The sequence below is a fragment of the Leisingera sp. S232 genome (assembly GCF_049800895.1).
GTDB lineage: Bacteria > Pseudomonadota > Alphaproteobacteria > Rhodobacterales > Rhodobacteraceae > Leisingera.
In genome coordinates this window covers 1-56,999 of the sequence record NZ_JBNAFX010000032.1, presented here as the reverse complement: position 1 = coordinate 56,999, position 56,999 = coordinate 1, and the positions used below count along the sequence as shown (strand labels likewise).

General features: G+C 56.3%; 46 protein-coding genes and 8 pseudogenes. 17 read left to right on the top strand and 37 right to left on the bottom strand.

Annotation, left to right across the window (positions count from 1 at the left end; genetic code table 11):
• Nucleotides 1-130 precede the first annotated feature (130 nt).
• Nucleotides 131-406 (top strand): annotated as a pseudogene (locus ACP151_RS16920) (integrase core domain-containing protein); the annotation flags it as partial.
• A gap of 253 nt (nucleotides 407-659) precedes the next feature.
• Here ACP151_RS16920 and ACP151_RS16915 read toward each other — a convergent pair.
• The 5 genes from ACP151_RS16915 to ACP151_RS16895 are packed head-to-tail and all read right to left on the bottom strand — an operon-like array spanning nucleotide 660 to nucleotide 6,181.
• Nucleotides 660-2,306: an amidohydrolase gene (locus ACP151_RS16915; RefSeq protein ID WP_424980069.1), complete on the bottom strand. Its 1,647-nt coding sequence runs from the start codon at nucleotides 2,304-2,306 to the stop codon at nucleotides 660-662.
• 58 nt (nucleotides 2,307-2,364) lie between these two features.
• A complete protein-coding gene (locus ACP151_RS16910) occupies nucleotides 2,365-3,390 on the bottom strand; it encodes an extracellular solute-binding protein (RefSeq protein ID WP_424980068.1) in 1,026 nt (341 codons plus the stop codon).
• A gap of 18 nt (nucleotides 3,391-3,408) precedes the next feature.
• Nucleotides 3,409-4,218: an ABC transporter permease gene (locus ACP151_RS16905; protein WP_424980067.1), complete on the bottom strand. Its 810-nt coding sequence runs from the start codon at nucleotides 4,216-4,218 to the stop codon at nucleotides 3,409-3,411.
• A complete protein-coding gene (locus ACP151_RS16900; protein ID WP_424980066.1) occupies nucleotides 4,211-5,107 on the bottom strand; it encodes an ABC transporter permease in 897 nt (298 codons plus the stop codon). The genes ACP151_RS16905 and ACP151_RS16900 overlap by 8 nt, the downstream gene beginning before the upstream one ends.
• A gap of 3 nt (nucleotides 5,108-5,110) precedes the next feature.
• Nucleotides 5,111-6,181 (bottom strand): ABC transporter ATP-binding protein, encoded by a 1,071-nt coding sequence (locus ACP151_RS16895; RefSeq protein ID WP_424980065.1) that lies wholly within the window; start codon nucleotides 6,179-6,181, stop codon nucleotides 5,111-5,113.
• 163 nt (nucleotides 6,182-6,344) lie between these two features.
• Between ACP151_RS16895 and ACP151_RS16890 the strand changes: the two genes are divergently transcribed.
• Nucleotides 6,345-6,998, top strand: a complete 654-nt coding sequence (locus tag ACP151_RS16890) for a TetR/AcrR family transcriptional regulator (RefSeq protein ID WP_424980070.1) — start codon at nucleotides 6,345-6,347, stop codon at nucleotides 6,996-6,998.
• 350 nt (nucleotides 6,999-7,348) lie between these two features.
• Here the strand turns inward: ACP151_RS16890 and ACP151_RS16885 are convergent, their stop codons facing one another.
• Nucleotides 7,349-8,293, bottom strand: a complete 945-nt coding sequence (locus ACP151_RS16885) for a LysR family transcriptional regulator (RefSeq protein WP_424980064.1) — start codon at nucleotides 8,291-8,293, stop codon at nucleotides 7,349-7,351.
• Nucleotides 8,294-8,419: 126 nt separating this feature from the next.
• Between ACP151_RS16885 and ACP151_RS16880 the strand changes: the two genes are divergently transcribed.
• The 4 genes from ACP151_RS16880 to ACP151_RS16865 all read left to right on the top strand — a co-directional run bounded on the left by ACP151_RS16880 (nucleotide 8,420) and on the right by ACP151_RS16865 (nucleotide 12,722).
• Entirely contained in the window at nucleotides 8,420-9,652 is a 1,233-nt protein-coding gene (locus tag ACP151_RS16880) for a TRAP transporter substrate-binding protein (RefSeq protein WP_424980063.1), read from the top strand.
• On the top strand, nucleotides 9,637-10,608 hold the full coding sequence (locus ACP151_RS16875) for an alpha/beta fold hydrolase (protein ID WP_424980062.1): 972 nt from the start codon (nucleotides 9,637-9,639) through the stop codon (nucleotides 10,606-10,608). The genes ACP151_RS16880 and ACP151_RS16875 overlap by 16 nt, the downstream gene beginning before the upstream one ends.
• A gap of 65 nt (nucleotides 10,609-10,673) precedes the next feature.
• Complete coding sequence (locus tag ACP151_RS16870; RefSeq protein ID WP_424980061.1) at nucleotides 10,674-11,408, top strand: UPF0280 family protein; 735 nt, start codon at nucleotides 10,674-10,676, stop codon at nucleotides 11,406-11,408.
• Nucleotides 11,409-12,722 carry a methanogenesis marker 16 metalloprotein gene (locus ACP151_RS16865; RefSeq protein ID WP_424980060.1) on the top strand — a complete coding sequence of 438 codons (1,314 nt, stop codon included), beginning with the start codon at nucleotides 11,409-11,411 and terminating at the stop codon, nucleotides 12,720-12,722.
• Nucleotides 12,723-12,960: 238 nt separating this feature from the next.
• Here ACP151_RS16865 and ACP151_RS16860 read toward each other — a convergent pair whose 3' ends face one another.
• The gene (locus ACP151_RS16860; RefSeq protein ID WP_424980059.1) at nucleotides 12,961-13,854 is read right to left on the bottom strand and encodes a haloalkane dehalogenase; all 894 of its coding nucleotides are present in this window, start codon (nucleotides 13,852-13,854) and stop codon (nucleotides 12,961-12,963) included.
• Nucleotides 13,855-13,934: 80 nt separating this feature from the next.
• Nucleotides 13,935-14,900, bottom strand: coding sequence for a haloalkane dehalogenase (locus tag ACP151_RS16855; protein WP_424980058.1), 966 nt, complete (start codon nucleotides 14,898-14,900; stop codon nucleotides 13,935-13,937).
• 96 nt (nucleotides 14,901-14,996) lie between these two features.
• Between ACP151_RS16855 and ACP151_RS16850 the strand changes: the two genes are divergently transcribed.
• The gene (locus ACP151_RS16850; RefSeq protein ID WP_424980057.1) at nucleotides 14,997-15,512 is read left to right on the top strand and encodes a MarR family winged helix-turn-helix transcriptional regulator; all 516 of its coding nucleotides are present in this window, start codon (nucleotides 14,997-14,999) and stop codon (nucleotides 15,510-15,512) included.
• Nucleotides 15,513-15,555: 43 nt separating this feature from the next.
• Here the strand turns inward: ACP151_RS16850 and ACP151_RS16845 are convergent, their stop codons facing one another.
• The 6 genes from ACP151_RS16845 to ACP151_RS16820 form a co-directional block, all read right to left on the bottom strand.
• Complete coding sequence (locus ACP151_RS16845) at nucleotides 15,556-16,569, bottom strand: YeiH family protein (RefSeq protein WP_424980056.1); 1,014 nt, start codon at nucleotides 16,567-16,569, stop codon at nucleotides 15,556-15,558.
• On the bottom strand, nucleotides 16,566-16,814 hold the full coding sequence (locus ACP151_RS16840) for an aldehyde dehydrogenase family protein (RefSeq protein ID WP_424980055.1): 249 nt from the start codon (nucleotides 16,812-16,814) through the stop codon (nucleotides 16,566-16,568). Before ACP151_RS16840 ends, ACP151_RS16845 begins: the two co-directional genes overlap by 4 nt.
• A 49-nt stretch (nucleotides 16,815-16,863) precedes the next feature.
• A complete protein-coding gene (locus ACP151_RS16835) occupies nucleotides 16,864-18,225 on the bottom strand; it encodes a TRAP transporter large permease (protein WP_424980054.1) in 1,362 nt (453 codons plus the stop codon).
• 1 nt (nucleotide 18,226) lies between these two features.
• Entirely contained in the window at nucleotides 18,227-18,823 is a 597-nt protein-coding gene (locus ACP151_RS16830) for a TRAP transporter small permease subunit (protein ID WP_424980053.1), read from the bottom strand.
• Nucleotides 18,824-18,910: 87 nt separating this feature from the next.
• The gene (locus tag ACP151_RS16825; RefSeq protein WP_424980052.1) at nucleotides 18,911-20,002 is read right to left on the bottom strand and encodes a TRAP transporter substrate-binding protein; all 1,092 of its coding nucleotides are present in this window, start codon (nucleotides 20,000-20,002) and stop codon (nucleotides 18,911-18,913) included.
• Between the two features lie 62 nt (nucleotides 20,003-20,064).
• Nucleotides 20,065-21,228 carry an iron-containing alcohol dehydrogenase gene (locus ACP151_RS16820; RefSeq protein WP_424980051.1) on the bottom strand — a complete coding sequence of 388 codons (1,164 nt, stop codon included), beginning with the start codon at nucleotides 21,226-21,228 and terminating at the stop codon, nucleotides 20,065-20,067.
• A gap of 196 nt (nucleotides 21,229-21,424) precedes the next feature.
• On the opposite strand from ACP151_RS16820, the gene ACP151_RS16815 reads away from it, so the two are divergent.
• Complete coding sequence (locus ACP151_RS16815) at nucleotides 21,425-22,249, top strand: IclR family transcriptional regulator (protein WP_424980050.1); 825 nt, start codon at nucleotides 21,425-21,427, stop codon at nucleotides 22,247-22,249.
• A 214-nt stretch (nucleotides 22,250-22,463) separates the two neighbouring features.
• Here ACP151_RS16815 and ACP151_RS16810 read toward each other — a convergent pair whose 3' ends face one another.
• The 8 genes from ACP151_RS16810 to ACP151_RS16775 all read right to left on the bottom strand — a co-directional run bounded on the left by ACP151_RS16810 (nucleotide 22,464) and on the right by ACP151_RS16775 (nucleotide 32,955).
• Entirely contained in the window at nucleotides 22,464-24,287 is a 1,824-nt protein-coding gene (locus tag ACP151_RS16810; protein ID WP_424980049.1) for an ABC transporter ATP-binding protein, read from the bottom strand.
• 163 nt (nucleotides 24,288-24,450) lie between these two features.
• Nucleotides 24,451-25,113 carry an O-methyltransferase gene (locus ACP151_RS16805; RefSeq protein WP_424980048.1) on the bottom strand — a complete coding sequence of 221 codons (663 nt, stop codon included), beginning with the start codon at nucleotides 25,111-25,113 and terminating at the stop codon, nucleotides 24,451-24,453.
• Nucleotides 25,114-25,200: 87 nt separating this feature from the next.
• Nucleotides 25,201-26,259: a siderophore-interacting protein gene (locus ACP151_RS16800; protein ID WP_424980047.1), complete on the bottom strand. Its 1,059-nt coding sequence runs from the start codon at nucleotides 26,257-26,259 to the stop codon at nucleotides 25,201-25,203.
• A gap of 121 nt (nucleotides 26,260-26,380) precedes the next feature.
• A complete protein-coding gene (locus tag ACP151_RS16795) occupies nucleotides 26,381-27,133 on the bottom strand; it encodes a heme ABC transporter ATP-binding protein (protein ID WP_424980046.1) in 753 nt (250 codons plus the stop codon).
• Nucleotides 27,134-27,139: 6 nt separating this feature from the next.
• Nucleotides 27,140-28,195, bottom strand: a complete 1,056-nt coding sequence (locus ACP151_RS16790; RefSeq protein WP_424980045.1) for a FecCD family ABC transporter permease — start codon at nucleotides 28,193-28,195, stop codon at nucleotides 27,140-27,142.
• The gene (locus ACP151_RS16785; RefSeq protein ID WP_424980044.1) at nucleotides 28,195-29,097 is read right to left on the bottom strand and encodes an ABC transporter substrate-binding protein; all 903 of its coding nucleotides are present in this window, start codon (nucleotides 29,095-29,097) and stop codon (nucleotides 28,195-28,197) included. Before ACP151_RS16785 ends, ACP151_RS16790 begins: the two co-directional genes overlap by 1 nt.
• A gap of 75 nt (nucleotides 29,098-29,172) precedes the next feature.
• Nucleotides 29,173-31,215: a TonB-dependent receptor domain-containing protein gene (locus tag ACP151_RS16780; RefSeq protein WP_424980043.1), complete on the bottom strand. Its 2,043-nt coding sequence runs from the start codon at nucleotides 31,213-31,215 to the stop codon at nucleotides 29,173-29,175.
• Between the two features lie 852 nt (nucleotides 31,216-32,067).
• Complete coding sequence (locus tag ACP151_RS16775; protein WP_424980042.1) at nucleotides 32,068-32,955, bottom strand: LysR family transcriptional regulator; 888 nt, start codon at nucleotides 32,953-32,955, stop codon at nucleotides 32,068-32,070.
• A 112-nt stretch (nucleotides 32,956-33,067) separates the two neighbouring features.
• Here ACP151_RS16775 and glyA point away from each other — a divergent pair, with 112 nt between their 5' ends.
• The gene (gene glyA, locus ACP151_RS16770) at nucleotides 33,068-34,333 is read left to right on the top strand and encodes a serine hydroxymethyltransferase (RefSeq protein ID WP_424980041.1); all 1,266 of its coding nucleotides are present in this window, start codon (nucleotides 33,068-33,070) and stop codon (nucleotides 34,331-34,333) included.
• A gap of 450 nt (nucleotides 34,334-34,783) precedes the next feature.
• On the opposite strand, the gene ACP151_RS16765 is transcribed toward glyA, so the two are convergent.
• Complete coding sequence (locus tag ACP151_RS16765; RefSeq protein WP_424980040.1) at nucleotides 34,784-35,755, bottom strand: GlxA family transcriptional regulator; 972 nt, start codon at nucleotides 35,753-35,755, stop codon at nucleotides 34,784-34,786.
• Between the two features lie 350 nt (nucleotides 35,756-36,105).
• On the opposite strand from ACP151_RS16765, the pseudogene ACP151_RS16760 reads away from it, so the two are divergent.
• Nucleotides 36,106-36,431 (top strand): annotated as a pseudogene (locus tag ACP151_RS16760) (transposase); the annotation flags it as partial.
• A gap of 210 nt (nucleotides 36,432-36,641) precedes the next feature.
• On the opposite strand, the pseudogene ACP151_RS16755 reads toward ACP151_RS16760, so the two are convergent.
• Nucleotides 36,642-36,902: pseudogene (locus tag ACP151_RS16755) on the bottom strand (integrase core domain-containing protein); the annotation flags it as partial.
• Nucleotides 36,903-37,039: 137 nt separating this feature from the next.
• Between ACP151_RS16755 and ACP151_RS16750 the strand changes: the two are divergent.
• The 6 genes and pseudogenes from ACP151_RS16750 to ACP151_RS16725 all read left to right on the top strand — a co-directional run.
• Nucleotides 37,040-38,169: pseudogene (locus tag ACP151_RS16750) on the top strand (IS110 family transposase); the annotation flags it as partial.
• An 80-nt stretch (nucleotides 38,170-38,249) separates the two neighbouring features.
• The gene (tnpA, locus tag ACP151_RS16745; protein ID WP_424980039.1) at nucleotides 38,250-38,660 is read left to right on the top strand and encodes an IS66-like element accessory protein TnpA; all 411 of its coding nucleotides are present in this window, start codon (nucleotides 38,250-38,252) and stop codon (nucleotides 38,658-38,660) included.
• Nucleotides 38,654-38,881: pseudogene (gene tnpB / locus ACP151_RS16740) on the top strand (IS66 family insertion sequence element accessory protein TnpB); the annotation flags it as partial. The gene tnpA and the pseudogene tnpB (ACP151_RS16740), both read left to right, overlap by 7 nt.
• 34 nt (nucleotides 38,882-38,915) lie before the next feature.
• Nucleotides 38,916-39,074, top strand: coding sequence for an IS66 family insertion sequence element accessory protein TnpB (gene tnpB / locus ACP151_RS16735; RefSeq protein WP_424980038.1), 159 nt, complete (start codon nucleotides 38,916-38,918; stop codon nucleotides 39,072-39,074).
• Nucleotides 39,075-39,128: 54 nt separating this feature from the next.
• Nucleotides 39,129-40,782, top strand: a pseudogene (tnpC, locus tag ACP151_RS16730) (IS66 family transposase).
• Between the two features lie 24 nt (nucleotides 40,783-40,806).
• Nucleotides 40,807-40,961, top strand: a pseudogene (locus tag ACP151_RS16725) (IS110 family transposase); the annotation flags it as partial.
• A gap of 236 nt (nucleotides 40,962-41,197) precedes the next feature.
• Here the strand turns inward: ACP151_RS16725 and ACP151_RS16720 are convergent.
• The 13 genes and pseudogenes from ACP151_RS16720 to ACP151_RS16660 all read right to left on the bottom strand — a co-directional run.
• Nucleotides 41,198-42,005 (bottom strand): annotated as a pseudogene (locus tag ACP151_RS16720) (IS3 family transposase); the annotation flags it as partial.
• Between the two features lie 95 nt (nucleotides 42,006-42,100).
• Nucleotides 42,101-44,113, bottom strand: coding sequence for a vWA domain-containing protein (locus tag ACP151_RS16715; RefSeq protein ID WP_424980037.1), 2,013 nt, complete (start codon nucleotides 44,111-44,113; stop codon nucleotides 42,101-42,103).
• A gap of 28 nt (nucleotides 44,114-44,141) precedes the next feature.
• On the bottom strand, nucleotides 44,142-45,905 hold the full coding sequence (locus tag ACP151_RS16710) for a serine/threonine-protein kinase (protein WP_424980036.1): 1,764 nt from the start codon (nucleotides 45,903-45,905) through the stop codon (nucleotides 44,142-44,144).
• A complete protein-coding gene (locus tag ACP151_RS16705; RefSeq protein WP_424980035.1) occupies nucleotides 45,865-47,439 on the bottom strand; it encodes a formylglycine-generating enzyme family protein in 1,575 nt (524 codons plus the stop codon). Before ACP151_RS16705 ends, ACP151_RS16710 begins: the two co-directional genes overlap by 41 nt.
• Nucleotides 47,440-47,518: 79 nt before the next feature.
• A complete protein-coding gene (locus tag ACP151_RS16700; RefSeq protein WP_424980034.1) occupies nucleotides 47,519-48,706 on the bottom strand; it encodes an FtsX-like permease family protein in 1,188 nt (395 codons plus the stop codon).
• Complete coding sequence (locus ACP151_RS16695) at nucleotides 48,703-49,434, bottom strand: ATP-binding cassette domain-containing protein (protein WP_424980033.1); 732 nt, start codon at nucleotides 49,432-49,434, stop codon at nucleotides 48,703-48,705. The genes ACP151_RS16700 and ACP151_RS16695 overlap by 4 nt, the downstream gene beginning before the upstream one ends.
• Before the next feature lie 23 nt (nucleotides 49,435-49,457).
• On the bottom strand, nucleotides 49,458-50,684 hold the full coding sequence (locus tag ACP151_RS16690; protein WP_424980032.1) for a trypsin-like peptidase domain-containing protein: 1,227 nt from the start codon (nucleotides 50,682-50,684) through the stop codon (nucleotides 49,458-49,460).
• A 29-nt stretch (nucleotides 50,685-50,713) separates the two neighbouring features.
• Nucleotides 50,714-51,847 (bottom strand): serine/threonine protein kinase, encoded by a 1,134-nt coding sequence (locus tag ACP151_RS16685; RefSeq protein ID WP_424980031.1) that lies wholly within the window; start codon nucleotides 51,845-51,847, stop codon nucleotides 50,714-50,716.
• Nucleotides 51,844-53,193 (bottom strand): PP2C family protein-serine/threonine phosphatase, encoded by a 1,350-nt coding sequence (locus ACP151_RS16680; RefSeq protein ID WP_424980030.1) that lies wholly within the window; start codon nucleotides 53,191-53,193, stop codon nucleotides 51,844-51,846. Before ACP151_RS16680 ends, ACP151_RS16685 begins: the two co-directional genes overlap by 4 nt.
• Before the next feature lie 16 nt (nucleotides 53,194-53,209).
• Nucleotides 53,210-53,803, bottom strand: coding sequence for an FHA domain-containing protein (locus ACP151_RS16675; RefSeq protein WP_424980029.1), 594 nt, complete (start codon nucleotides 53,801-53,803; stop codon nucleotides 53,210-53,212).
• A 31-nt stretch (nucleotides 53,804-53,834) separates the two neighbouring features.
• The gene (locus ACP151_RS16670; RefSeq protein ID WP_424980028.1) at nucleotides 53,835-55,385 is read right to left on the bottom strand and encodes an FHA domain-containing protein; all 1,551 of its coding nucleotides are present in this window, start codon (nucleotides 55,383-55,385) and stop codon (nucleotides 53,835-53,837) included.
• Nucleotides 55,386-55,462: 77 nt separating this feature from the next.
• Nucleotides 55,463-55,915, bottom strand: a complete 453-nt coding sequence (locus ACP151_RS16665; RefSeq protein ID WP_424980027.1) for a hypothetical protein — start codon at nucleotides 55,913-55,915, stop codon at nucleotides 55,463-55,465.
• 60 nt (nucleotides 55,916-55,975) lie between these two features.
• Nucleotides 55,976-56,656 (bottom strand): hypothetical protein, encoded by a 681-nt coding sequence (locus ACP151_RS16660; protein WP_424980026.1) that lies wholly within the window; start codon nucleotides 56,654-56,656, stop codon nucleotides 55,976-55,978.
• 96 nt (nucleotides 56,657-56,752) lie between these two features.
• On the opposite strand from ACP151_RS16660, the gene ACP151_RS16655 reads away from it, so the two are divergent.
• The coding region (locus ACP151_RS16655; RefSeq protein WP_424979233.1) for a transposase at nucleotides 56,753-56,999 on the top strand (247 nt) is incomplete at its 3' end.

The following is a 56,999-nucleotide window of genomic DNA, read 5'->3' as shown; positions in this document are numbered from 1 at the left end:
TCCACATCCGCATCGCTCTCATGAACCGATTCTCGGCCCTCGGCACCGCCGAGATCGTGTGTGATGGATGAATCCGCCGCGGAAAGGGGAAGCTCGTCCTCAAAACGAGTTGCGCAACAACGCCGATCGCTTGCGACGATCCAGCGTGCGGATATCAATGGATGGGAAAGGACGGTTCCTGGACAACATCTTTGTGGAACGGCTCTGGCGAAGCCTAAAATACGAATGCGTCTATCTGCACGCCTGGGAAACCGGGTCAGAGGCGAAGGCCGGTGTCGGCAAATGGATCGAGTTCCACAACCGCAAACGCCCACATTCCGCCCTTGGCGGCAAACCTCCAGCCGTGGTCTATTGGCTGAGAAATAATGAAACCCAACCCGATCAGCAGGAGCAGAAAGTAGCTTAAACCACGCCGGAAACTGTCCAAACATAGGGGAGTAGCTCAGAATTCGTCCGTCCGTTTCATTTCCATAGTCAGTCTCCTTTGCTGCAGCAAATGCTATCAAAGGAGCGGCATCAAACCGCGACGGGTCCAAAATGTCCGCCTGTTCGCTAGCGGAGATTATCCATCATATAGGACGGCCATCAGTGCGGGCAGACCGGACGTTTGCTTCCTAAGAGCTGCCTGCGCCGCACAAACCATCGCTTTCGTGTCCAACTTAGAGCTGATGAGTAATCCGGCCGCCGCAGATGGTGACCGCAGCACGGGCGGTGCTGAGCTGGCTGGGCTCCAGCGCCTCCAGATCTTTGTCCATGACGACGACATCAGCCATCATCCCGGCCTTCAATCGGCCTTTGCGTTGCTCGTTGAATTCGACCCACGCGTTGTTGCTGGTGTAATAGACAAGCGACTCGCGCAGGCCTAAGCGCTGCTCAGGCCAGTGCTCCGGCAATTCAGCGCCCGCAACGGCACCTTGGATCGAAAGCATGGGGTCAACCGGAACAACAGGCCAATCTGTTGAAAACACCACTTTGGCGCCACTGTCGCGAATGGTTTTCCAGGCAAAGGCTGTTTCGAACTGACTGGGGTGCAGAATGTCACCACCACCATAAGGCGGGAAGAAACCGCCGCGCGGAGAATGCAGCGGCTGCAGAGAAGCCACTGCCCCCAGTTGGCTGAGGCGCGGAATGTCATCCGGATGAATGGTTTCAATATGTTCAATCCGATGGCGGCTGTCGCGTGTACCATTGGCTTTTTGTGCGGCTTCATAACCGTCCAGCGTTTGGCGCACCGCAGCCTCACCGATGGCATGAACCGCGATCTGCAAGTGCTGAGCATCCGCACGGATGCACACTTCATTGAAATGCTCGGGCGTGAACAGCGGTTCGCTGCGACTGTCAGTTCCGGGATAGGGCTCCAGCATATAGGCTGTTTTGCTGTCCAGAACCCCGTCCACAAACATTTTGACCCGATTGGACCAAAGCTTATCGCCGTTGTAGAGGTTGCGCATTTCCACGGCTTCCGCGATGCGATCCACCGGGTCGGTATGTTTCAGGTGCAGCGGGATTTCGGTGCGGCACAGCAAGCGTTCCTCGGTCTCCAGCTCAGACAATAGTTCCAGCTGATAGAAATTGCCGTCCATATTGTGCAGCCCGGTGATCCCGTGCTCAGCGCAGTGTTTCAAACCTTTGGCGAGAACATCCTTGTCAGATGCCCGGGTCGCTGCAGACGGTGCGGGCACCGGATCGGCACCGGTTGTCATCCCCAGCATCTCGCGGCCACCAAGCGAGGTCAGCGCCATCACCGCTTCATAGGCGGCAGGTTCCAGAAGCTCACCTGTGGCAAGCCCATCCGATCCCATCACAACTTCTGAGCCGACGCCGCAGTCTTTGCCGTGCAGAAGACCTGCCAGCTCAAGCGCCTTGGTATTTGCATAGACGGTGTGATGGTCGGCAGTTGAAGCAGCGAAAGGCCGGTCCGCAATCGCAGCGTCAAGATCATGGCGAGAGAGTGAGCGGTCCCCGACAAGCCCGTAATCAATGGAGCAGGCAAACAACAGCTGATCATCCGGACGGGATGCCGCATATGGAAGCACGGCGGCGCGCAGCGCTTCCACACCAAATACGCCATGGAGGTTGAGGAATTCCAGCTCAGCGGAGCCGCCGAACAAATGCACATGGCTGTCGATGAAACCAGGCAGAACGGTGCCGCCCTGGGCATCGATCACCCGCGCGCCCCTGGCGATGGCGCGAATGTCAGCGGTTGAGCCAACGGCGGTGATCTTGCCGCCTTCGATGGCCAAAGCTTCGGCGTCCGGGCCATCAAAGGTGATGACCCGCCCATTCAAAATGACGATATCGGGCATGGTTGTCTCCAATGCTGGGGGTGCCCGTCCAAGGCACCCCGCCTGTCATCAGGCAGATTTATTTTTGCAAGTCGGTCCAGATCTTGGTGTAAATCCGCTGCACTGCGGGATCGCAGGTTTCAGAAATGAAACCGGCGTCTTTCAGATTCTCTGGAATGATCACCTCAGGAGCTGTGGCCATATCTGCCGGCATATATTTCTCGGACCCCATGATACCGTTGGCATACCGTGCAAAGCTTGAAATCAGCGCGGCATTTTCAGGATCCATCAGAAAATTCTGGAAAATCTTTGCGTTCTCGGCGTTCTTGGCATCGGCCAGAACAACGACATTGTCCATCCAGATCGGGAACCCTTCCTGTGGGTAGCCATATACAATGTCTTCGTTTTGAAGCCGTGCCCGGAAGGCTGTGCCGTTCCAAAACACGCCGGCTGAAACGTCGCCCTTGGCGTATTGCTCAATCGTGCCATAGTCGATCGACAACCAGTGTTTCTTGGCCTCGACCAGCGAGTCACGGACCTTTTTCAGGATGTCTTTGTCGGCGGTACATTGTTCGCCACCATGATAGCTGATCGCCAGGCCCAAAACGTCGTTCATTTCCGGAACAACATTGATCTTGCCCCTCAGCTCTTCTGGCGGATCCATAATGAGGGCCGATGTATGGGGATCCCCGTCGTAGATTGCAGTATTGACGACAACGCCAACAGTGCCCCACTGCCAAGGCACCGAATATTTGCGGCCGGGATCAAAGGCCACGTCGACCCAACGCGGATCAACGTGCTTGAAGTTTTCCATTTCATTGGGGTTGGTTTCCATCAGCAGGCCTTCACCAGCCCAGATCGGAATATAGGTGCCGGACGGAACCACCACGTCAAAGCCGTGACCACCGGCCTTGACCTTGGCCAGCGCCGTGTCGTTGCTGTCAAAGTCAGTGATCGTGACCTTGATGCCGGTTTCTTCTTCAAATTTGGTGATCAGGTCAGGGTTGGTGTAGTTGCCCCAATTGTAGACATTCAGCTCACCCTCGGCCAAAGCTGGCGAAGCCAGCACCGCAGCGGTTCCCAATGCAGTTATCAGCGTTTTCATGTATTTCCCTCCCATGGGTTACTTTTCTTTTCTTTTCGACAGCAGATAGAACGCCACCACCATCGCAATGGAGATCGCCAGCAGCGCAGTTGAAATCGCATTCACTTCGGGTGTGATGGCCCGGCGCAACTGGCCCAGCATGTAGGTGGGCAGCGTGTCCTGACCGGCGGATTTCACGAATTCGGTGATCACCACATCGTCCAGGGACACCACAAAGGACAGCATCGCGCCTGACAAAATGCCCGGCCAAAGCTGCGGCAATGTCACCCGGCGGAACACTTGCCAAGGTTGGCCATAAAGATCGGCAGCAGCCTGCTCCAGGTTTAGATCCATTCCCTGCAACCGGGCCCGGATCGGCATATAGGCAAAGGGGATGCAAAAGGCGGAATGCGCGATAATCAGATACCAGATGCCAGTGTATCCGGTTGAAACCTTGATCATCGCAAACATCAGCAGCAGCGCCACGGCGGTAACGATTTCCGGGATCATCAGCGGCTGATTGATCATTGCAAATACCAGCCCGGAGCCCTTGAACTTGCCTGTCCGGGTTGTCGCCAAGGCCGCCATAACTGCGACGCTGGTTGCCACCAGCGAAGCGCTGGACGCTATGATCAGCGACAGGATGGTGGCCTCTTGCACCTTTTCATTGTTCCAGGCGGCTTCATACCATTGCCACGAAAACCCTTCCCAGATTGCAATGCTGGTGCCCGCATTGAAGGAATAGACCACCAGCAGGATGATCGGCAGGTAAAGCAGTACGAAACAGCAGATCGCCACGAAGGTGAAACCAGTCTGCTGGCGGACATCAAAGGAACGGGACCTAGCCATGATGCGTCTCCCCGTTTTCAGCCGAACGGACATAGATGATCAGCGCCACCATCACAATCGCCAGCAGGGTGATCGACAGCGCCGCCCCCAATGGCCAGTTGCGCCCCTGGCCAAACTGCAGCTCAATCAGGTTGCCAAGCATCAGCTGCTTGCCGCCGCCCATGATGCGGGGTGTCACATACGCCCCAAGCGATGGCACGAAAACCAGGATCGAGCCAGCCACTGCGCCGGGTTTGACCAGTGGCAGGATGACACGACGCAGCACCTTCCAGCGCGAGGCGTAAAGGTCATAGGCTGCCTCGACCAAAGAGAAATCCATCCGCTCCATGCTGGCGTAGATCGGCAGCACCATGAGCGGCAGGAAGACATAGAACATGCCCAGCGTGACTGCGAATTCGGTGAACATCATCTGAATCGGGCTATCAATCAGCCCCAGCTTCATCAGCACCGTGTTCACGACCCCTTCATTGCGGATGATCTCCATCACTGCAAAAGTGCGGATCAGAAGATTGGTCCAGAACGGCACCATGATCAGCAGCATCCAGAAATCGCGCTTGTGCGGCGGCCGGGTCGCGATGAAATAGGCGGTGGGGAAACCCACCAGAAACGCCACGACAGTGGTCATCAATGACAGCTTCACGGAGCGCCAGAAAATCGACAGATGCGCATCGGAAAAAGACAACGTTTCGTCGAAAAAGTCCCGTTCAGCAATGACGCTGAACCATGCGTCGGTTGAAAAGGTCCAAACCACACCGCCGTAGTCTCCGGCAGTGAGAAACGAGTAGACGACCACAATCAGCAGCGGACCCGCGGCGGCCAGTGTCAGAATAGTCAATGCAGGTGTCAGCAGCAGCCAGCGGTTGCGTTCAGTCTGGGCATCAGTGGTCATGCGTCAATCCCTCAGAACCTGGGCGGTGCCGGAATTGAAAGAGATACCAACAGTATCGCCGACTTGGTGGTGTTCGACCGCATCCGGCTGGTTTTGGCGCCGGACCACAAAGGTCGGCTGCCCATCGCTTTCGATGTGATAGTGGGTGTCAGTGCCGAAATAGACGATGTTTTTCAGTCTGCCATCGATCAGAGCGCCGGGCTCTGACAGCACCGCATGTTCCGGACGCACGGCAATTGTCACTGAACCGCTTTGAGCACCGCCTGCAGGGCTGCGGGCCTCAACCGTCTTGCCCGAGGGCAGCCGCACCTGCGCTATGCCGTTTGCCTCCGTCACAAGGTCTGCACTGACGAAATTGGTATCGCCGATGAAGTCTGCGACAAACCGCTCGGCTGGGTGGTCATAAATGTCCTTGGGGCCGCCGATCTGCAGGATCCGCCCGGATTTCATCACCGCGATCCGGTCCGACATGGTCAGCGCCTCCTCCTGGTCATGGGTGACAAAGACAAAGGTGATGCCGGTTTCCGACTGCAGCCGTTTCAGCTCAATCTGCATTTCCTTGCGCAGCTTGAAGTCCAGTGCCGACAGCGGTTCGTCCAGCAGCAGCACCTTGGGTTTGGGGGCCAGAGCACGGGCCAGAGCAACCCGCTGCTGCTGCCCTCCGGAGATCTGGCTGGTCATCCGGTCCGCCATCGGGGCCATCTGAACCAAGTCCAGCATGTCTGCGACCACGGATTTGATTTCAGACTTGGGGCGCCCCAGCATTTCCAGGCCAAAACCGATATTTTCGGCCACTGTCATGTGTGGAAACAGCGCGTAATTCTGGAACACGGTGTTCACGGGCCGGGCATAAGGGGGTTTGGACAGCATGTCCTCGCCGTTCACCGTCAGGCTGCCGGAGGATGGATTCACAAACCCGGCAATCGATCGCAGCAAGGTTGTCTTGCCGCAGCCAGATGGCCCCAGCAGAGTGAAGAACTCATTTTCCCTGATTGTAACATTGATGTTTTCCAGTGCGGTAAAGGCTGAGGCCCCGACACCGAAAATCTTCGACAACCCGGCTATTTCAATCATTGTCCGCGCACCATCCTTACCGCCCTCCCTGTCCAGAGCACCATCCGTTTCGAGTGCTCCGTTGACCGAAAGTAAATATGATCAAATTTCACCCGTCAACTAATTTATAGTCGACTTCAATTTTGAATCTGACTTCAAACTTGTACCGGAACTAAGATTGGATATGATCCCCGGCATGGCAGGATTGAGAGAAAAGCAGAAGCAGCTGCGCCGCAGCGAGATGCTGAAGGCAGCCATGTCGCTGTTTGCGGCAAAGGGCTACAGTCCGGTAAAACTTGAAGAAGTCGCGGAAACCGCGGGCGTGTCGCCAGGGACGCTTTATACCTACTTCAAGTCGAAAAACGATCTGCTGCTGGCAGTTGTGACCGAAGATTTTGAACACGGTTTCACGCTGGGCCGACAGACTGTTGATGCGCCACACACAGATGCGTTGACGGCCGTGAATGCCTTAACCGGATATCTGTACACCAATCGGGTGGGCGGCCCGACCTCAGAGATGTGGCGATTCGCCGTGGCGGCATTCATGACGCAGCCACAATCGCATTTTGCCCGCGAGTACGAGAAATGCTTGCAACGACAACGCTGCCAGTTCGCCCGCCTGATACGCAATCTGCAATCTGCAAACCTGTTTCCGAAAACGACAGATGCAGACGACTTTGCCACATTGCTGGAAGGAGCAGCCACGCTGAGCTTTCTGGAGCACATTCGTGACGAGACGGCGTCGGACGACGACCTGATGTCAAAGCTCCATAAGTTCAACGAACAGCTCCTGTCTCAGGTGATCCAGCAAGCCCCTGAAACCACCCCCCAAGTTTAAAAAGCCTTTGTCCGCTTGCCAGTACCACAGGAAACACATCAGACCTATTTCCCTGCTTTGCGCCCAAAGTGAGCAGCGCAGGACATCATGGTAACGGATACAAAACGGACAAATGCAGCGCTGGTGAATTTGCCAAACACCCAACCCATTCCCAATGGCTGCAGTAGAAATGGCACAGTTCACAGGGCGGGTTGCCAAAGCCGGACTGAAGCACAGCAACCAAAAGGGTTTTCCTGGGGTTACCTTGGATGTCTGGCACAAGTGTGAAAATCCAGCTTTGGTCGCTCGCCGCATCGAAACCGTAGCCCGTGTTCGATGCTCATCTCCCAAAAGCAGCCGTCAGTATCTGTTCAACCCAGAAGCTTGGCCCCTGGCCACTTCCCATCTTTGACGGTGCTGACAACCATTTCTTCAATAAAGGCGACTGCACGGCTTTCTTCGGAGAATCGGGGGCTCTGTTTCAAGCCAACAAGACTGATGTTTCGCTTGAAGACATCATCCGGCATATCGACAATACGCAGCAGGTTATGCTCAATCTCATTGCTCAAATACGCGTATGTTGTGAAGGCATAGGCATTGCCGCGTCGCACCAGATCTTTGATTATGGACATTGAATCAAGTTCATAGGTGATGTTGAGATCAACACGGTACTTCTTTGCGATCTGCTCAATGCTCACACGCAGCGGATTGGGATAGCTCGGGAGGATCAAAGGAAGTGAGAGAGCTTCCCGCACATCTACCGCGTGAAAAGGTTGATACGGCATGCCACTTTCAACACCTTGGTTGGGCGCGATCAGCACAATGGATTCCTCAAAGAGCGGCACCGACCAGACATCTGGAAACTCTATGGGTTCTGGCACAACGCCAATGTCCGCCTCACCATCCTTTAGATTTGAGTAGATCGCTGGCGCCAGGGCCTCAATAATCCGGATTTTTGCAGCCGGAAACTGTTTGCTCCAACCTGAAATAAGTGCAGGGGCCACCGTTGCGCCCTCCCCGGCTGTGATACCGACAACCAGGTCCTGCACTTCGGCCTTTGCTTGTTTGGACAAGAGCTCTTTTGCCTGATCCAATTCTGCCAGCAAAGGCACAACGCGCTGCAGCAAGAACTCCCCTGCGCCTGTCAGCTCAATGCCGGCTCTGGAACGTTTCAGCAGTTTGACCCCGAGTTCCGCCTCAAGGTTTTGAATTTGCCGCGACACCGCGGGTTGAGCGATGCGCAGTCTAATGGCCGCTTTGGTTATGCTTTTAGCCTGCACAATTGCAGAGAAGTACCGAAGGCTGCGGAGATTCATGGACGGTCCAAGTTGCATGCATGCCCATACGGCATGGTTTGGATATTTTTATAGCATTTGATTTATGCACTCAAGATTTCGATGCTGACCCGGAGAAACCAACAAAAATCGCCACGGGAGGCACCCATGAACCATCTGCCCAAAGGAAAAATATCAAAGCGGGATTTCTTGCGACTGTCAGGCCGGTATGGGATGTCGTCGGTGATGATGGCAAGTGCTGCTGGCGGCGTACTCAGCCTGCCCGGTCTTGCGAGCGCAGCTGAGTCCACCTACGAACGCCGTTTTGCGAAATCTGCGCGTCATACATTGAAGTTTGGTGCGGCTGGGTTCAGCGCCAATTCAGAGGGCACGCTGGTCACTGGAGGCCTTCATTTCGCGCGCGATCTGGAAGAGCGGACAGATGGTGAAATCCGCATCGAATACATCGGTCAAAACCAAATTTGCGGGGAAGGCAGCTGCGCTGAGAAAACCCAGCAAGGTATTGTGGATGTCTTCACCGCGTCGACGCAAAACTCCGCTGCCGCTGCACCTTACCTGAATATCCTGGACTATGCCTACATGTTCCCGAGCCGCGCGGCTCAGTATCATTTCCTGTATCATCCAGACAGCCAGAAAATCCTGCGTGATCCGCTTCGCAAGCGTCACGGCTTGCAGTTTCTTTTTTCACACTGCGAGTTGCGCGGGCTGATGATGGGGCGCGCCTGGGCCAAAGATAAGCCGATTGTCACCTCCTTGGGCGATCTTGCAGGCACTAAGAACCGGGTCACAGGCACTCAGCTGGGCAGGATTGCAATGGATCTTCTGGATCTCAACCCTGTGCCTGTCGCCTGGGAAGAAACTCTGGATGGATTGAAACAGGGTCTGATCGATGGGGCAGAAACCTGGGCCTCTGCTGCGGCATATGCGAACATGGCACCTGTTCTGGGGCAAGCTGTCGACCTTCGTCTTTTCTGCGGCACTGAAGCGACATCCATGAATGCCGAAGTGTTCGATAGCCTGTCTGGCGAACTGCAGGACGCCGTAATGGAATCCGCCTATCAGACGCAAATCTATGTGCAGAATGCCCAAGAAGCCGCCCTGCTCAACGTCGTCGGCGCAAGCAACCCGCAACTGCCTGGCACAATTTTTGAGCAGCACAACGTCCCCTTTGTCGAACTCTCCAAAGATGTACTGGCAGAGGCTGAGCAGCGCACAGCGCCGGAATTCAACCCGCAGCCCTGGGAGAAATGGCGTGAACGCCTGAACAACTGGTCTGGCGGACAGGACACCTACACCGACATTCATCGCATCGCTCGTGAAATCAGCTCCGATGTCTTGCCTGAGAATGTCGAACCCCGCCGCTGGTGGCGGACAACCTAAGAGGAAAAGCTCAAAAAATGTCGCAACGAGAGTTCACTCACAAAACAACCACTGTAAACGGGCTCGACTGGCACTGGGTGGAAGAAGGCACAGGTCCGGCAATTGTCCTGCTGCATGGCATTCCTGAAAGCTGGCGCTGCTGGCAGCATCAAATCCCGACCCTGGCAAAGCAGTTCCGCGTCATTGCCCCCGATATGAAAGGATATGGCCGTTCCGGAAAACCAGTCGGCGATTATGCCGCAAGCACAGTTGCAGCAGAGACGCTCGCCTTTCTGGATGCGATTGGCGTCGAGAATTTCCACCTGGCCGGGCATGATTGGGGGGTCGTGATTGCGGATAACATCATCAATCTGGCTGCGGAGCGTGTCGAACGCTACATCCGATGCTGCCTGTCGCTGCATAACTATGATGCTCGAAATTCGCTGCACCATCAGTGGAACGGCCGCAATCCGGAAAAAGCCGGTCAGCTTATGGCGAATGCTGATGCCTATGTCCGCGTCTGGTTTGAAACCTCCTGCAAGCCTGAATACCGGCCCGATGAAGCAGAGATGCAAGAGATCATCAAAGAGTTCTCTTATCCGGGGATATCGGACGTAGTGCCGCTCTACTTTGCGCATATTCGCAAAAGCATTCCTGTGGATTACTCAAAGTTCACCATGCCGGTTCTCTACATTCATGGCGAGCATGATCCGCGCCAGCCGGTCGAATATGCGCGAGGCATGGAAGACCATATCCCGGGGCTTGAGGCTGTGCTTGTTATCGATGCCGGTCATTTTGTGACCTGGGAACGACCGGAGGATGTCACAAACGGCATGATGTGGTTCCTCCATTCTATGCTGGCTTCCGGGCTGCCTCTTTTTGACAGAACGCGCCACTACGGACTGCCAACTCGCCCCTGCGGAGAGGTTGAATCCTGGGGAGTAAACCCAGGCATCGCCGTGCAAAAGGCGAGTTGAAAGCACTGCCCACACGGTTCCCTCCCTTCCGTGTGGGCAGATTTCTCAAGGCGAACAAAACCCGAATGATTGAACCTGACATTGCGGCCTACCGGACATGCTATCACGCTTCTGAATTGAAGCGATGCGTACTGATTGAGGAGCAATCCAACCTTTCGATTGCAACCACCCGCCCCGGAAAATCCACCGCACACAGGACATTGCTCGCGAATAGAGCAGCGATCAAATCGCATATTGCACAGCACCCGGATTTCCTAACCTCGCTGGTGCCCGTTTCTTTAGAAGACCCGCTTACCTGCCCTGAAATCATCCAACGGATGACGGAGGCGTCTTGCAAAGCCGGTGTCGGTCCGATGGCAGCAGTAGCCGGAGCGATTGCCGATGTGGTTGGAAAATCGCTCTTGGGAAACAACGACGAAGTGATCGTGGAGAACGGCGGAGATATTTTCTGCAAGGTCGCAAAAAAACGCATCGTTGGCATCTACGCTCAAAACTCATCGTTGAGCAATCGATTGGGCGTTGTGGTCCGGCCGGAACATGGCATCCAGGGCATTTGCACGTCGGCAGGAAACAGTGGCGGCAGTCTTAGCTTCGGGAAAGCTGACGCCTGCTGCGTCATCGCTGAGTCAGCGGCTCTGGCGGATGCAGTGGCCACAGCAACAGGCAATCTCGTGAAAACCGCGTCAGGAATAGAAACCGGACTTGAGTTTGCAATGTCCGTCAGCGGTGTTCACGGCGCGGTGATACTGGCCTCGGATCGCATAGGAGCTCAGGGTGACATCGAAATCCAGGAGTTATAAATGACAAACGACCATACCAATGGCATCAGCAGGATAAACGAGCGTCTGAAACGTGGAGACGCGGTTGTTATGACGGCTCAGGAATTCAAGTCGCATGTGCGAAGCGGGCACAAATTTCAAGTTGGTGATGTCGATGTTGTGACGACGGCAACACACGGCATCATGTCGGGCACTGCCGCATCATTCAGCATTCCGGTGGCTCCTCCTGGCAGCTTTGAAAGAGCAGCGGCTGCTTGGATCAATGGTGTTCCTGCACAGCCTGGTCCCGCGCCGAATGAGCGTCTGGGGAGTGTCGATTTGATGGTCTATGGAACAACGGCCAACGGAGACACTGCGCCCCCTTACGGGGGTGGGCACCTTTTTCGGGATCTGGTGGAACGGCAGGAATGCACAATTGAAGTTTTGTCTACCTGCGGCAAACGTCTAAAGCGCCGCTTTACGCTGGATGATCTTGGATTCGCGCGCATTTACAGCATGCGCAATGCGTTCAAATCCTACATGGCGTTCGGAAACTTCCGATCCACCACCGCCCTAAGGTCGATATTCAGTGTTTGGCCAATGACGGCCACATCGGGACTGACAGTGATCGGATCCGGCGAGATGAACCCGATACAAAACGATCCAAACCTGAATGCCATCGGCATTGGCAGCTTGGCCATGATCAACAACGCACCTGGTGTGGTCATCGGGTCAGGAACACTGGCCTATTCGAACCGCCCGAACCTTTCTCTGGCAGCCGATATGTTTGACATGGACCCATACTTCATGGGCGGTGTTTGCACGAGCGAAGGCGTAGAGGTTCTTAATGCTGTGAGCATCCCGATCCCCATCGTTGATGACGCAGCGCTACAGAGTGTCATCGGTGCATTGGACGAAAACTTGGTTTTGCCAGTCGCCGATGTCAATGACCGTCAACCATTTGACGAAATGACATATGGGGATGTCTGGCAAGGGCCCGACCATGATCTGACCTTTGACCCATCCAAGCTGGATACCGAAGGCAAGGACATTGCACGGGCAGCCGCCATTTGCCCGGTGAACGCAGTAGATGTTCAAGCCAGAGAAATCGACCGGACGAGATGCATCAGATGCGGTGCTTGCACCGTGGAAATCGACAGCGACGCGTTTTCCATGAATATGGGGACGGTGGATATTGGCGGCAAAGAACATCCGATCACATTTCGCACCAGTGACCGCTTCCGGGCGATGGAGCTCGCAGAATCGCTGAAATCCAAGATCCTGTCGGGTGATGTCCCAATACGAGACAAACTATTGGACATCACTTGCAGGCAACCGAGCCCACTAGCGGATTGAAAATCCCGTTACGACGGCACTGATGCCCTTTGCACAAACCGAAATCCCACAGAAAACTATGGGCGGGCTCTTCACGATCCGGCACAGGGCAACAGCTGCATCATCCAAAGAAAAACTCAAGTTGGATGTTTAAGTTCATAATTCCTTCGGCGCAGCTCCCCTCTTGGGTCGATCTGACAAAAGCCGGGCCGCGCAAATTTGCACGGCCCGGCTTTTTTCGTGATGGATACCCGATGACTCAGCCCAGTTTTGGCAGCCAATTCACGATAGCCTGCCCGATCTCATCGGGGCTGTCTTCCTGAATGAAATGCGCCCCGGCTACGGTGACTTCGTCCAGATTAGGCCAGCTGCGCACAAAATCACGGGCATAGCCTACAAGGAATGCACCGGGTTCTGCGTTGATGAACAGCTTGGGCAGATCATCCGATTGCTTCAGATATTCGCCATAAGCTTCGATGATCGAGACAGAGGATTCAGGTGTGCCGCCAATCGGCAGGTTGCGCGGGCCGTCCAGGGTCGGACGGCGGTCTTCACCTGCGTTCAGGAAGGGACGGCGGTATTGCGCATGTTCTTCTTCGGTCAGATCACGCAGGATGGCGGCGGGCAACAGAGTTTCGATGAAGAAGTTGTCTTCCAAGGCCATCTTGTCGCCTGCAGGTGACCGCAGAGTGCCGATCACGTCCTGGATACCTTCAGGGAAGTCGCTCATCTGCGGGAAGACAGCCGGGATGCCTTCCATGAAAGCGATACCCTTGATCGCATCGCGATGGGTGTTTGCATAATGGAAGCCCAGCCCGGATCCCCAATCATGCAGGATCAGGGTAACGTTTTTGGTGCAGCCAAGCTCTTCGAGCAGCGGAAACAGATAGTCTGCATGTGTGGGGATCGAATAGGTGCCGTGGCCGGAGTTTTCCAGCTTTTCCGAGTCACCCATTCCAATCAGGTCAGGCGCGATCAACCGGCCTTTTCCTTCCAGATGCGGCATGACATTTCGCCACAAGTAGGACGACGTGGGGACCCCGTGCAGAAACACGATCGGATCGCCTTCACCGACTTCGACATAAGCCATCTTTTTACCGTTGATGGTTTTGAATTTCTTTTCAGGCAAAGCATTCTTGGGAAATGCAGACATAGTTCACCTCAGTTTTTGGTAGGTTTTTGGATGGACAAGTGATGGGTCCGAGGCAGAAATGTTTCTGCCCCGGGGAAGTGTTAGTTCAGCGTGCCAATGAAAGCAGAAACAGCTGCACCGATGGTGTCAGGATCCTCTTCCTGCATAAAATGCAGCCCCTTTGCCTCGGCAATGGTTTGGTTCGGCAGGCTGCGGGCAAATGCGCGGACATCGCCAGTGATGAACACGCCAGGTTCTGCATCAACAAAGAGTTTTGGGACTTCGCTGGTTTCCAGCCATTGCGAATAGGCCGCGATACGGTCATGCACATCTGCAGGCGCACCGGCCAATGGGACTTCACGGGCCCACATCATGGTGGGCAGGCGATCTTCGCCCGCGTTCAGATACGGGCGGCGGTATTCGTTCATCACTTCCTCAGACAGCTCGGATCCGGTGACGCCGGGCAGCATCTTCTCGATGAACATGTTTTCTTCCAGCACCAGCTGAACACCCGCATCCGAGCGCACAGCCTTCAATGTCGGATGGAAACCCTCGGGCAGATCTTTCCAGTCCAGCGGTTTCACGAAAGTCTCCATGTAAGCGATACCGCGCATTGCATCCTGATGGTGATATGCCCAGTCGAACCCGACTGCCCCACCCCAGTCATGCAGCACAAGTGTCACATCCTCGTTGGCACCAATGGCTTCCATGAACGCATCAAAATAGCGGGCATGGCTGACCAGGCGGTACCGGTCGGTGACACTTTCGGGCAGCTTATCGCTGTCTCCCATACCCATCTGATCGACCACAATGATACGCCCCTGCCCTTCTACGTGCGGGATGACATTGCGCCACAAATAAGAGGATGTCGGGTTGCCATGCACAAACACAATAGGCTTGCCAGTGCCCCGTTCTACGTAAGCCATCTTGTGGCCCAAAACGTCGACAAATTTCTTTTCCGCCTTCCAGGCCTCATCAGCCGCGGCTGGCACAGCAGCACCAAGCAGGCCAATCGATGCGACAGCAGCGGCCACAGCAAGAAGTGTTCGTCGGGACATTTCGGGCATCTTTTTTCTCCTGGTGGAAATATATGACTCAGTCATACAAAGCCGCTTCACCCATGTCCATTGTTTTTTGTGACTGAGTCATATACAATCACCCCCATGAAAAAAAATCCCTATCTAAACAACTTGCTAGGTGCATTCTCCACGACACTCTCGTCCAGAATAGAGCAAAGTATCGCTGAGGTAGGATTGCGCAGTCACAACGCTGCAGCCGCACTGGTCTCGATATTGAACCATCCGGACGACAGCATTCTCGTCCTGCAACGCGCCCTTAATCTAACGCACTCAGGTGCGGTCAGATTGATCGACGGCCTCGCATCCGATGGCCTGGTAGAGCGGCGGCGCAATGAGCAAGATGGCCGATCAGTGGTTCTGCGACTGACTCCCGAAGGCATGGATTGTGCGCGGGCTGTTCTTGCAGCACGAGAAGCCATCACTGAGGAGATTTCAAACCAATTGACTGCGGAACAGGCGCAGGCGCTGTCTTCGACCCTGGAGGAACTGCTTGCCGCAATGACCCATAGCTATGAAAGCGCTCGCAGGAATTGCCGTTTCTGCCACGAAGGCGTTTGCCGCCCCCGTGGATGCCCGGTCGAACAGGCTGTAAAGACGTAAATCTTCTCACCGCCCCCAAGCGATGGGAAATCTGGCGGCAGTGTTATGCCGCCCAAAGAATATAGGACAGGATCAGCAGCGCCAGAAAAGCCGTCTCCGCGACGACAAGCAGGATGGCCTGCCCGCCGACGTCCCTGATCTGCCCCAGGGATGTTTTCATCCCAACAGCCGCGATAGCGATCAAGAGAAAAAACCGCGATATCTCTGTAAACAGAGTGATGACAAAGTCAGGAAGCGGAACAAGCGAGTTTACCAGAGCCAGCGCCAGGAAACCGATAACAAAGAAGGGCAGAACTGGTGTTTTAGCTTGGCCTTCCTCGCCGGTTTTCTTGCTCCATCTCACAAAAATGGTCAAAAATACAACGATTGGCGCCAGGCAAGAAACCCTGAGCAATTTGACGACAGTGGAAACGTCACCGGTCTCGTCAGACATGGAGTATCCAGCTCCAACAACTTGAGCAACGTCATGAATTGTGCCGCCCAGAAACAAACCGGCCTCGGTTGTATCCATGATCAAAAGCTCTGCAACCATCGGGTAGAAGATCATGGCAAGCGTGCTGAGCAGCGTCACTGAAACAACCGTAAAGGTCAGGTTCTGGTTCGACTGATCATTTCTGGGAAGAATGGCAGCAATTGCCATGGCCGCCGAGGCGCCGCAGATTGCAACTGAGCCGCCCGTCAATATTCCAAAGTTCAGACCACGGCCGATCAGGCGGGACAACGCGACTCCAAACAAAATTGTCAAAAGCATTCCAGCAACGACAACGGTAACCGACTGCAGCCCAAGGTCGGACAGCAATTGCCAGCTTACGCGCAGGCCTAACAGTGCGACACCCATGCGCAGAATGGTTCTTGCGCTGAACTCAATCCCTGGCTTTGCGACCGTGTCCTCGTACAAGAAATTCAAAGCAAGACCAAGCAGGAGAGCCATCAGCATTGATGGGGCTCCGTAGTGATCCGACAGGAACATGGCAGACAGCCCCACCATCGAGGCGGCAAGAATTCCGCCTCGGTAAGATCCCAGCGATTTCAGCTGGCTTTCAAAGCTCTGGTTCATAGTGTTCTGGAGCCGCCGTCAGTACATGCCAAATCAATCATCACCACCGATCTTTTTGCCGAAGATGTCGCGACCCAAGCAGGCAGCACTGCTGGAGCCGACGCGACGGCCAGGTCGGCGTCCAATTTGGAAGACATGGGAACCTTTCCCGTCACCTGGCCTGTCGCCGGGTTGCAGATGTCGCAGCGGTATTCAGATGTGCCCGACCAAGCCGCATTGGCGCGCGTATGAGCACTAGATTTCATTGGGATTTCCTTTTCGGTCGGCTGGCGCGCACATCCAAGGTTTGAACCATCAAGACCCATAGGCAACATGCGGCAACCAGGTCGCGAGAGCCGGGAACAGGAAGATCAAGGCAACTGCCATCAGCTGAATAATCATGAAGGGGATGATGCCCTTATAGATTGTCAGTGTGCCGACACCTTCTGGTGCCACCCCTTTCATATAGAACAGCGCAAACCCAACCGGTGGCGTAATAAAGGACGTCTGAAGCGTGACCGCAAAAAGCACGGCAAACCACACCAGATTCACATCCATGTCCAGCAAGACAGGGGCAATCAGTGGCAACAGGATCAATGTGATCTCAATCCAGTCCAAAACAAAACCCAGCAGGAAGGCGACAAACAGGATCACGATGACGACCCCATTGGGCCCGAATGGCAAACTGGTGAGTGCATCTTCGATCAACTCATCTCCGCCAAAGCCCCGAAGCACCAGCGCAAATGCTGTGGCTCCGACAAAAAGCGCAAAGATATAGGAGGTCGTTTTCATGGTGCCACGCAGCACATCCTGGAAAGCTTCGAGTGAAAGGCGGCGGCGAAACAGGGCAAGCAGCGTTGCGCCCAAGGCACCGACCCCAGAGGCTTCTGTGGGGGTCGCAATCCCAAAGAAAATGCTGCCGAGAACTGCGACGATCAACAATGTCGGAGGAATGGTCGATTTGAGGACATTCAGGATGAGCCCAAGCCTGACCGGTTCAGCATCCTTTGGGGCTGGCGCTACTGATGGGCGCAGCCAAGCATAAACCAGGATGAATAAGCCATATAACCCGCCAAGCATCAGGCCAGGGAACATGGCGCCCATGAACAGATCCCCGACTGAGATCCGGATCTGGTCAGCCATAAGCACCAGCATGATTGACGGTGGAATAAGGATGCCCAGGGTGCCAGTGGCGCAGACAACACCACATGCAAGGGTCGCATCATATTGGTGCTTGAGCATCAAGGGGATGCCAAGAATGGCAAGCAGAACCACCGCCGCGCCAATGATCCCGGTCGAAGCCGCAAGCAATACGCCAATGATGACCACAGTTATCGCAAGCCCTCCGCGCACGCGGCCAAAAAGCTTGGACAAGTCAGTCATCAAGTCTTCCGCAATACCGGATTTGTCCATCATGATACCCATGAAAACAAACATCGGCAGAGCAACAAGAACCCAATTGTTCATGACCGCATAGATGCGATCCACAATGATCGAGCTATAGCCCCAATCGACACCAAAGAACGTATCCAAATACGTGTCGGACAGGACAGAAACAGCTGTAAACGCAACGGCAAGACCGCCCATCAGCCAAGCCACCGGGTACCCTGTGAAAATCAGCAGCACGAAGCTGGCGAACAGGGCGATTGCCATGTACTGCGCAGGATCGCTGATCATGTCAGGCCTCCTTCGCAGAGTTTGCAGAACCAAACCGTAGCGTTGCCAGCACCCGGAAGAGACGGGCCAGACCTACGAAAAGAAGCAGTGTGAAACTGATGAGAAGACATCCCTTGATCAACCAGCGCGCCGGCAGCCCATTTGCAGAAGTGGAGGTTTCATTGGTTTGCCAGGAGAGTTCGACAAACGGGATTGAATAGACGATGACAAAGCAAACAAAGGGAAGAAACAGCAGGATCAGCCCGAAGAGTTCCAAGATCATCCGAACCCGCAACGACAACAGATCATGCAGGACATCGACACGCACATGGCCGTCTGAGATGAACGTGTATGACAGTCCAAACAGCCAGGCTGCGGCATAGAGATACCATTGCAGTTCCTCCAGTTCGATCATCCCCTGGCTGAAGACATAGCGTAAAACCACATTGGCAATGATCACCACCAGCAGCAGCAGCCATAACCAGCTGAAAGCCTCGCCGATCACCTCAACCACCTTGTCGATCATGCAACTTATCTTTGTGTCGCGCATGACATCATCGTCATGATGATGCAGATCTACTGCTGCTACGGTATTGGCCGAACCGTCATCTTGTTGCATGTACCCCCCCTGTTATAGTCTGAACCGTTGCTGGAAGCCCGACTTCTACTTTGCGCCGGGCTTCCGCTTTCAAGAAGAACCTAATGTTCAGTCGAAATCACGCGGCAGATATCCAAGCTCTTTCCAGATCTGGTAATCAGCGTGGAAGGCTTTCTGCGATTCCCAGACACGGGCAAAGTTTGCATCCTTGGCCGCTTCTTCCGTCATGACTTCCAGGGTAACACGCTTGAGCTCTTGAATAACCGCATCGGGCAGTTTCGCCGCGGTTACGCCCTTCTCGGGGAAGCTTTTTATCTGCGCACCCTGCAGAGCTTCGCCAGTGGTGATCGCCCGCATTGTTGCTGCAGTGCAGGCCATTTCAAACAGGGCCTGGTCAGAGGACGACAGGCTCTTCCATTCATCCAGATTGATCAGAAGATGTGTTGACGTTGACGGCTGGTGCCAACCCGGGAACAGGTTGTACTTGGCGATTTTGTGAAAGCCGAGAATTTCGTCGATGGCCGGCATTGAGTATTCGGTCGCGTCCAATGTGCCTTTTTCGAGAGCCGCAAAGATTTCGCCGCCCGCCATCAGTGTCGCCGATGCGCCGATCCGGTTCAGCACCTGCCCTCCCAGACCGGAGAACCGGATTTTGAGGCCTTCAAGATCGCTCAGGTCTTCAATTGGCGTGCGGAACCATCCTGCGGTTTCCGGTCCAATTGTGCTGCACAGCAACGGGTGAACATTGACGTCGTGATAGATCTCTTCCGCAAGGTCAGACCCCTCGCCTTCGAACCACCATGCTGCATATTCCCAAGGCTCCATGCCAAACGGCACAGCCGAGAACAACACAGCCGACGGAATACGCCCCTGATCATACGCCAGGTAATTGTAGGCCGCAGGCAGATTGCCGTTACTGATCGAAGGCGTGATCTCCAGCGGAGGCACGATCTTACCAGGCTCAAAGACCTTGAGTTTGATGCGCCCGTCAGTCGCTGCGTCCAGCGTCTCAGCCACACGTGCAATCGGATCGCCCAAGGCCGGCCAGCCCGTGTTAAACGTCGCTTGCACTTTCCAGCGCACTTTTTCCTGCGCGTCTGCAGCTGTTGCGGCAGCACCACCGATGCACAGGGCCGAGAGCGCAGCAACGCCCAAAGTTCGGCGTCCAATGGCAAAAGCTGCCTTTGTAAACTTGGTCATGATTTTTTCTCCTCTGTTGTGTTTCGTTTTCTTTTATGGCCCCGGAAAAAACGGCAGTGCTGTCAGCTCCACGCTTCGAGATACAGATCGATGATTTCCTGGGTGTTCCCGATGCGCGGGTTATTATTCGGTGCTCCCGATTTCACTGCATCTTCAGCCATTTTCTCGGCTGCGGAACGATATGCGGCCTGGTCGATGCCAAAGCCTGACAAACTGGGGACATCCAGTTTTTGATTGTAACGATAAAGCCCATCTACAAGCGCATCCGCCGCCTTTTCATCACTGGCTGTGTCATCGGCTATGCCAATCACGCGCGCACAATCCGCATAGCGTTCAAGAGCAGAGGCTTTGGAAAACTTGGTAACTGTTGGCAACAACATTGCGTTGCTCATTCCGTGTGGAACATGAAAGAGACTGCCCAATGGCCGGCTCATTGCATGAACTAAGGCAATCGATGCGTTTGAAAAGGCCAGGCCACCAAAAGTGGCAGCCAGCATAAGCGCTTCACGCGCTTCCAAGTTTTCTGGGTCGGCATAAGCAAGTTCAAGATTTGCGGCGACCAGCCGCATACAGTCCAGAGCCATGCGGTCGGAATAAAGCGTCGCCTTGCGGCTTACATATGCCTCGATCGCGTGGGTCAGGGTGTCCAGCCCATTGTCTGCAATGAGCCTCTTGGGTTTGCTCAATGTCAGATTGAAGTCCACAATCGCGGCGCCAGGGACGAACCCTTCGCCACGGCAGGAAATCTTCTCACGGCTTGCATCATGGATGATCACAGTATGATGTGTCACTTCAGAGCCGGTCCCCGCCGTCGTGGGAATGGCCAGCATCGGAAGCCCCGCATCGTCTGACTGCAGAGGCGGGCGATAGTCCTGAATGTCACGGCTGCCCGTGGCCATAACGGCGATGGCCTTCCCTGCGTCAATTGGGCTGCCGCCACCAAGTCCAATCACTGCATCATGGCCGCCGGTTTCCAACATCTCAATTCCTGCCAGAACAACCACGTCCGTGGGATCAGGCAGAACGGAATCAAAAACCGCAGATTGCAGCCCAGCTGTGGTCAACAGCTTCTGCACTTTCGCAGCCATTCCGCTTTCGCTCATGAATTTATCAGTAACAATCAAGGGGTTCCTGATCGGCCCCATACGGCGAAGCACTTCAGAAATTCCCTCTAAAGCACCACTCCCGATCGCCATGAATCGTGGGGCACAGACACGAACACTCATTGGATATTACCTCCTCCAGGTCTTCAGCACAGGCTGTAGGTCTTCCAAAACCTATGTTCAGCCCTGCTCACCTGTCAACTAATTGATAGTTATTTTCTCATTTAGTTGACCTGAGGGCTAAACTTGGGCAGGATCAACGCGACCCAAAGCGGTCAAATTGGGTGGGGTTTCAGGATGAGTTCGCGTATCCCTACGCTTGCGCATCAAGGTCAAATGCGGTCATGACACTCATGAGCGATTGGATGAGGGTAAGAAATTGAAAGAAAAGAAGAACACTCGGAACTCCCCCCGCAGAATTCTCGAGATTGTTGAAGCCATTTGCCTCAATCCAGAAGCTGCAACAGCCGCTCGCCTGTCTCAAACCCTCGAGATCCCGGCGCCAACCATCTACCGTTGGCTTGATGCACTGAGCGAAGAGCGCTTTATCGCCCCAACCGCGTCAGGACATTACGTTCCTGGCGAGAGATTTAGAGATCTGATTCTCAACAGCCTGCAGTATGAGCCCAGCGTCACCGAGCGGCGTTCGATCCTGCGGGATCTGTCAGAGCAACTGAATGAAACTGTAAGCCTGTCCATACCTCACGGCACCAAGCTGATTTACTTTGACCGCCTGGAGTCCCATTGGCCCTTCCAGGTCAATCTGAAGGTTGGAGCGCCCTTGCCGTTACACTGCTGTGCCTCCGGCAAGGTGTATCTGTCGACAATGAAGCCAAAAGCTGCATTGGGGATTTTTGACAGAATTCAAGAAAAGAAATCAGCTCGAAACACGATCACAAGCACCTCTGCCTTTGAAGAGGAGCTGGAGCGTGTCCGCCAAGCGGGTTACGCGATCGACCGGGGGGAGTGGTTTGATGATATGGTAGGCGCTGCAGTACCCATCTACGGCAATTCAGGCTCCCTGATTGCATGCCTGTCGACCCATGCGCTTACAACTCGGAAATCCATTGCTGTTCTAGAACAGGAAGTTCAGCTCATGCAGGTCGCCGCAGACAAACTAAAAGCCTGCCTCATGGAAGGTTGAACAGCTTCGGGTTTCCGCAGCATCGAACAAGCCCTTGTCTGCGGGCCTGCGCCATGCCCGCCATCGAATAGACCGGGAACCGGGGCATGACCTTGCCCCTTATTCAGTCCGGACAACCCTTGCGGATGAACGCGGAAATCTATCGGCCTAGCCCCTGCAAAAACGGAAGGATTACCTGATCCACCCCGTCTGTTTTTGCAGGCCGGCCAATCGGTTACCCATTCACAACAAAACCACCAGCCTGATGGGCCCAGAATTGCGAATACCTGCCGCCATTTCCGATCAGTACTTCGTGGTTGCCTTCTTCGATCACCTGCCCTTTTTCTATCACTAGAATCCGGTCCATTTCATTGATCGTTGACAGCCTGTGGGCAATGGCCAGCACGGTTTTTCCGTCCATCGCGCGCTGCAAGGCGGATTGTATGGAGGCCTCCAGCTCTGAATCCAATGCAGATGTCGCCTCATCAAGCACAAGAATTGGCGCATCCTTTAGGATCGCTCTGGCCAGGGCAATGCGCTGACGCTGCCCGCCCGACAATTTGACACCGCGCTCTCCTAGATGTGCGTCATATCCTGTCCGCCCCTGCCCGTCCTGCAAGCTGAGAATGAATTCATGGGCTTCGGCCTTTTTTGCCGCCGTAATCATTTCGTCCTCTGAAGCAGAGGGCCGCCCATACATAATGTTCTCTCTGGCAGAGCGATTGAACATGGCGGTCTCTTGCGTGACCATGGCGATCTTTTCTCGCAGGGAACTTTGGGTCACCTGGGACGTATTCTGACCATCGATCCGGATTGCGCCGCTCTCCTGCTCATAGAGCCGCAACAAAAGAGCCACCAAAGTGGATTTCCCTGCCCCGGATGACCCCACGATCCCAAGTTTTTCTCCGGGCTGAATAGTCAGGCTGATGTCCTTAATCCCGCCCTTTTCATTGCCATAGGCAAAGCCCACATTGTCGAACTCGATACGGCCTGCAGGAACAGTCAACGGCTGAGCCCCGGGCGCGTCTTCTATGCGCTGCGAATGCGTCAGTGTCTTCATGCCGTTTTCAGCCTCTCCAATACTCGAATATATCGACATCAAAGAATTGCTGAGCCGGCCGGTCATCTGGGCGATGCGCGCTGAAACCACGCCAACCGCAACGATATCTCCCTGGGTGGCTGCACCGCTCTGCCAGAGAAACAGTGTTTGGCCAAGCATCAAAACCGGCAGCACGCCGGCCAGACACATGAGGAAAAACCGGAAGCTTGCTGAAAGATTGCCGAAGTGAAGCGATTTATTCCGGAATAAAACCAATGCCTGCTTTGCGGCGTGATCTTCGATTTCCGCATGCGCAAACAGCTTCACCGTTTTAATGTTCGTCAACGTATCGACAATCTGGCCAGAGACCATCGCCCGTGCGCCCGCCCGGCTCCCGGCTCGCGCCCGGATACGTGGCAGGAACCAGCGGATCAAGGCGATGTAACCAGCCAGCCAGACAAGAAAGAGAGCGGAAATCCGCCAATCGATCCCCCCAAGCAGCACCAAGGCCCCCAGCATTGATGCGAAAGAGAAAGCGACAACATTGATGATTTCCGTGACGACAGAGGACACAGCCGATGCAGTTTGCATCTGTTTTTGTGCGATTCTGCCCGCGAAATCGTCGTCAAAAAATGAAACGGACTGCCCCAACGACCATTGATGCAGCCTGGTCATGATCAACGGGCTGAGGTTCGGCTGAAGAACAACCGCATTGGACACCGCCAGCATTCCCAGCAATGCAGGCCGCACGGCAAGAAAAAAGAGCAAGGCGAGCGCAATAACACCAGCATTCTCTGCGCTGAAAAAGACCGGCGAGGCCGCGTTTGACACCGTGTCAAGCAGCAGGCCCATAATATAGGCTGTGCCGACCTCCATCATTCCGGCCAGAACGGAGAAAACCGATGCAAACATGAGTGCAGGCCAAGTTCCGCTCAGACACCAGAGTAGAAACGCCCCTAGTCTTTGGGGCGGCGGCGCATTTGCCGGGCGGAAGGCATCAATCAGATTTCCAAAGGTCATTCACGAACCCAATGCAATACAGGCCTGGCAAAAGGATCTGCCAGACCAAAGTAAGAGTATCATCGGCTGAAATTCCGCAGGTTTGGCAACCCTTCGCATTTGCCGCCAAACCTGTTTTCCGGGATATATTTCGGACCGAATTTGCAGTTTCACATCTCAGTGGTCACAGACGCACGGAATAGCTCATCCCGGACTGCCCGAAACTGATAATGGATGTGACATAGGCCTCCTGGCGATCTTGCAAAGCATCGAGCAGAACATGCCCTTCGTCTTTTGCAACCGGGATATTGTCGGCAATAATCACGGACCCCGGACGAAGACGCGGCTCAAGCAGGTCCAAAACGGGCACATACAGATTTGCAGCGCCATCCAGAAAGAGAAAATCAATCTCTGGTCCCTCACCGGCCAGGGTTTCCAGCGCATCCCCGACCCTGATATCAGCTTCCAACCCAGCCGCTGCCAAATTGGACAGGGCACGGTCAGCTTTTTCGGGGTGGAATTCTGAACCGGTCACCCGACCTCCCGTTTCGGCAGCTGCAGCAGCAAGATAGAGAGTAGAGATGCCGAAAGAGGTTCCGAACTCAACAATCTCCTTGGCGCCTTTTGCCAGGATTTGCCCGTACATAAACCGCCCTTCTGCGGGACCGATGGACAGATAATTCGTCCGGTGAAAGTCAGATATGCGAAAGTCCATTTTCTGCGGGTTCATGCCCGCAGGACGTCCGCTTGCTTCCCAAGCTGCACGCCGGTTTTTCTTTTGTTCCAAAGATGCAGCATGCTCTCGTTCAAGCACTGCTGACAGTTTTGCATCGTTCAGTTTGACCATTGTTTTTCCTATCTCCGCTGCCCAATCAACACAGTCACAGACCAGCACACTGGCTGGCCTGTGATCCAGTCCGAAATCTCGCTGACCTCAACCGTTCCGGTTCCAATAGGCCCGCACATAGGCGTCTTGCGGATCCTTTCCCTGAGCCCGGAAGAACTCTCTCATCCGCATCGCATCCTGGCGCTCGGCGGCAAACCACAGGAAGTGATCAGGCGCTGCGCTGCATTGCTCTTTTGCGAATTCAGAAAGATGCTTGTCTTTGCCGCGTGTGATCCAATTGATCGAAATGCCTTCTGGCGCAACGATGGGATAACCGCAGTCCGCGCCGTTCTCTGCTTCCAGAGTCACAGTGCCCTCAGCGCCGGCAGGGAGTTTGTCGAGGATATGGGCGATAGCCGGAAAGGCCGTCTCATCCCCGAACATCAAAACCTTATCGTTATCCAGCAGACCGCCGCCGTTGCTGCCGCGTCCGATCATTGCCATGCGGTCACCGGGTTGCAGTTGCTTGATCCATTTTGAGATCCGTCCGCTTTCATGCAGGAAGACGTCGAAATCCATTTCACCGGCTTCAGGATAAAGCGTCCGGGATGTATACACCGGGCGGTGAAAAGCCTTATCGCCTTTCGGCCACACTGCATTTCCGTTTTCATTGACATATGGCCACTCAGGGGCATTGCCGGTCTCCGGCGGCAAAGCAATGCCGAAATGAATGCTGGTCTCGTCGATGAAGGACAGATTTGGCACCTGCAACCGGACCCGCACAAAGGCAGAGCCAAGAGGCTCCACAGACAGAACTCTGGTCAACTGAAGATTGGGCGGCAGTGCGCCAACATCGGAGGCGTTGGCCCATTGCAGTTCCTGAAATGTATCTGGCTGCAATTCTTTCAGGATCTTCCCGATAGTGCCTTTCAGCTTGAACAGTTTGTCGGGCCGGTCAGAGGCTGCGGTAAGGACAATCGCGTCCTTCTGTTCCTTGAGATACATGTAACCGCTTTTCATACGCACCGAGAGGCCATGCTCCGGCGTGTGTGTCACTTTGTGGTGCGGTTTTTTTGCCCGTTCCTCAAAGCTTTCGCGCAGGAAGCTCATATTCACACCGCAAATGGTTGCATGGTCGGTGAGTTCGTGGGGGACCTGATTTGTCATAGCTATCTCATGTTTTGTTCAGCGCCGTCATCAGACGGAGGTGCGGGTTTGCTAGGTCTTCATGCGGGCAAAAATCCAAATCTCTGCCGCTACGGTTGGTTTATTCAGGGGCCTGTGTACGTCATCGGGTCAGTACAACGGGGCATTCACGGACAGGATGTTTCAAAACGCAGACATCCTGCTGATAAACGGTCGAGATGTTATCTTCCGTCAGCACATCCCAAGGGGCACCTGTCGAGACAAGGCGTCCGTTCTGCATCAAGGCAACCTGATCCGAATAGGCAGCCGCCAAATTCAGATCGTGCAGAACTGCAATAACAGTTGCTCCTGCGCAGGCCTGTTCACGCGCGGATTGCAGAACGCGCTCCTGGTGACGCAAATCCAATGCCGCAATCGGCTCATCCAGCAGCAGCACCTTTGTCTCCTGCGCCAAGACCCGGGAATACGTCGCGCGCGCTTTTTCGCCCCCGGACAGGGTTTGTGCATTCCGGCCAGCCAGGTGCTGAATCTCGGTTTTATCCATCGCCCAGGAAATGACGGCATCATCCTCTTCTGGGGGCAAGTCGCGAAAAGCACGAGACATCGCGACAATCTCCTTTACCGGATAGTTGAAACGGATCTCGGAGCCTTGGGGGAAAATCGCCCGTTCCTGGGCAAACTCCCGAATGGACAGTTTCGCAATCGACCTGCCATTCAGCCAGATTTCACCCTGCTCCACATTTCGCTCGCCCGCTATCAGGGAAAGCAAACTGGACTTCCCGGCGCCATTGGGACCAACAAGCGCTGTCACGGTCCCAGGATGACAGGTCAGATTGACATCCTCAACCAGCGTCTTCCCGCCGATTTCGAGGCTTACAGAGTCGATTTTAATCATTGCTTTTCATCGCCCTTTCCCGCGCTGGATCATCCACAAGAAGAAAGGACCACCTAATGCCCCCATCAGAACTCCGATTGGCACTTCCCCAGGAGGATCCAGGGTACGGGCGGCAATATCTGCAAGCATCAGCAGCAGCGCGCCACCCAATGCGGACAAGGGCAGCAGATAGCGATGCATGGGGCCGATCGTCAGCCGGACAATATGCGGAACAATCAAGCCAATGAAACCAATGGTGCCGCTGAACGAAACCGCCGATGCAACCAGCAATGCAGTGATCACAACCAGCCAGCGCCGAAGAGAGATCACATCAACCCCCAGGTGACGGGCCTGACGTTCCCCCAGTGCAAGAAGGTCCAGCTGCTTTGCCCAGATCTGCAGGAACAAGAGCCCGACGACAGCTGGCACAATTGTGATGCCCACAGTCAGCCAACGCGCCGAGGACAGCGAGCCCATTGACCAGAAGGTCATCGACATCAGCTGGTCCGTTGTGGCGAGGTAGGTCATCAGACCGCTGATCGCCCCGCAGATCGAGTTGATTGCGATCCCGACCAGCAAAAGCCGGGAGCTGTCCGCGCCGTCGCCATCGGGCCGCGAAAAGGCATAGATCACCATTGTGGTGATCACCCCGGCGACAAAGGCGCCAAATGGCAGCGTCCAGACACCCAAAGAGGAAATCCCCAACACAATAACCAGGATTGCCCCTAGCGACGCGCCGGATGAGACACCGATAATGCCGGGGTCTGCCAATGGGTTACCAAAAAGCCCCTGCATGGCGGCGCCACAGGCAGCCAGGGAGGCGCCGATGATAACAGCCGTCACAGCACGTGCCAGACGCAGATCCCACACCACCGCCGCATTAAGCTCTTCGATCTCATTCAGTTCAGCGCCTGTCAGACGCGACGCCAAAGCCGAGAGCACTTCTGCCATGGACAGGTTCAACGGCCCCATGCCAATCGACAGAAGAAAGGTGAAGAGCAGCGCAGCAACTGCCAGTACTGCTGCAGGAACCTTGAATGACGTGCGCCTGCGCGACAGGTCCAGAGAAAGTTCTTTTGCCATCACGGAAACATTTTCTGAAGAGCGTCAAAGAGCGCGGTGGTTGCAATGCCGCTTGAGGCGGCATCCGCCCGAACATGCATGTTCCGCATCAGCACAATCCTTTGGTGCTTGCCTGCAGGTGTGTAGGTCAGACCTGGAAAATCAGACCACAAGGTCTCCAGATCGCCCACAGTATCGAGTTCGACCGAGGCAAACAGGATCGCATCAGGGCGCATCTGAATGATGCCTTCCTGGGTGGCACGACGATAACGGTTGAGCCCAATTGCAGCTGCAGGGTTTTCTGCGCCCACCCGCCTGATCAGATTGTCGACCGGTGTTTCCATTCCGCCAACACTAAAGTTGCCACCGGATCCATAACGGGAAACATGGATGAGTTTGCGCGCCGCGCCCTCTTCCAGCTTGCTTGCAACCGCCTCGTAATCCGACAGGATCATCGTGCTCAGCTTTTCACCTTGCTCTTCCATGCCCAGCACCGAGGCAAGGTGCATCACTTTCTCATTTGCAGGATTGCTTTGGTCAATCAGCATCGTTTTGACGCCCAATTGCTCTAACTGCTCCCGCAGCCGGTTGTACCTGGGGTTTGAGGCGATAACGACGGCCGGCCGCATGGCCATAATGCCCTCAACACCGGGGCGTTCCTTAAAGACATGAGGAATGGTGTCAGGCACCTCCAGGTCGCCGACCCGTGGGCGGGCAACAATCCGGTCGAATGCCCCCAGCGCGCCAGCGATTTCCAACAAGTCCAGATCCAGCAGGACAATGTCACGCTTGGCTTCTGTATTCTGCGCCAGGTCCGTACTCCCCGAAACATCCGGGTAAGCCGGTATGCCCGAGATATCAATCGTTTCGGAATTTGCGATCGACCCGGCAACAACCAAAACAGAAGCCAATAACGTTCTCATACAGGTTTTCATGATTTTGTCCTCAGGTGACTGCCAGCCACCGTTTAACAGTGGCTGGTAACATGTGCGTTTTTGTCAGAACGATGTGGTCAGCCCGACGAACAGCCGGCGCCCGTCAAGGGTCGTTCCGTCAACGGACTGCAAAACTTCCCGATCGAACACATTGTAAACTGTTGCGTTCAATCGCGCGGCATCTGTCACTTGGTAGCTCACACCCAGATCAACCAAGGTGCGGGCCGGGCTTACCGCCGGATCCAGCAACTGCGATGTTGCTTCACTGCGATACGTGAGGCTGCTCCAAACATTTGTTCTTTCGTTTGGCGCCCAGCCAAGGCGCAGGTTGAAAAGATGATCCGGCACTTCGTTAAAGGAATTGCCCGCATTTTCTCCCGTCAGATATTCGCTATCCGAATAGGTATAGTTTGCACGGACATCAAAATTCCCCAACGGGATATCAAGCGTTGCCTCAATCCCCTGCAGCTCGGCTTTGTCAACATTCACATATTGGCGAATAAAGTCTCTTGTTTGGCCATTAAAGGAGCAAGAGGCCGGAGTGCCGACAGGCGTTTCGCAGATAACTTCCTGATCAATTTTATTGTCAAACTTTGTGTGGAAGGCGGTCACGCTCGCCTGCCAGCCCGCGGCACTTTGATAGGCAACCCCAACTTCGAAAGTGTCTGTTTCTTCCGGTTGCAGATTGGTGTTTCCGATATCCCAAGCGGCGCCGCGCGCAGCCTGTTCGACAATGTTGTCATCTGCCTGCTTCAGCTCCGGGGTCAGGAAGCCTGCACTGTACCCCCCTCGCAGCGTTACCGCGTCATTGAGACGATACACAGCATAGAGGCGCGGGGTGACCGTGCTGCCGTAGTTCTCGTTCTCATCAAAGCGCAATCCGGCCGTGAGCGTCAGATCCGGAGTGATTTCCCAATCATCTTCTGCAAAGACACCAAATTGCCACCGCGTCAGGTCAGTATTGATCGACCCAATGAAACGGGCCCGCTCATGGCTGGTCGCTTCATACCTGTAATCGAACCCGAATGTTGTCTTGTGGTCCTGCCAGCCGACCGTGGTTTTGCTGTTCAGGATCGTCACATCATAGCTGGAGAGATACGCCGGCTGCAAAGCCGCAACAGCTGGATCCAAAGCGCCATTGTCAATATCAACGCGCTCGTGGGACAGGTAGCTGACCGTTTCAGCCCCGTTGTCCCATTTAAACGTATGGGTCAGCGCGCCATACGTCCGCTCTGTATCCACATAGCTGTTCGTGCGGCTGCTGGTCACAGACGTAAGCTCGTAATCCAAATCCGAACGGCCGATTTCGAACGCCAGGTCCTGGCGGTCTGACATAATCCAGTTCAATCTTGCGCCATGAGTGTTCAGTTTCCCCTCGGGGAAACCACCAACATAGCGGTCCTCGGCACGCTCGGTTGTGTCACCGAACAAAGAAAGATTCAGCCGTCCCGCAATCAAAGGCCCTGTCAGATAATATTGCAGTGTCTTTTCATCGCTGCTCTGGCTGTTTTCCTGAAGCGTGTATCCAAGTGTCACTTCACCGGTCCACACATCCGATGTTTTCTTGGTGATGACATTCACAACGCCGCCCATTGCGGAGGTCCCATAAAGAGAAGACATGGGGCCGCGGATCACTTCGACCCGTTCGATCATCGCATTGGGAGGCAAGAACGTGGTCCGCTGACCCGCGCCCCATCCGTTATAGTAAGCACTCTGAGAAGCGCCCAGGGGCTTACCATCCACCAGCAGAGCAACGTAATCTTCGCTCAAGCCCCGGATGGTTATATCCCCACCTAGCAGCTTGCCCTCCTGCTGAATGGAGACACCAACGGAATCTCCGATCAAATCTACGATGGAATCGCCTGGACGGCTTTCAATTTCAGAACGATCAATCACTGTAACCGATGCAGGCGCATCAGAGAGAAGCTGTTCAAAACCAGTCGCCGTAACGAGAATCGGCTCAAGCTGAAGCACTTCCCCGGAGCCGGTCTCATTGGCGTTGCCAAACCCGTTGCCATCAGAAGTCTCCGCCAGAACCAGCGTCGGGAAATGCAAGACGATACTTGCAATTGGAATTAGCGCGTGCCGTGAAGTAAAGAGAGTCATTATGTCTGTCCGCCAGCCTAGCAGTATCTTGAATGCTGCAGTCGCGGTTGCGACGGCTTAACACTCAGTTTCTTTTCATGGCTTGCAAACGCGGTGACGGTGGCTAGCTTTTCGAGGTGCCGTGAGCAGCGCACCCGGAGTTCGATCCAAATCAAGTGTTTTAGTCAGGTTTCCTAGGTCGGATCGACTAACGGCAAAAAAACGCCGGCGAACGACACCCCTTGTAAACCTCAAGTCTTTCGCACTGACGATGATCGTTGGTGACGGAGAACTTCTACTAGCAGCTAAATTCCCAGCTGGTCTGAACGGATCATTGTCTGGCCCGGCTTGTTCCGCATCTGCATGCCAACGCCCATATCATCAGCCACATGCTTGCGCGTCAGACCACGCATCAGTGCAATACGCACCGCACCCTAGCGGAAATCATCCAACCATTTCAGCCCTATAGACGGTCTTCTTTGTTGCGGTAGATGCAAAACAAAACACCGGCATCAGACGGCGGCAAGCCCCGAATAAAGCATGCGCCGCTGTTTCACGGCTCTTGCCCCCGCCGCGCGCCTTGCAGCACACAGCGGAAATTCACCTCAACCGAAGGGGGCTTGCACGTCTTGCGGCGGCTATCTTTGATCCCCAGATCAGCCGCCGGTCTGCCGGGCCCGGCTTTCGTCTCTTCCTCACGCCCAGATGGATCAGACAGGCTGGAAACCTTACGCCCAGCAGCTCCCGATCAGGCCCGCAGGTGCTGTTGCCAGACATGCTCTACCTGGCAAACTGGTTCGCCCGTTCGTAGGACTGACGCAGGTGTAACCGCTGCCAGGGTGGCGGCGCAGATCAGATGACGCTTTTAATCGCTCAGGCAGCCCCGCCCAGCAGAAAATCCTGAACCACGCTGAAAATCGGGGATCTGGCAAAAGCCGGGGCGGTCTTTGCAACGAGTCTGGCTGGCAGATCAAGACTGCCAGAAAAGGGCCGCACCAATTCGCCGTTGTCCAGCAGCGGCTGCACCAATGCCTCATGCGCGATCAGCACGCCGCCGCCGTGACGGGCCTCTTCCAAGGCCACGGAGAACAGCGAATGCACAGTGCCGGCGCGGGCAATACCATCGGCATCCGGCTGGGCGCTCAACCACATGTCCCAGTCCTTGGCCCAGGCGCCATCGTGAAGCAGCGTTTCCTTGTTCAGATCTGCAAGCCCGGTTAGGCGGGCTGCGATCTCCGGGGCGCAGACCGGGAAAATCCTGTCGCGGGCGACTTCCATTTCATTGGCGCCCAGTTGATCTGCCCCATAGAACAACGTCAGGTCAAAAGGTTCGCGGGTCAGATTTGGCGGCGTTTCCATCGCCACCACGGAAACAGAGATTTCCGGTGCCGCCCTGCGCAACTGCCCCAGTCGCGGCGGCAGCCACAGCTGAGCAATGGACGGCAGCGCTGCCACTTTTACCTTGCGTGGCGCCGCCTTGGCGCGCAACGCCTGTACCGCCATTCCAAGCTGATCGAAGGCCGATGTGAACCCGGGCAGCAGCTCCTCGGCAAGCGGTGTCAAAACGACACCGCGGGCGTTGCGAACAAACAGCGGAGCTTCGGCCCAGGCCTCCAGTGATTTGATATGCTGGGTGACGGCGCCGGGCGTTACCGCCAACTCATCGGCGGCTGCGGTGAAACTGCCCAGCCGGGCTGCCGCCTCGAAAGCGCGCAGGGCATTCAAATGCGGCCCTTTGGGCCGTGCCGGAGCAAGGGACATGAGTTTTAGCCTTAGTTTTTCTAAGGTAAAATAATAGCAATACTGATTTGCTGTAAACAGGTCAAAACCCGCATTCTTTGGGCAGTTTTACATGTGATGCGGAGGAGCCCTCATGTCGCAGCATTTCACCCAATCCGTCGCCGCCACCGACCCGCTGGTGGCCGAAGCCCTGGCCAACGAGAAATCTCGTCAACAGGACCAGATCGAGCTTATTGCCTCGGAAAACATCGTCAGCCGCGCAGTGCTGGACGCGCTTGGCCACGAGATGACCAACAAGACGCTGGAAGGCTACCCGGGCAACCGCTTCCATGGTGGCGGCCGCTTTGTCGATGTTGTGGAAGACGCCGCTATTGATCGCGCCAAGCAGCTGTTCGGCTGTGACTACGCCAATGTGCAGCCGCATTCCGGCAGCCAGGCCAACCTGGCCGTGTTCTTCCTGCTGCTCAAGCCCGGCGACAAGGTGCTGTCCCTGGATCTGGCCGCCGGCGGCCACCTGAGCCATGGCCTGAAAGCCAACCTCTCGGGCCGCTGGTTCGAACCGCACCACTATGGTGTCGATGCCGACAGCGAAGTGATCGATTATGACGCGCTGGAACAGCAGGCCGAAGAGATCCAGCCCAAGCTGATCATCACCGGCGGCTCCGCCTATCCGCGTGAGATTGATTTTGAGCGCATGGGTAAAATCGCCAAGAAGGTTGGCGCCTGGTTCCACGTCGATATGGCTCATATCGCCGGTCTGGTGGCTGCGGGCGAACATCCCTCCCCGTTCCCGCATGCAGATATCGTCACCTGCACCACCACCAAGACCCTGCGCGGTCCTCGCGGCGGGCTGATCCTCACCAACAACGAAGACTGGTTCAAAAAGCTGCAGTCGGCAGTGTTCCCAGGTGTTCAGGGTTCGATCCACAGCCAGGTGCTGGCGGCCAAGGCTGTCTGCCTGGGCGAAGCGCAGACGGATGAATTCAAGGCCTATGCGGCTCAGGTGAAGGCCAACGCAGCCACGCTTGCAGCCACCCTTCAGAAACGCGGCCTGCGGATCGTCTCAGGCGGCACCGACACGCATTTGGCATTGGTTGACCTCAGCCCCAAGGGGATCACCGGCAAACGCGCCGAGACCGTTCTGGAGCGCGCGAACATCACCGCCAACAAGAATGCCATCCCAAATGACAGCCCGCGGCCGCCAGAGTGGGTTGGCCTGCGTCTGGGCGCTGGTGCCGCAACCACACGCGGCATGAAAGAAGCCGAGTTCGAGGCGTTGGGTGAAATGATCGCGGACCTGGTGGAAGCAGAAGCGGCCGGGGATACAGATGCCGCCGTCGCACGCTGTGCCGCACAAGTGGCAGAGCTTTGCGCCGCTTTCCCAGTCTACCGCGACTGACCTGACGCACTCCCCAGCAGGCAGTCTATCGCCTGCTGACCAGGCCCCGCCGCGCTGCTATGCACGGCGGGGCTTTTTCATGCCGCAGACACCATGCCTGCCCACGTTTTTCGGGAAAGATGCGCCCCCAAACGGCACATTTCTGTCTGCAACCCAAGGGAACGAGGGCATCGATAAAATCCTGCAGCGCCACCGTGGCGAAATGGTGCAGCAGTAGGCAGACAGGGACACAGCGGCGGTTTCGGCGCGTCAGCATGACGCGACCGGCCACGGATGCTGCTGTCACCGGCCAAAGGACGGCTCGAGCTGGCGCAGTCGGTCTAGGGGCCAGCCAGCGTCAGAACTCATATGTGATGTGGACTATTGGCGGGAGCCAGATGTCGGGAAACGAGGATCAGAGCTTTCTGCCCAAAGGCCGCCTTTTGATGGCAAGAAACCAGCAGGGCCGGTTCAGCCGGCAGCGCCGGTATAGCGCAACTTGCGGGCTTGGGACGGCATTTGCCCGTACCGCTCCCGGTACCAATGCGAGAAATTGGACTTGGAGGCAAAGCCACTGGCCACACAAACCTCCAGTATGGGAAGGTCGGTCTGGTACAAAAGCTGATGTGCGTGCTCAAGCCGGATGTTGCGGTAAACTGCCATTGGCGTTTCACCGAATTTTCTGCGGAAACTGCGCTCCAACTGACGTGGTGAAACTGCCAGCGCCGCCGCCAGCCTGCGGCCCGGAATCGGGCTTTCAATGTTCTCCTGCATCATCTCCAGCCCGCGCAAAAGCAGCGCGCTGCCTTCGGCCTGGCGCATGTATTTGCTCTTTTCAGAGTGGGAGCGCGCGCATGCGTCCAGAGTGAGCCCGACATCAGCGGCAACGGATTGCGCGACAAAGGCGCCCAGGTCTTCGGCGACCATGGCCAGGATCATATGCATCGCAGCAATGCCGCCAAACGCACTATGGACATGACCGTCCCGCCAGATCGGTCCGGGATCTGAACAGATGGCAAATCGGCTCTCCCGCGCGGCAAACTCAAGCCGGGGATGGACGGTCACTTCACGCTGTTTCAACCCGGGCACATCCTGCAGCAGGAAAACCGCGCCACCAACCAGTCCGATACGATGAAAGCACGGCAGTTTGCTGCGCAACGGTCCTCTGATTTCTTCGGATGCCTGCCAACGCTCGCGACTTTGCCCGAACAGGATCAGTGTCTGGTTCCGGCCGCCACTGCTGACCCCGCGCAGCGGCTCAAGCCCGGAAACAGTTTCAAAACGATAGTAGTCCTTCCCAACCAGCTCATTTGCACTGTCAAGCAATTCGGTACAGGCGCCAATGGCGGAATTGGAATTGCAGGACTGCACCAGAATTGAAACATTGTGCTGACCGATGGAAACTGAGCTGTCAGAGGGATCACAGACGGCTTGATCATACATTCGGATTCTCCAGCAAAAAATGGGCGGGAATTGGTTGATTTTCGCTGCCACGCGGGCGCGGAGCAAACCAGAATTTCTGCTAACTTGACTTAGAAAAAATGAACCAGACGAACCGGTGCTGTTGATTGTCACTGAGATCTGACCCGGTATCCCCATAAACTGTCACTGAGCATTGCCCCATGTGATCACATTGCCCTGACAGTTTGGTCAGGGAGACATGGAGTGATCGACATGGGATTTTTGCGTGTCATTGGACGTTGGGCATTACGTGACAAAATGCCGATTAGGCTCCAGACTCATTGATTTTCGGTGGGTGGCGTGATTCACGGTTCGAAAATAGAGCGGAGAACATGTCAGATCTTTTCTGGCTTTCAGATGCGCTGATGGCGCGTCTTGAGCGCTTCTTCCCGACGTCCCATGGCAAGCCGCGCGTCGATGATTGGCGTGTGCTGAGTGGGATTATCTTTATCAATCGCAATGGCTTACGGTGGCGTGATGCGCCTGCAGCCTATGGCCCGCACAAGACGCTCTACAATCTCTGGAAGCGGTTGAGCGACAAGGGGGTTTTCGTCCGATTGATGGGGGGCTGGCTGCTGAGCACGGCGAACAGAATACCGTCAAGATCGCCTCGACCTATTTCAAGGCCCACCGAACAGCGATCAGCATGGGCGTCAAGTGAGGAGGATTAGGAATTGATCCAGTGGACCAATTGCCCGAGGAACGGAGGCGTGGACGCCTGATCCCTTGCCCGACAGAGCATTGCGCAGCGATATCCCGAGAGGGGACGTACCAAAGTCGGCATGGGCCCCAAATAATTCCCACCTCGCGGAGAGCCTTTGGGTTCGATTTGATGGCTTTACGCGGCCAGTTTGTCCATCGTTCTTTTCTCAGAAAATTCTCTGGGCGTCAGGTTGCCGAGCGCCGAATGTGGTCTGTGGGTGTTGTAGTTCTCCTGCCATTCTTCCAGCGTAGCACGGGCTTCGGCCAGTGAGCTAAACAGTGTTTCGTTCAGGCATGCGTCGCGGAGCTTGCCATTAAAGCTTTCGATGAATGCGTACTGGGTTAGCTTGCCTGGAGCGAGATAAGGCCAGTAGACGCCGGTTTCCTGCACCCATCTGAGCACCGCTAAACTGGTAGATTCGGTTCCATAGCACGTCGGGAAGATTAGCCGCTGAGAGGTTATGGCCACGCGCGCAGCCCTCAAATCGCGCAGCGGGTGGCCATAACCGGGTCTCGGGTCTCAACAGTGGTTTTGCGTAAACCACACCGCTGAGGAGACCGGCTATGACCGCCACCTATTCTACTGCGCCGACCTTACTGGTCGCCATCGACATTTCCAAACACCGCCACGAAGTTCTGATCGGTGCTCCCGGCAAGAAGCGCCGCCGCCGCATGACCATCACCAATACTCTGGATGACTTCGGGCGTTTGGTGGCGGCTCTTTCCGGTTACGGCCTGCCGGTTAGGATCGGGTTCGAAGCAACCGGCAACTATCATCGGGCACTGGCGCATCATCTCGGCCAGGCGGGGTTCGAGCTGAAGCTCGTGTCCTCCGTGGGCTTGGCCCGGACGCGGGAGGCCCTGCACAACAGTTGGGACAAGAACGACCCGAAGGACGCCCAGGTCATCCTTCACATGCTGGAGATCGGGGCCGTGCAGTTCTTCCACGATCCGCTGGCCACCGGAACCGCTGACATTCAGGAACTGTCAAAGACCCATGAAATCGTTTCGCGGTCGAAGACCGAACTCTGGCATCGCATCCTGACCCATTACCTGCCTCTGTATTTTCCCGAAGCCGAGCGGTTTCACAGAAGCTCCCGGACGGTTGGTTCCTGGCGTTTCTCGAGAAGTACCCGTCGCCACACATGATCTCGGCCATGAGCCGGCAGGCTTTCATCGCCGATGCCTGGCAAGTCGTCGGCCGCAAGGTTTCCAAAGAACGCCTGCTTTCAGAGATTTACACGACTGCTGCGGGTTCAGTCGGGCTTCCAGTCCGCCCGGATTCCGACGCCGTGCGTATGTTCCGCCTCGTTCTCGCCGAAGGCCGCAGCCTGATCCGGCAGCGCGATGAGATTGAGGCCCGATCCGTCGAGCTCCTGTCCGATCTGCCTGACTATCAGCTGCTGACGACCATCCCCGGTATCGGCCCGATCAACGCAATGACCATCCTGGCTGAAGCAGGTGATCTGCGCCGTTTCCGGCATCACCGCCAGTTCCTTAAGTTCTGCGGCATGGATCTCGCCACCGTGCAGTCCGGATTGTTCCGCGGACAAAGCAAGATCTCCAAGTATGGCAATGCCCGGCTCCGGCGCAGGCTCCGGCGCAGGCTCTGGATGGCGGGTCAGACCGCCGCGTCAAAGAAGACCAACAGCTTCCGCGACAAGTTCGAGCGTTACATCTCCAAGGACCGTAACCGGCGTCAGCGCCCCACGTTGTAGCGCCTATCCGGTGCTGCGAGATCTTGCACAACTCATAGTGGGGAGTGCGTTTCGCAATGTGCGCTACAAATTCGTTTCTCAAATCGTTGGGCGTCGAGATCTACGCGTCGGGTCACCGGCGGTGGCCGGATGAAGCCAAGGCCCAGGCAGTGGCGGATACGCTCGAACCGGGCGCGACTGTGAATGGCGTGGCGGCGCGGTATGGAGTCTTACCAAACCAGCTGTCGGCTTGGCGCCGGCTGGCGAAGCAGGGGAAGCTGATATTGCCAGCGGCGGAGCTGGACGAACCGGTCTTCGCCCCGCTGGTGGTCTGCGATGTTCCGGAGGAACAGCCGGCGCCGGACATTGCCGCTTCAGCAGAGGTGATCCGGATCGTTTCGGGCGAAGTCAGGATCGAGCTGGCGCCCGGCACGCCCGCGACCCGGATTGCCGAGATCGTGCATGCGCTCGGGACCCCGCCATGCTGATGCCCTCGCAGGGCCTCCGGATACTGGTGGCGACAAAGCCGGTGGATTTCCGCAAAGGCCATGACGGCCTAGCGGCGCTCGTGCAGTCAGCGCTGGCGGAAGATCCGTTCACGGGCACGGTCTTCGTGTTCCGCACCAAACGGGCGGACAGGATGAAGATCCTGTTCTGGGAGTTTGCGCCGGCCTGCGTGAAACGCAGCAAACTGTCCGGGGGACAGTTTGAGGCAAGAACGGGCGGAGCCCAGCGGGCTTGTGATGGCTTACAAGCGGCTGGAGGAGAACAGCTTCACCTGGCCCGCCATCCGCGACGGGGCGATGACGCTGAACCGCGCCCAGTTCGAGGCGCTGTTTGCCGGGCTGGACTGGCGGCGGGTGCGGTCCCTGGAGGCGCGCCGCCCGGCTGTGGCAGAGTGACTCGGGCTGCGGAAAGCCTGCTCCCGGAGGGGCAGATCAGGGTATGATCCGGCCATGTCCAGCGCCCCGCCCATCGACCTCTCTGCCATTCCCGAAGACCAGCGTGACGCTGTTCTGGCAGTGCTGCGCGAGCGAGATGCACTCAGGGAGGCCAACAAACGCCTGGAGCACCTCGTTGCCGAGCTGAACCAGGCTGTGCATGGCAAACGGTCGGAAAAACTGAGCGAGGACGAGCGGCAGCTGGCCTTCGAGGATCTGGAAACCGCAGTCGCCGAGGTTGAGACCCAGCAGGACGAACAGGCTCCGCCGCAAGCGTCCCCGCGCCGGGCAGTCCGGCGCAATCGTGGCAATCTGCCCAAGGACCTGCCGCGGATCGAGAAGGTGATCGAACCGGCCAGCCTGAACTGTCCATGCGGGTGCGGGACAATGCAGCGGATCAGCGAGGACCGCACTGAACGACTGGATATCATTCCGGCGCAGCTCCGCGTCATCCACTGCCCGGCGGTGCATGTTCACATGCACGAGAGGGGTCACCGTCCGGCCCAAGTATGCCTGCCGCGCCTGCGCCGAGGGTGTCACCCAGGCACCGGCCCCCGCGCACTTGATCGAGGGCGGGCTGCCGACCGAGGGCGCCATCGCGCATGTGCTGGTCAGCAAGTTCTCGGATCACCTGCCGTTATACCGCCAGAGCCAGATCCTGGCCCGCTCCGGGATCGACCTGCACCGCAGCACGCTCGCCGATTGGGTGGGGACAGCTGCCTTCCACCTTGGCCCGGTGGTCGACCGGCTCGCTGAGCACCTGAAGGGCTCAGGCAAGTTGTTCATGGATGAAACCACGGCGCCGGTTCTGGACCCGGGCCGGGGCCGGACAAAGACCGGATACCTTTGGGCGCTGGCCCGGGACGACAGGAGATGGGGCGGCGATGACCCGCCCGGTGTGGTGTTCACCTATGCTCCCAGCCGCGCCGGGCAGAACGCGGAACAGATCCTGCAGGGCTTCGATGGCATCCTGCAGCTGCCCTCTCGGCAGCATCCCCCGGATGCGCCTGCCGGGTGACACACGGCTATACCGGCTACAACCGGCTGACGCGCCCCGCGCGGAAAGGCGGCGCGCCGGTCGCCGTCGCGCATTGCTGGGCGCATGCCCGCAGGAAGCTGAAGGAGGTTTTAGACCGCGACGGCCTCGTGCTGGAAGCACGCCTCCGGCATGATGATCGCCGCCGAGGGACTGCGCCGGATTGCGGAGCTCTACCGCATCGAGGGTGAGATCCGCGGCATGGGTCCCGGCCAGAGGCTGTCGGCCCGGCAGGCCCGCACCGCGCCGCTGGTCGCCGAGTTCGGAGGATGGCTGCAAAGCCAGCGCCGCCGGATCTCCTCAAAGTCGCGTCTCGGGGAGAAGCTGGCCTACATCCACCGCCAGTGGGACGGGCTGCAGACCTTCCTCCACGACGGCCGCGTCGAGATCGACTCTAATGCTGTCGAGAACCTGATCCGTTCAATCGCTCTGACGAGGAAGAACGCACTTTTTGCCGGCCATGATGAAGGCGGCCGTGCCTGGGGCCGCATCGCTTCGCTCATCGCCACGGCGAAGATCAATGGCGTCGAGCCCTTCGTCTACCTCAAGGCCACCCTCGAAGTCATCGCTGCGGGTCACCCTGCCAGCCAGCTCGACGAGCTCCTCCCCTGGAATTTCCAGCCGTCAAGTTGAAAGGCCGGTGCCCTCCAGACGCCGCTTACCAAGGACCGGCACAATGCCCATCTGCGCCGCAAGGCCTATACCGCTATCGCGGCCAAGATGGCGCGCACCGTACACGCCGTGGTCAAACACGGCGAACCCTATCGCCCCTTCTTCGAGGGGTGAGCCCAGGCGGAAAGACCTCTCTCTGACAAGGGCCGTGGAGGCAGTTCGCTGACCTCGTAGATAATGTTCGGGCTTTCTGCTTGGGATTTGGGATCTCGTATTAAGGACGGTGAGGGCCGCCAAGGCGCGTACCCTGTGTTTGCTATGGAAGAGATCAATTCTTGACGGCAGAACCCGTCTGGGCAAACCTGCCAGGGCGTCCGGGACTCCGGATGCTCCATAACCTGCTGACCTAAGCAGCCGGAATTTCCCGACATAGGACGTTGTCAGACACAATTGCTCCCGGCGCCCCGCGCTCTGCAATCAGCCGGTCCAGTTCTCGCGTAATCTGCAAGCCTGAAAGTGATGTATCGGCCCACCAGCGCCAGGCTCTCACGCGTGAGATCATCCACCACGGTCAGGATACGGAAGCGACGGCCGTCAGTCAGCGCATCAGATACGAAGTCGAGGCTCCAACGTTGGTTCGGCCCATCCGGTACTACCATCGGCCCTCGCGTGCCCAGGGCCCGCTTTCTATCGTCTCTGCGGCGCACTTGGAGCTTCTCTTCGCGATAGATCCGACGGAACTTCTTGTGGTTCACTTGCCACCCCTGACGTTCGACCATCACATGCAGCCGCCGATAGCCAAACCGGCGACGTTCCTTGGCGACCGCATTCACGGCATCGCGCAGGTTCGTGTCATCCGACCGGCGCGATTGATACCGCACCATTGAGCGACCCACATTCAAAGCAGAGCACGCCCGACGCTGGCTCACCTTATGGACTTCCACCAGATGCGCCACCGCCTTCCGCTTGGCATCGGGCGTCACCACTTTTTTTGAGTTAACTTCCCGTAGCATTGCGTTGTCCAGCATCTGCTCGGTCAAAAGCTTCTTCAGCTTCGCGTTCTCGGCTTCCAGCGCCCGGAGCTTCTTCGCATCCGATGTCTCCATACCGCCATACTTGCTTTTGTATTTGTGGAAGGTGCCTTAGCTGATCCCATAACGCCTGCACACTTCAGCCGTCTTCTCGCCAGATTCCTGTTTCTTGATCATCTGAATGATCTGTTCGTCGGTGACTCGCGTCTTCATTTGTCAGTCCTTTAGTTGGCCGGACTCTACACAAATCTGGAGGAGATTCAGGGGTTCAGGTCAATCCTGCCAGCCGAGTTCGGAAACTCCATTCTTTACGGCAGATCATCCAACGGCAATGGGTACAATAGATTCTGCGCCCGAGCGCCCGTCCCGAGATAGTCGACCCAGAGATTGGTCGCTTCATTGTATTCCTGATAACGCGCGACCTTGTCGTAGAGCTGGTTGATAATCGCCGCCTGCTCGGAAAACGACATGTCCAGCCAATCCTCCTCGGTAATGTTCATTATCCGAGAGCGGTAAGGCAAATCCTCGATATACTCATCAATTGCTGCCGCTTCAGCGAGCGTTGGGTCGCTGCGCCGCGCTACTTTGTCAGGATCACGGCTCATATCAGCCGCCGCCCCTAGAACCTGCCCGAAGAATTGGGTTGGATCGATGATACTCTGCTCGCCTTTCTCGATGATGATGTTGAGCGCATCGTACAGCGCCGAAAGCTGAGCCTTGGAGATCAGGACACGGATCGATAGCGGTTTCAGCCCGGTACGGTCAAAATCACGGTCCGCGACAAATGCCTTGAATACATCCGGTGCTTCTTCCCCGGATTGGCTGCCTAGATAGGCAAGCTGCATGGTGCGCCCAGCAGAAGCCAACCCATGAAAACGGTTTTCTGAAGATATTGGGCCGTCGGTTATCTCACGTTCCTCTCGCTCTGTCAGGATTGCGTCTGGATTCTGCCGGAATAGCCCCACCTGCGCAGCAATCACGGTGCCTAGATCTGCGGCGGCTTGACGGAATTGTGCCGGATCACCACCTTTGATCGGGAAGTAGAACGGCGCCTGATTTGCGAAACCTGAAAGCTCGCGGTAAGCAGCTTCTGCCCGTGCGTGGTCCTTGGCCCCTTTTGGAGTGCGCAGATGCATCACCGCAACGGCACCGTTTATCCGTTCGCGAACCAGTGTATTCAACCCTTTGCCCGAAAGTCCCGTGATCGAAAGCTCGTCACTGCTTTCACGCGGGCCCGCATCTGTCACCAGCACGATGTAGCGGCCTGCGTAACCGGCCCAATTCAGATTGCTTAAAGCATGTTCTACGCCAGCATAGGAATCTTCACGGAAATTCCGTGATGAGGCCTCAGCTTCGGTCATCTGGGATATCCCTACGGCAAACCCCTCTTGCGTGGCCCCTTGATCGAAGTCCAGAAATGTGCGTGCTGAATACTCCAATGAGGGGGCCGCTGTCAGGTTGTCACGGTAGCCGATTAACGCCACCGACATCGCCCCTGTAAGCTGATTTTCCTCCAGCGTGGCATAGACCGTTTCCATGGCGCTGCGAGTTGCCCGGATATATGGCTCCATGGAAATCGTGGTATCCACTACAAAGGCCACCCCAACTTTATAGTCCTCGGGCATTTCTGTGCTGCCTTCGGTAATCGGGCGGGAGACTGGTGAGGACGGAGAGACAAGCTCCGGCGACTTTGTTATCCTGCCCGCAGTGGCGCGTGCCACAGCAACCTGCAAGAGGTTCACAAAAGCACCATTGTCAAAAATCTCTTCCTCGAAATCGAGGATTGGCATCACGTAGAAATTCTGACTTTGGTCAATTCCCTTGCGTGGCCCTAAGGCGACGACCACTTCAGATGTTCCTTCCCCACGTTCCGCTTGCTGCGCCTCTTCGCGGTAATGCGCTGCGGCCGGGCCGGGACTTTCCAGCTCCAGAAGGTCATAGATCGGATCGATTTCCTTAAAGAACAAAAGCCTTTCCAGATTTTCGCTGCCTTCAAAAGTGGCAACGATATTCTGGTTCCAGTCCACTGCAGCAGTCTCAGAGATCCAAAAGAGATCATTGCCTTCTTCATCAATCCCAACTTGCAACCAGCCGTCCGCATGTTGATAAACAAAGAGCGGCGTGAGCGGCGCTACCCGAGGGCCGACAGCCCCATCCGGCGTATCAAACTGGCCGGTGCTGTCGCGAACTAGAACCCGTTGAAAGAGACTGTCCTTACCTTCAATCAGTAAAGGAACATCTTGTGCCTGGGTTGGCCCGACAAAAGCAGGTGCCATCGTCCAACAAAGCGCAATGGCCGCCATTATCCGCGTCTGTTTCATCCGTTTCTCCCGTCTCAAAACGCAAATCTCACTGCGTCAGCCGTGCCAGCGCCGTCAGCGCTTCGCTGCTGCCGAATTCAATCGCCAGATGGTAAAACCGTTTTGCCGCCTTGGGGTTCGCCGCCGGGAAGGGTGACCGGGCCTTGTCATAGGTTAAGGGGTCATACATCCGCGCAATTTCAACAGCTGCCAAGGCCCGCACCCGATCTGCCAGTCCCTCATCCTGAGACAAGGCCATCAGCGCACCAAAAGCAGCATTCAGATTATCCTCACCTCCCGCGTCAACCAAAGCTTCAATCTCGCTCAGCGGGTCGCCGGAAGCGGCTGCCTGTTTGGCAATCGCCGCTTGCCAACCCGCTTTGCTGCCACTCAATCCGCCCGTTCCAACGCCCCAAAAAATGAGCCCGGCAAGGACGAGAACGAAAACAAGTGCCCCGCCTGCCAACGGAAGAACCCGCTTCCGGTTAGATCCGCCCTGCCCCGCCTGGTCGCCGCGGTCCTCTTCGCCGTCAAACAAATCTGCAGAGCCGATTTGTGCGGCAATGCGCCGTGGCGCTTCGGCATACCCCGCCACTGGCATCGCGTTCAATTCCTCAATCGCCCGCTCCACGAGAACCAACGGCTCTCTTGGACGACGCGTCGGTTCTGCCCTTAGCATCGCCTCCAGTACCTGCCGCAAGGGTTCTGGCAGGTCTGCGCTGCTCAACTTGATGTCATGGCGCCGGGCATCGATTGCATCGGCAAGCTTTGCCCCCAACCCGGGCACCTCCTGCCCGGCTGTACGCAGCAGGACAAGCCCTAGAGAATACAGGTCGGACGCCGCCGACACCTGTGCAGTCCCAACCCCCAACTGCTCTGGCGCGGCATAGCTGATTTTCCCGGCGAAGCTTTGGCCAATCAGGGTCTTATCTGTTCCGATTGTATCTGAGGCGACGCCGAAATCGATCAACTTAGCCGCGAGGATATCATGCTCCGGAATCATTATATTGTCAGGTGATATATCCCGATGCACAATGCCAAGACGGTGGATCGCAGCCAAGCCGTCCAGCAGTCGGCGCGCCAGTTTCAGAACATCAATGGGAGCAAGCCGTGCCTTTCGCTCCAGGAAATAGGCCAGCGGTTTTCCTTTGATGAATTCCATCACAAGGACCATCTGTCCAGTCTTATCCAGCAACGACGTCTCAAAGCCTACGATGGCATCGTTTCTCAGCGTGCGCATCAGGTTTGCTTCGCGGCGGAAAAGCTCTGCTGCCTTGGTGTTGCGGGCAAATGCAGGAGTCATCACCTTGATGGCAACCTCATGACCTGTGGCCAGGTTCAGGCCCGCATAAGTCGCCCCCATGCCTCCCTCTCCCAAGAGCCGTTCAATCCTGTAACTGTCCTGAAAAACGGCCCCCGGTTTCAGGCTGGTGCTGACTTGGCTCATGCGCAGTGTCCTCTGTAACAAAAATGTGCGCTTCAGCGCTGTTTTTGCAGGCTCAGTGCCGCATGTTTGGTGAAGCGGCGAATGTCCATTATTGCAAAGCAAACACCAGCAAAAACAAAGGACATGGTGACACCGAACACAATGATCAGAAAACCAACCAGTATGAGCGTGATACTCGGGCTGCCAAAGCCTCCGGAAACTTGGAGGAAAACGCCGCCACCAACACACGCCCCCAATATCATCAAACCAGTCACAACCCAGATCAGCGCTTCGAGTGCATTGTGCAAGATGTTTCTCATGTGTCTCTATGTCCTTGAATTCGAATTCATTGTTTCTGAATGGCGATTGCAATCGTCTGGAAATCATCGCGCATCGCCGCTATATCCGCGGCCCCGAGGGCAAAGCGGGTTTCGAGGTGCGTGCGTAATATGCCGTAGCAGGCGTCCCGCCGTTCTGAGAGCCCCATTTGCCCCTCGCGGATGAACTCTGCCTGCTCCCTGATCGCCTCCATACTGTTATCGGACGCGACCCCTTCAATAAGGTTGGCGTATTCGACCACATCCCGCTTCAAGCTGTCGCCCAGCCGAGCAAGTGCCGAACGAGCTTCCTCCTTAGCCTCCAGCACTTCGCTGAGAAACGCCTGATCCCCCGCCGCACGGGCGTCCTGCTCCAAATTCTCCAGATCCGAAAGCACCGTCTGATTGGCGAGACTCGCCGTCAAATATCGCTGCACCGCCTGATTGCAAAGCAGCACAGAAGAGGTCAGGATCAGCCGCAGCGCCTTATCCCTATGGGCGTTCCGTTCAGCGGTCGCTGCCGCCAGCATGTCGGAGACAATTTGCAGCTGGCCACGCTCTTGTTCTGTGATGGCCTGCTTTTGCATCCGTTTCAGCAGCGAACGGACTTCTTCCTCTGATCGCGCAGAAGCCGATGCAGGATCCGGGCGGGCCAATTTGTCCAGCTCTTCCACCAAGGCACGGCGCTGATCCTCCGAGGTGATTGATATCGCCGACATCACAAAGCGAGCCCCAGTGTACCTATCGGCCTGCGCGTCCAGTCGGCGGGCATTGTATGGCGCCATCTCAAAGCGCTGAGCAGAAGTGATCTCTGTCAATGGCCAGTTTGCCCCGCCGCCCCGGCGCACGATACCACCTGCTTGCCCATGCAAGCGGCCATGCCGCACCAGTGCAAAGGGGCTGCCTACGATCTCCCAAGCGTTGCCCAGCATGTCATGCAGACCAAGCTGGTTTGGTTTCAGTGTGCCGATCGACTGTACTTCGCCCGAGGCACTGTCAGAGCCTCCATGCGCAATGTATTCGCTGTAGCTCTCGCCATCAGGGATAGGCGGGCGGCCTGCCCGGAATTCGGCTTCAGCAACAGAAAGCCCCCCACGCGCCGCGAATTCCCACTCCTCTTCGGTGGGCAAACGCAGAAAACCCATAGTATCACCTTCATGAGGAAGGAACTCCGGAGCGTTCTGCATCAGCCAGATCGTGTAACGCTCAGCAAACTGGTCGAGCTGCGACTTCGTGACTCCGACTGCCGGTAAGCGCCCCTTGCGACTGATCTTCCTCGGGCAATCAGCCGGATCGTCCACAAAAGCAACATCCAGCTGCCCTTGGCTCAGCTCGTATTTAGCCATGTAGAAAAAGCCGTATGCAGAGCCGTTCTCAGACGTGAAGCCTCCAGACACATATGACCGGCGCAGGCCATCCAGATAGGGCTGATCGCTGCCCTGCTGGCCAAGGATCACCGGCACATCTCCTGCCGCACCTCCAGTGTTAGGTGTCATCACCTTACGAAACACCATTGCCCCGCCGCAGTTCATGGGCAGGATCACGTCATCCGCAGCCGGCACGGGATTATAGATCCGGTCACGCCAGGTTACCCCTTCCGGCACCGTCGGAGCCTCTTGCGCCCTTGCTGGCAGCGCGGAAACAACTACTCCAGCCGCGAACGAACACAACCATCTCAAAGCTCTAGCCATTCCGCAAAACCTCACTCATTTCCACCGTGTAAACTGCTCGTATTGCCCAAGAAGCTGCCGTCAGTGCCGTCAGGCAGCCAAGCAAGGCAGTGCAAGCAACATCCCAAAACCCCAGGTAGGCAACCGGGTCGCTACCTGCAGGCTGAATAACAGAATTGATTGCCCCGATGCCGAGCCAAACAAAGCCTAGGGTCAGCAGCACTCCAAGCCCAACCAGGCAGAAACTCTGGATCATAGGCACCTGTGCACAATGGCTACTGCGCATCCCAAGCAGCCGTAACAGCGAGAAGACAACACGCTGGCGCTCCACCATGCTGCGCAGGTTGGCAGCCATTGCCGCCCAGAATCCGAAACCGGCAGTTACCGCAATAAATACGTACAGCACGTTGAGGTTGTCACGGAAGCCAAGCAGTAGCGCGACGTTCCCTGCCCTCGGCCGTGCTTGAATCTCGAGGGCCTCGAGATCCGCTAGAAGCCCCGAAAGTGCCGTTAAATCTGTTGCATACATTCGAAATCCAGCATACTTGACCGGAGGCTCGGCCCTGCTGTTGTAGCGGTCCGCACTTACACTTGCCTGATCCCTGAACCTCTCGGCTTTCAGAAGATCCTCCAGCGCGATGTAAAGCCCATGCCGACCATTTAGCGATTCCGGTACCACACCGGCCACCGTCATTGTCTGACGGGCAATTTCCCGCGTCCCGTCAATATCGCGCCCGATGAGAATCTCCAATTCGGCACCGGCGCCTGCATCCATAGCGCGCGCTGTTGCGGTTGTGATCCATACCCTGCCCTCCGTTACTGGCGTCCCATTCACTATCGGATCGCCTGCACCCGAAGGGATCAAGGGTACCCCGCGTTCCATGTTCCGGTTCGCCGAATTGCGGACTGCAGTGGCCTGTGCATTGATGCGGCGGGTCGCGGGCACGATGAAGGCAACGTCTTCACGCTGCGCCAGCTCGGCCAGGAAGGAAGCATCGTAAGTTTTGACCCCGATAGGAATAATCTCGCGGTTTGCAGGGTTTTCAACCAATCGGTCCACCATGGTGCCGATAACCCCGTTTTTGAGTGCAAGCAGGATCAGCAATGGCGCCAGAACGCCGGCCAGCGCAAAGACAAAACAGCCTGCCGAAAGCCATTCCTGCCGCAACTCCCGAAGAGCAAGTCGAATAGCATGTCTCATGCGCGGGCCCTAACTTGGCCTTCTGCCATCAGTATCGGGTCTGAAAAGACCGAGTACGTCGCTCCCTCATGTGCAAAGCTCCGGTGGCTGAGACGCCGGGCAGTCGAAAAGAGGCCGGATTGGGCCTGGTGCGAAGCAAGAAGCACCGCTGAACCTGCCTCTTCGGCCAGAGTGGAAATCAGGGCCTCGACCTTAGCGGCATTGCCAACATCCAGAGATGCAACAGGTTCATCCAGCATCAGCAGAGCCGGGCGCCCAAGCAACGCCCGCGCAACCGAAACGCGCTGCCTCTGCCCGACCGAAAGCGTTGCAGGCATACGCCCGATCAGCCGCAGAAGGCCAAGACACTTGAGCAGATGAGCCCGCCACTCAAGGTCCTCTGAAAGCTCTGCCAACCGAAGCGGCAGACAGATATTGTCCAGAACATTTAAGTAAGGCACCAACGTGTTCGTCTGCAGGACATACCCCAGCCTGTCAGGCCCTGCACGCTGCTCGCGCGGCAAGCCCGATACCATATCATGCCCCATGAGCAAGTGGGTCCGCCCGGGGTAGTTGTCGTAGGTAATTGCCCCTGCGATTAGACCAAGCACTGTGCTTTTTCCGGTTCCGCTTTCGCTGTCCAGCACAAGCCGCTCGCCTGGAGCCAGATCCAGCGCTTCAATCACTACCGCAAAATCACGGCTCAGCTGGACACCCAGATTGCGGATATGAAGCACAAATTCAGCCATGAAACATATTGCTCCCTACTATTTTATCGCGACAGCTTCAGGTGCAGATCCGCCAGGCGAATATCAGTTGCACTGTTGATCTGCCTGACAAGGCCCGGCCGCAGCCGCTCTCCGGCAACAAATGTGCCGTTTGAGGATCCCAAATCCTCAATCAATAGTTTCCTGTCCAAAATTTTCAGCCGGGCATGCTGGCGACTGAGGTTTTGCGATTCAACGACCAGCGTGCAGTTGCTATCCCGTCCAACCGTTACCCCGTCGGCAAGGTGTTGAGCCGTCAGCGGCTGGCTTTCTCCTCCAATCCGGGCAGTCAGGACAACCCGCGCCATTCCTTGTTTGTTTCCAGCCTGAAACGGCTTGCCGCCCTTTCTGCTCTGATTACGGGGTGAGGACCTATAGGCAAGAATGACACCTCCGGCGAACAATCCCGCTATTCCCGCCGCGCCCACTATCACAAAGATCATCTGGACGTTCAGCCCGCTACTGCAGCCACTGCTGCTGGCCGCAAAATCAATGTTTTGCATGCTAAGGTACTGAGCGATAGCAGGACCAGACGATGCCCAGAAGGTTCCTTGGGCATTGCTGCTCGAAGGCCCGGCTGTATTCAGCCCAGCGACCCGTCCGCAGCTATCCAACAGCGGCCCGCCGGAATTGCCTGGATTGATGGCCGCCGTATGCTGAACGATCTCGCGTTTTATTTCCTGCTCTCCTAACTGTCCGTAAGAAACTTTGGACACACTTCCCCGTGTCAGAGTGCTGGTGAAATATGCGGCGTTACTCAGCCCTTCTTCGTTAGTGAAATCGGCGAAACCCGGGAACCCCAGCGCGGCAACATCTTCGCCTTTTGCCATTTTCCGAGTGCTGATTTCCAGTTGAGCAAAGTCATGGAACCCGTTGCCAGGGTTTTCTCGGTCTGGCCGCAGCGACAGTACAGCCATGTCCGATTGTCGGGACACATGAACAATCTGAGCTTCATAAATATACCGCTGATCGTCTTGCAAAAACACCACCAACAACCCACTGCTGCCAGCCACCACATGGTGATTGGTCATGAACAGCAATGCATCATTGCGCCTGCCAAAGACAAAGCCGGACCCTGTTCCTTCTCCGTTAGGGTAAAACACTAAAACCCGACCCACAGCACGGTCTGCATACTGTGCAACAGTGCTGAAGTCCTGCGCGCCAACGGGGCCAGAAACCACCGCAGCACAAGACAAGTACAGCGCCCAAAACAAAAGGAACTTCAGTTGCAAAGACTGTAAAAGAGAAGACCAGCAGGATATCACGACTGCAAAATCCCGAATAGTGCCACAGATCCAGCCAGACCGAGGATAATGATCGCCATGATCAAGATACCACGCAAACGCGTGCTGCCTTCGTCTTCGCTCAAGTTGCGCAATTCCTCGCCCCTTAGGTTCCGCAAAACCGGTTTTTTCGCCATAGGCTCCAGCCGCCCGCCTTGCACAGAAGCCAGCGTCACAAATCCGCCCAGCTTGTCCGCCATACTGCGGGCATCTTGCACACGTTCTTCCGGAAGCAGCACGCATCCTGCATCGATTGCATTTAAAAGCACATCAGGATAATCCGCTCTAACACCATTGCGCTGCATGTTTGCCCACACAGGTAAAATCGGATCCCTACCGTCTTGTTTCAGTTTCTGGAAACGCTCGCTCGCGTCGGGCGGCAGGCTGCCGGACACCAGATCATACAGCAAGACCGACATCGCAAAGATATCGATTGCCGGACCGTCATCAGCCCGGCTGCGAAAGCCGGTAAGTCTGGAGGGAAACTGTTCCAATGCCGCGTAACGCCGACTATACATGGACGCCAAGTCGCTGCGGCCATGGGCTGGCCGTGCAGCCCCAAAGTCGATTAGCACTGGCTGTCCGTCGCGCCCAATCATAACATTGGCCGGCTTGATATCACGATGCACGACCCCAGCCCCGTGGATAGCCTGCAAAGCACACAGCAGCGCTTCGACGAGGTTCTGCATCAACGGCAGCGGAAAATGCCCACGCTTGGCCAGCACTTGGCTGGCCGCCATATGGAGCGGCTGACCGTCTACGAAATCCATCAGAGCGTAAACCGTGCCGAATTTTTCAAAGGCCCCGTTGAAACGCACAAGACCGCGCTGTTTCGGCAATGCCTTTAATGTCCGCGCCTCGCTCAGAAACGCCTTGTAGCCCATTTCGAAACGGTCTTTACGCTCCAGACGTGCCCGCACTCGCGTAGCATCAACGCGCATGGCGTCGTCCACCGGAAAATACTCTTTTAAGGCTGAAACCACACCGGATGCGCTCCGCACCCGATAGGTGATACCAAACCCTCCCTGCCCCAGGACCGCTTCCACTTCGTGGCCCGCAAGGCGCGTCCCGGCTGGCAGAGGATCAGCCGGTATGATCGAATTGCGGGTCATGCCTGCTCCGGCGTGCATGTCTCTGCCGAAAAAAGAGATCCGGGGCATTCCCCTGAGACCCCGGCATCCTGTTCCGGAACTGCCCGTTCTGCATCCTGACCCTGTTCGCCTTCATCCGCCTGCGGCTGTCCGGATTTGGCGGCGGGCGGCAAGATTTGCGGCAGAGAGAACACACCGCTGCCTGAGCGTCGGCGCGGCCGGAGCGAATTGGTGGTGCTTTCGTCTGGATTCGCTTGCGGCAATCCCTCCGCTGCTACCGAGGGCTGCGGGTCCGCAGATTCCCCCTGCGAGGAACCGTCCGTTATCTCTCTTCTGCCTAGCGGTTCATCTTCAATTCCGACAGAACCGCCCCCACCGCCAACGCGTTCGATCGGACGATTACGGGCAGTGTCTTCCGAAGCCGCTGCAGTCGGGGCAATAGCAGGCTCAGTCGGCAGCGGCGGCACCTCCTTCCGATTAAGTGCGTAAGCCAGCACCAGAACCGCGCCCAAGGCAATCGCTGAACCGCCAAAGATCAGCGGCACAATTGCAGCAGAGAACCTCCGCCCACTCATATTCATACCGGTCGGCTCCAGCAACCCCGGCTGTCCGAAAGCAGTATGTTTGTAAACCAGAACCGTCGTGTTGTCCTGACGGGGTTTTCCCTTGGCCTCCACGGCTGCTAAAATGTTTGCCGCCACTGCATCAGCGGCTGCATTGGCCGACCGCTCGATCTGGTGCTGAAGCTCCTGCAGACTGAGCGTTTCAACCCCATCAGTAGCCAAAATCACGCAATCGCCGGGCTGCAGGTCAATAGAGTTCAGATCCACTAGCGGTATCTCGGTCCCCAGCAACGCCGAACGCAAAGCGTGGCGTTTGGGGTGAACGTCCGCCTCCTCCTGCGTCAGTTTACCCGCCCGAACACCTTCAAGAAGTTCCGCATACAGAGAATGATCTGCATTGATCCGCCAAAGCCTTCCCGCACGATGCAGATAGGCAGGGCTGTCACCAATAGAGACCCAGCTTAATCTGTTTTCTACCTTGAGCACGCCAACCAGCGTGCAGCCCATGCCCTTAAGCTCTCGCTCTTCGGCAATTCTGGAACCAAGGCATTTGTTGGCAAATTCTGCAGCCGCCTGCAGCCTGTTCTTGGTCCGGTGCTCCGTCGCCCTTCTCACAAAATAGTCTGCGAAACTGTCGCAGACGACCTGGCTGGCAATCTCTCCGCCGACATGGCCGCCCATGCCGTCGGCTACAACCATCAGAACATCTGACCCAGGATCAGCTTGGTCCTGAAACTTCAACACAAAACTGTCTTCTTGCTTGTCCCGCCTGCCCAGGATCTGCTTGCCGGCTACTCTGCTCATTGCATTCATTTGACGATCATGCGTCGTTTTCAGACAAATCCGACCAGTCAAAATCCTCGCCGCAGAAACAAACAAACCGGACGCTTGTATGTTTGGACAAATCAATCACCGAGAGATTTGAAAGCGGCATGGTCTGTGCAATGACTTGAGAATTGATCCGCGACACATTCCTGCCAGAACCAGGGGCAACCAGGAAAGATCGGGATTGGTCATCATAGATGACACGCAGGTGGTCCTTGCTGGAAATCAGTTTATCCCCGAATTCCAGACTGACTTGCTCGCTCGGATCACGGCCGATGCTGTTCATCCCTCCGCCCAGATTGACGGCTTGCCCCAGCCCAGGCCCCTTCACGACGACAAGCCAGCCGACGATGGGGTCCACCATGGGATCAAATCCAACCTGCTCGTCCATGTGGATTTCGGTCTTTTCCGCACCAGGCTCCAGGAAGGTACGCATTCCGTCTGTTGCGTCCGCCCCAAAACCGGATGGAAGATGCGTGGGGCCTACCTGGCCATCCGCAGGCAGGCTCTCGGTAAAGCCACCGCCGACATCCGACAGTTCGTCATCATCATCGTCGAGGTTGAGCCAGCTCGTCTTGTCGTTTCCCATGTCTAATTCTCCGTTTTTAGAAGGCCGCCGGTCAGGGCAGAACAAGTTTGGTCCGCACGTTTTTGCCTAGGCCGACTGTGTCGCCGATGCGCAGGCGCACTGTTCCTGAGACCTTCTGCTCATTGACAAAAGTACCGTTGAGACTCTCCAAGTCTGAGATCGAATAGCCCCCGTCTCGGTTTTTAAAGAGTTCAGCGTGAACACGACTAATCCCATGATCAGAAAGGACGATCCCGTTGCTTGATGATCGGCCGATCGAAAGCCGCTCACCGCTCACAGGCAGCTTCTCACCGGTATCAAGCCGTAAGAGATAAGCTGCAACTGGGCTGCTGGGTACCCGAATAGGCTGCAGAGGCTGTCCGCCGGCCGTGTCGTGAGGGTTTTGCCCAGCAGCGATCTCCAGATCTGCATCCTCATCCTGGGGCATAAGGTCATCCTGCCCAGACCGTGCAGAGCTGCGCAAAAGGAAAAACAGCAACACCAGAACCAGAAACCCGATGCCGCCCGCAGAGATGTAAACATACAAAGCTGGAAAGCCGAACATCAGAGATTCTTCGGCTTTTTCCGGGAGGAGGTCAGGGTTGGCCGTCCCTTCAGCTGGAGAAAACTCCACTTTGTAGGTCTGCAGCCGTGTTGCACTGTCTTGCCCAGGCTCAGGCACCCGCATTTCAACGGTGATCTGCGCAGGAGCCGGCCGACCGTCCGCAAGGATCAGCCCGGACTGCCCAGCGGAGGTTGAGACCAGCGCTGCAAAACTTTGCGCCTGAGCCTGTTCGTTTCCTCTCTGAGCCAGGAACACCGAACGGTTGAGCCCGCCTTGCGGTGCTGTAATCCTACCTAGAACATCCAATCCGCGTGAACTGGCAGAGTTCCCTTCCGGACGCCAGAACATTCCCAGTGCGGAAAGCGACACATTCTCCCTTGCTGCGGCGTCTGCAACGTCATCAAAGGTGCCGACCCCTTCCTCGTCACCGTCGGAAACCAAGATGATATTCTTAAACAGCGCATCTTCACGCCCTTCCAGAACCTCAATGGCTGCCAGGATGTTCGATGTCAGAATTGTGTTGTTCTCGGAAAGCTCCAACTGCCGAACTGCAGTCACTGCTGCACTGCTGTCGCTGGAAAAATCCGAAATCCGGACCAGTTCGGCGCCAAAGCCGTAGACAGCCAGTTCGCCAGGCATCGAAAGACGTGAAAGCATCGCCTCAATTGCTGCGCGTTCACGTTCCCAGCTACGAAGGCGGCCGCTGTTTGCACCGCGTGACAGATCGATCAAAACAATAGTCGACGACAGAACCAGGCCTTGCGGCAAGTCTGAGGCGCTTCGCGCAATTTTGAAAGCTGCTTCACGGTTACCTAAATCGCTGGAGCTCAGCTTCTCAAGCTTATGACCGGCAGGAACCCGGATGACACAACTGTTTTCAGGGGCTGGTGCCGACGGGGCGCAATCCAATATCGCAACCCCCTTCTCAGGCACCCGGCTTGGCGACATGCCAAAATCTTGAGCACCAGCTTGCGACGCAAGAAGCAACCCCAGCCCCAAGAACAGTTTCACTGCAGAAAACCAGATGGCTTTCACCATGGCGGACTCCCAACAATCTGTTTTTAAATGTTTTTTTTGAACAGACCGTTGAGAAATGCACTCCGGTCCTCTGAGTATCAGATCGACAACAAAGCGGAACGGATGCGCCGCAGCTCCGCCTTGGCCACACTGGGGCTAGCAGTCCCGGATTTCACTTCACTTTCGACACTGCGCAATTGCTGCTCAAGCACGGACACACGTTGAATTGCTGCTGTGTCACCTGCCGAGCTGGCACGAGCCTGCTGCGCCACGGCTTTAGTTTCCGCAATATCGTTTCGCAACGATGCGATTGTGCGAGAGTTGCTTGCGGCCTGGTTTTCCAACCCGGAAATCCGACTTTCAGCCGCACGGTTATTTGCCAGGATCGCTTGCGCTCGGGCTTTGTTGCTCTCGATCTGACGATCGTATTCACCAGTGTTCAGGTTGTGAATGTTGTCGAAAAGGCTGGCTTCTTCCGGATTTGTGGATCCGGTGCAAGCGCCCAACGCAGTCAGCACTCCCAGAGCCGCAATCTTAACCTTCTTTTGCATGGAAAACTCCAAACTGTGTTCCGCCTGAGGCACGTTTAACCGTCCCCCGGGGTCTTTGAATTAATCGATCGCCTTAATAGTGGCGCGCGTCCGCGCCAGACGGCGTCGGTTGCTTTCGGCTGCCTGCGAAGCCTGCGCCAGCCCCGGTTGCCCCTGCGAACGCGCCTGGGCGATCTGCCCTTTTGCATTGACCATATTCTGTTCGGATTTAGCCAATGACGCCTGAACCGCACTACGGTTGGAGTTGATCGCCCTCACACGGGTCTTATAAGCAGATTCGGATACTTGCCCTGCTTGCAATTGCCGCTTCAGAGATCTGATTTCTGCGCTTTGGGAACTCAGAACATTGCGCAGTTTGGCCTCAACGGAATTGAGACGTGTCGAGACTTGGCTCAAATTCGCTACCACTTCCTTGGTGCGCACAATCTCTTCGTTCTTCTTGGCCGTTTTAGCACCCACGGCGTGGCCACCGACACCGCCGACCACTGCGCCGGCAGCGGCCCCAGCCGCACAATCACCGCCATCTCCGCCCAGCAACAACGCCAGACCACAGCCCGCAAGCGCACCAACAGCAGCGCCTTCAAGGGTGTTCTTCACAATAATGTTGCGTGAAACCTGATTGAGGTTTCTCGCTTCTGCTTCCAAGGCACGTTCTTCCGGCGTCTTCCAGGTACCGCTCCCCAAAGCGCCAATTTGCATGCTTTCTTCTGTGCACGCACCCAAAAATGTAAGAATAAGCATTAGCTTTGCAATAATAGTAAGACGCAATCCACCGGCGTTGTTGCACAAAGGCCGTAGAGGATTCACTTTGCGAATCCCGTAGGTTAGATCGGCGGCATGCCGAAGCCTGCCTCTTCCCGCTATCGAACAACGAACTGGTCCAACTATAACGCATCACTTCGAAAGCGCGGCTCTCTGCTGGTCTGGTTTGACCGCGACATGACCTGGTTCGCCGAGCGATGCGGCAAACGCGGACGACCGGAGACCTTCTCCGATGCGGCCATCCAGTTCTGCCTTAGTGTGAAGGTGTTGTTCGGCCTGCCATTGCGGCAAACGTCCGGTATGGTTGCGAGCCTGCTGAAGA

Excerpts from the sequence above, each read along its gene's own strand:
- ACP151_RS16675 (WP_424980029.1), bottom strand. The coding sequence starts at position 53,803 with ATGGGAAACGACAAGACGAGCTGGCTCAACCTCGACGATGATGATGAC.
- ACP151_RS16680 (WP_424980030.1), bottom strand. The coding sequence starts at position 53,193 with ATGAGCAGAGTAGCCGGCAAGCAGATCCTGGGCAGGCGGGACAAGCAA.
- ACP151_RS16855 (WP_424980058.1), bottom strand. The coding sequence starts at position 14,900 with ATGCCCGAAATGTCCCGACGAACACTTCTTGCTGTGGCCGCTGCTGTC.
- ACP151_RS16765 (WP_424980040.1), bottom strand. The coding sequence starts at position 35,755 with ATGTATGATCAAGCCGTCTGTGATCCCTCTGACAGCTCAGTTTCCATC.
- ACP151_RS16810 (WP_424980049.1), bottom strand. The coding sequence starts at position 24,287 with ATGACCTTTGGAAATCTGATTGATGCCTTCCGCCCGGCAAATGCGCCG.
- ACP151_RS16795 (WP_424980046.1), bottom strand. The coding sequence starts at position 27,133 with ATGATTAAAATCGACTCTGTAAGCCTCGAAATCGGCGGGAAGACGCTG.
- ACP151_RS16890 (WP_424980070.1), top strand. The coding sequence starts at position 6,345 with ATGATCCCCGGCATGGCAGGATTGAGAGAAAAGCAGAAGCAGCTGCGC.
- ACP151_RS16820 (WP_424980051.1), bottom strand. The coding sequence starts at position 21,228 with ATGAGTGTTCGTGTCTGTGCCCCACGATTCATGGCGATCGGGAGTGGT.
- ACP151_RS16850 (WP_424980057.1), top strand. The coding sequence starts at position 14,997 with ATGAAAAAAAATCCCTATCTAAACAACTTGCTAGGTGCATTCTCCACG.
- ACP151_RS16700 (WP_424980034.1), bottom strand. The coding sequence starts at position 48,706 with ATGAGACATGCTATTCGACTTGCTCTTCGGGAGTTGCGGCAGGAATGG.
- ACP151_RS16695 (WP_424980033.1), bottom strand. The coding sequence starts at position 49,434 with ATGGCTGAATTTGTGCTTCATATCCGCAATCTGGGTGTCCAGCTGAGC.
- ACP151_RS16860 (WP_424980059.1), bottom strand. The coding sequence starts at position 13,854 with ATGTCTGCATTTCCCAAGAATGCTTTGCCTGAAAAGAAATTCAAAACC.
- ACP151_RS16825 (WP_424980052.1), bottom strand. The coding sequence starts at position 20,002 with ATGACCAAGTTTACAAAGGCAGCTTTTGCCATTGGACGCCGAACTTTG.
- ACP151_RS16715 (WP_424980037.1), bottom strand. The coding sequence starts at position 44,113 with ATGAAACAGACGCGGATAATGGCGGCCATTGCGCTTTGTTGGACGATG.
- ACP151_RS16790 (WP_424980045.1), bottom strand. The coding sequence starts at position 28,195 with ATGGCAAAAGAACTTTCTCTGGACCTGTCGCGCAGGCGCACGTCATTC.
- ACP151_RS16900 (WP_424980066.1), bottom strand. The coding sequence starts at position 5,107 with ATGACCACTGATGCCCAGACTGAACGCAACCGCTGGCTGCTGCTGACA.
- ACP151_RS16885 (WP_424980064.1), bottom strand. The coding sequence starts at position 8,293 with ATGAATCTCCGCAGCCTTCGGTACTTCTCTGCAATTGTGCAGGCTAAA.
- ACP151_RS16710 (WP_424980036.1), bottom strand. The coding sequence starts at position 45,905 with ATGATTTCCAGACGATTGCAATCGCCATTCAGAAACAATGAATTCGAA.
- ACP151_RS16910 (WP_424980068.1), bottom strand. The coding sequence starts at position 3,390 with ATGAAAACGCTGATAACTGCATTGGGAACCGCTGCGGTGCTGGCTTCG.
- ACP151_RS16880 (WP_424980063.1), top strand. The coding sequence starts at position 8,420 with ATGAACCATCTGCCCAAAGGAAAAATATCAAAGCGGGATTTCTTGCGA.
- ACP151_RS16845 (WP_424980056.1), bottom strand. The coding sequence starts at position 16,569 with ATGAACCAGAGCTTTGAAAGCCAGCTGAAATCGCTGGGATCTTACCGA.
- ACP151_RS16840 (WP_424980055.1), bottom strand. The coding sequence starts at position 16,814 with ATGAAATCTAGTGCTCATACGCGCGCCAATGCGGCTTGGTCGGGCACA.
- ACP151_RS16800 (WP_424980047.1), bottom strand. The coding sequence starts at position 26,259 with ATGACAAATCAGGTCCCCCACGAACTCACCGACCATGCAACCATTTGC.
- ACP151_RS16665 (WP_424980027.1), bottom strand. The coding sequence starts at position 55,915 with ATGCAAAAGAAGGTTAAGATTGCGGCTCTGGGAGTGCTGACTGCGTTG.
- ACP151_RS16685 (WP_424980031.1), bottom strand. The coding sequence starts at position 51,847 with ATGACCCGCAATTCGATCATACCGGCTGATCCTCTGCCAGCCGGGACG.
- ACP151_RS16660 (WP_424980026.1), bottom strand. The coding sequence starts at position 56,656 with ATGCTTATTCTTACATTTTTGGGTGCGTGCACAGAAGAAAGCATGCAA.
- ACP151_RS16895 (WP_424980065.1), bottom strand. The coding sequence starts at position 6,181 with ATGATTGAAATAGCCGGGTTGTCGAAGATTTTCGGTGTCGGGGCCTCA.
- ACP151_RS16785 (WP_424980044.1), bottom strand. The coding sequence starts at position 29,097 with ATGAGAACGTTATTGGCTTCTGTTTTGGTTGTTGCCGGGTCGATCGCA.
- ACP151_RS16905 (WP_424980067.1), bottom strand. The coding sequence starts at position 4,218 with ATGGCTAGGTCCCGTTCCTTTGATGTCCGCCAGCAGACTGGTTTCACC.
- ACP151_RS16870 (WP_424980061.1), top strand. The coding sequence starts at position 10,674 with ATGATTGAACCTGACATTGCGGCCTACCGGACATGCTATCACGCTTCT.
- ACP151_RS16915 (WP_424980069.1), bottom strand. The coding sequence starts at position 2,306 with ATGCCCGATATCGTCATTTTGAATGGGCGGGTCATCACCTTTGATGGC.
- tnpB (WP_424980038.1), top strand. The coding sequence starts at position 38,916 with ATGGCTTACAAGCGGCTGGAGGAGAACAGCTTCACCTGGCCCGCCATC.
- ACP151_RS16835 (WP_424980054.1), bottom strand. The coding sequence starts at position 18,225 with ATGATCAGCGATCCTGCGCAGTACATGGCAATCGCCCTGTTCGCCAGC.
- ACP151_RS16775 (WP_424980042.1), bottom strand. The coding sequence starts at position 32,955 with ATGTCCCTTGCTCCGGCACGGCCCAAAGGGCCGCATTTGAATGCCCTG.
- ACP151_RS16670 (WP_424980028.1), bottom strand. The coding sequence starts at position 55,385 with ATGGTGAAAGCCATCTGGTTTTCTGCAGTGAAACTGTTCTTGGGGCTG.
- ACP151_RS16805 (WP_424980048.1), bottom strand. The coding sequence starts at position 25,113 with ATGGTCAAACTGAACGATGCAAAACTGTCAGCAGTGCTTGAACGAGAG.
- tnpA (WP_424980039.1), top strand. The coding sequence starts at position 38,250 with ATGTGCGCTACAAATTCGTTTCTCAAATCGTTGGGCGTCGAGATCTAC.
- glyA (WP_424980041.1), top strand. The coding sequence starts at position 33,068 with ATGTCGCAGCATTTCACCCAATCCGTCGCCGCCACCGACCCGCTGGTG.
- ACP151_RS16830 (WP_424980053.1), bottom strand. The coding sequence starts at position 18,823 with ATGCAACAAGATGACGGTTCGGCCAATACCGTAGCAGCAGTAGATCTG.
- ACP151_RS16780 (WP_424980043.1), bottom strand. The coding sequence starts at position 31,215 with ATGACTCTCTTTACTTCACGGCACGCGCTAATTCCAATTGCAAGTATC.
- ACP151_RS16865 (WP_424980060.1), top strand. The coding sequence starts at position 11,409 with ATGACAAACGACCATACCAATGGCATCAGCAGGATAAACGAGCGTCTG.